Source organism: Oharaeibacter diazotrophicus, assembly GCF_004362745.1.
GTDB classification, from domain to species: Bacteria; Pseudomonadota; Alphaproteobacteria; order Rhizobiales; family Pleomorphomonadaceae; genus Oharaeibacter; species Oharaeibacter diazotrophicus.
The window spans coordinates 169,070-224,311 of record NZ_SNXY01000011.1 but is presented as its reverse complement, the minus strand read 5'-3'; the positions used below and the strand labels follow the sequence as shown (position 1 = coordinate 224,311).

General features: G+C 72.1%; 57 protein-coding genes (2 of these 57 only partly in view). 32 read left to right on the top strand and 25 right to left on the bottom strand.

The window, feature by feature from the left end; translation table 11 throughout:
• Positions 1-43, top strand: partial view of an adenosine kinase gene (locus EDD54_RS21335; RefSeq protein ID WP_126540609.1) — the 3' end only. 971 nt of this gene lie to the left of the window's left edge; 43 of the gene's 1,014 nt are visible here — the last part of the coding sequence; the start codon falls outside the window, past its left edge; it ends in the stop codon at positions 41-43.
• A gap of 7 nt (positions 44-50) precedes the next feature.
• Here EDD54_RS21335 and ftrA read toward each other — a convergent pair whose 3' ends face one another.
• Positions 51-1,067 (bottom strand): transcriptional regulator FtrA, encoded by a 1,017-nt coding sequence (gene ftrA / locus EDD54_RS21330; RefSeq protein WP_126540608.1) that lies wholly within the window; start codon positions 1,065-1,067, stop codon positions 51-53.
• Between the two features lie 72 nt (positions 1,068-1,139).
• Between ftrA and EDD54_RS21325 the strand changes: the two genes are divergently transcribed.
• Positions 1,140-1,562, top strand: a complete 423-nt coding sequence (locus EDD54_RS21325) for a rhodanese-like domain-containing protein (protein WP_126540607.1) — start codon at positions 1,140-1,142, stop codon at positions 1,560-1,562.
• Here EDD54_RS21325 and ubiB read toward each other — a convergent pair.
• Entirely contained in the window at positions 1,552-3,099 is a 1,548-nt protein-coding gene (ubiB, locus tag EDD54_RS21320; protein WP_126540606.1) for a 2-polyprenylphenol 6-hydroxylase, read from the bottom strand. The two genes, EDD54_RS21325 and ubiB, sit on opposite strands and share 11 nt — an antisense overlap.
• Positions 3,100-3,122: 23 nt before the next feature.
• Positions 3,123-3,881: a bifunctional demethylmenaquinone methyltransferase/2-methoxy-6-polyprenyl-1,4-benzoquinol methylase UbiE gene (gene ubiE, locus EDD54_RS21315; protein ID WP_126540605.1), complete on the bottom strand. Its 759-nt coding sequence runs from the start codon at positions 3,879-3,881 to the stop codon at positions 3,123-3,125.
• Positions 3,882-4,015: 134 nt separating this feature from the next.
• Here ubiE and mutM point away from each other — a divergent pair, with 134 nt between their 5' ends.
• The 6 genes from mutM (at position 4,016) to recF (ending at position 10,812) form a co-directional block, all read left to right on the top strand.
• Entirely contained in the window at positions 4,016-4,969 is a 954-nt protein-coding gene (gene mutM / locus EDD54_RS21310; RefSeq protein WP_126540604.1) for a bifunctional DNA-formamidopyrimidine glycosylase/DNA-(apurinic or apyrimidinic site) lyase, read from the top strand.
• Positions 4,970-5,148: 179 nt separating this feature from the next.
• Positions 5,149-5,415 (top strand): 30S ribosomal protein S20, encoded by a 267-nt coding sequence (gene rpsT / locus EDD54_RS21305; protein WP_126540603.1) that lies wholly within the window; start codon positions 5,149-5,151, stop codon positions 5,413-5,415.
• Positions 5,416-6,079: 664 nt separating this feature from the next.
• Positions 6,080-6,520: a rhodanese-like domain-containing protein gene (locus tag EDD54_RS21300; RefSeq protein WP_126540602.1), complete on the top strand. Its 441-nt coding sequence runs from the start codon at positions 6,080-6,082 to the stop codon at positions 6,518-6,520.
• Positions 6,521-6,667: 147 nt separating this feature from the next.
• Positions 6,668-8,173, top strand: coding sequence for a chromosomal replication initiator protein DnaA (gene dnaA, locus EDD54_RS21295; protein ID WP_126540601.1), 1,506 nt, complete (start codon positions 6,668-6,670; stop codon positions 8,171-8,173).
• A gap of 372 nt (positions 8,174-8,545) precedes the next feature.
• The gene (gene dnaN / locus EDD54_RS21290) at positions 8,546-9,664 is read left to right on the top strand and encodes a DNA polymerase III subunit beta (protein ID WP_126540600.1); all 1,119 of its coding nucleotides are present in this window, start codon (positions 8,546-8,548) and stop codon (positions 9,662-9,664) included.
• Between the two features lie 32 nt (positions 9,665-9,696).
• Complete coding sequence (gene recF / locus EDD54_RS21285; RefSeq protein ID WP_126540599.1) at positions 9,697-10,812, top strand: DNA replication/repair protein RecF; 1,116 nt, start codon at positions 9,697-9,699, stop codon at positions 10,810-10,812.
• Between the two features lie 46 nt (positions 10,813-10,858).
• Here recF and EDD54_RS21280 read toward each other — a convergent pair whose 3' ends face one another.
• Both EDD54_RS21280 and EDD54_RS21275 read right to left on the bottom strand, forming a co-directional pair.
• Entirely contained in the window at positions 10,859-12,106 is a 1,248-nt protein-coding gene (locus EDD54_RS21280; protein ID WP_165644515.1) for a pilus assembly protein TadG-related protein, read from the bottom strand.
• Between the two features lie 300 nt (positions 12,107-12,406).
• Entirely contained in the window at positions 12,407-13,393 is a 987-nt protein-coding gene (locus EDD54_RS21275; protein ID WP_126540597.1) for a 2-hydroxyacid dehydrogenase, read from the bottom strand.
• Between the two features lie 250 nt (positions 13,394-13,643).
• On the opposite strand from EDD54_RS21275, the gene EDD54_RS21270 reads away from it, so the two are divergent.
• Entirely contained in the window at positions 13,644-14,177 is a 534-nt protein-coding gene (locus tag EDD54_RS21270; RefSeq protein WP_126540596.1) for an SH3 domain-containing protein, read from the top strand.
• Positions 14,178-14,302: 125 nt separating this feature from the next.
• Here the strand turns inward: EDD54_RS21270 and irrA are convergent, their stop codons facing one another.
• Entirely contained in the window at positions 14,303-14,779 is a 477-nt protein-coding gene (irrA, locus tag EDD54_RS21265; RefSeq protein ID WP_126540595.1) for an iron response transcriptional regulator IrrA, read from the bottom strand.
• Positions 14,780-15,057: 278 nt separating this feature from the next.
• Here irrA and fabA point away from each other — a divergent pair, with 278 nt between their 5' ends.
• From fabA to fabI, 3 genes are all read left to right on the top strand, one after another.
• A complete protein-coding gene (gene fabA / locus EDD54_RS21260) occupies positions 15,058-15,582 on the top strand; it encodes a 3-hydroxyacyl-[acyl-carrier-protein] dehydratase FabA (protein ID WP_126540594.1) in 525 nt (174 codons plus the stop codon).
• 103 nt (positions 15,583-15,685) lie between these two features.
• Positions 15,686-16,909 (top strand): beta-ketoacyl-ACP synthase I, encoded by a 1,224-nt coding sequence (gene fabB / locus EDD54_RS21255; protein WP_126540593.1) that lies wholly within the window; start codon positions 15,686-15,688, stop codon positions 16,907-16,909.
• Between the two features lie 49 nt (positions 16,910-16,958).
• Positions 16,959-17,792, top strand: coding sequence for an enoyl-ACP reductase FabI (fabI, locus tag EDD54_RS21250; protein WP_126540592.1), 834 nt, complete (start codon positions 16,959-16,961; stop codon positions 17,790-17,792).
• Positions 17,793-17,840: 48 nt separating this feature from the next.
• On the opposite strand, the gene EDD54_RS21245 is transcribed toward fabI, so the two are convergent.
• Entirely contained in the window at positions 17,841-18,812 is a 972-nt protein-coding gene (locus tag EDD54_RS21245) for an acetyltransferase domain-containing protein (protein ID WP_165644516.1), read from the bottom strand.
• 82 nt (positions 18,813-18,894) lie between these two features.
• On the opposite strand from EDD54_RS21245, the gene EDD54_RS21240 reads away from it, so the two are divergent.
• Positions 18,895-19,971: a hypothetical protein gene (locus EDD54_RS21240; protein WP_126540590.1), complete on the top strand. Its 1,077-nt coding sequence runs from the start codon at positions 18,895-18,897 to the stop codon at positions 19,969-19,971.
• Here the strand turns inward: EDD54_RS21240 and EDD54_RS21235 are convergent.
• The 6 genes from EDD54_RS21235 to EDD54_RS21210 are packed head-to-tail and all read right to left on the bottom strand — an operon-like array spanning position 19,964 to position 24,424.
• On the bottom strand, positions 19,964-21,220 hold the full coding sequence (locus EDD54_RS21235) for an ABC transporter substrate-binding protein (protein ID WP_126540589.1): 1,257 nt from the start codon (positions 21,218-21,220) through the stop codon (positions 19,964-19,966). The genes EDD54_RS21240 and EDD54_RS21235 overlap by 8 nt on opposite strands.
• A 52-nt stretch (positions 21,221-21,272) precedes the next feature.
• On the bottom strand, positions 21,273-21,689 hold the full coding sequence (locus EDD54_RS21230) for a hypothetical protein (RefSeq protein ID WP_126540588.1): 417 nt from the start codon (positions 21,687-21,689) through the stop codon (positions 21,273-21,275).
• Positions 21,686-22,744, bottom strand: coding sequence for an aldo/keto reductase (locus tag EDD54_RS21225; protein WP_126540587.1), 1,059 nt, complete (start codon positions 22,742-22,744; stop codon positions 21,686-21,688). The genes EDD54_RS21230 and EDD54_RS21225 overlap by 4 nt, the downstream gene beginning before the upstream one ends.
• Positions 22,744-23,115, bottom strand: coding sequence for a TIGR04076 family protein (locus tag EDD54_RS21220; protein WP_126540586.1), 372 nt, complete (start codon positions 23,113-23,115; stop codon positions 22,744-22,746). The genes EDD54_RS21225 and EDD54_RS21220 overlap by 1 nt, the downstream gene beginning before the upstream one ends.
• Positions 23,112-23,603: a DUF3830 family protein gene (locus tag EDD54_RS21215; protein ID WP_126540585.1), complete on the bottom strand. Its 492-nt coding sequence runs from the start codon at positions 23,601-23,603 to the stop codon at positions 23,112-23,114. The genes EDD54_RS21220 and EDD54_RS21215 overlap by 4 nt, the downstream gene beginning before the upstream one ends.
• Positions 23,600-24,424 carry a GntR family transcriptional regulator gene (locus tag EDD54_RS21210; RefSeq protein WP_126540584.1) on the bottom strand — a complete coding sequence of 275 codons (825 nt, stop codon included), beginning with the start codon at positions 24,422-24,424 and terminating at the stop codon, positions 23,600-23,602. Before EDD54_RS21210 ends, EDD54_RS21215 begins: the two co-directional genes overlap by 4 nt.
• Before the next feature lie 91 nt (positions 24,425-24,515).
• Between EDD54_RS21210 and EDD54_RS21205 the strand changes: the two genes are divergently transcribed.
• Genes EDD54_RS21205 through EDD54_RS21185 form a run of 5 tightly spaced genes read left to right on the top strand, consistent with a single transcriptional unit; the run spans position 24,516 to position 29,236 of the window.
• Positions 24,516-25,316 carry an ABC transporter ATP-binding protein gene (locus tag EDD54_RS21205; protein ID WP_245515845.1) on the top strand — a complete coding sequence of 267 codons (801 nt, stop codon included), beginning with the start codon at positions 24,516-24,518 and terminating at the stop codon, positions 25,314-25,316.
• On the top strand, positions 25,313-26,059 hold the full coding sequence (locus EDD54_RS21200) for an ABC transporter ATP-binding protein (RefSeq protein WP_126540582.1): 747 nt from the start codon (positions 25,313-25,315) through the stop codon (positions 26,057-26,059). Before EDD54_RS21205 ends, EDD54_RS21200 begins: the two co-directional genes overlap by 4 nt.
• Complete coding sequence (locus tag EDD54_RS21195; RefSeq protein ID WP_126540581.1) at positions 26,056-26,964, top strand: branched-chain amino acid ABC transporter permease; 909 nt, start codon at positions 26,056-26,058, stop codon at positions 26,962-26,964. Before EDD54_RS21200 ends, EDD54_RS21195 begins: the two co-directional genes overlap by 4 nt.
• Positions 26,961-27,941 carry a branched-chain amino acid ABC transporter permease gene (locus tag EDD54_RS21190; protein WP_126540580.1) on the top strand — a complete coding sequence of 327 codons (981 nt, stop codon included), beginning with the start codon at positions 26,961-26,963 and terminating at the stop codon, positions 27,939-27,941. The genes EDD54_RS21195 and EDD54_RS21190 overlap by 4 nt, the downstream gene beginning before the upstream one ends.
• Positions 27,938-29,236: an NAD(P)/FAD-dependent oxidoreductase gene (locus EDD54_RS21185; RefSeq protein ID WP_126540579.1), complete on the top strand. Its 1,299-nt coding sequence runs from the start codon at positions 27,938-27,940 to the stop codon at positions 29,234-29,236. The genes EDD54_RS21190 and EDD54_RS21185 overlap by 4 nt, the downstream gene beginning before the upstream one ends.
• 34 nt (positions 29,237-29,270) lie before the next feature.
• Here EDD54_RS21185 and EDD54_RS21180 read toward each other — a convergent pair whose 3' ends face one another.
• Both EDD54_RS21180 and EDD54_RS21175 read right to left on the bottom strand, forming a co-directional pair.
• The gene (locus EDD54_RS21180; protein ID WP_245515844.1) at positions 29,271-30,371 is read right to left on the bottom strand and encodes a LacI family DNA-binding transcriptional regulator; all 1,101 of its coding nucleotides are present in this window, start codon (positions 30,369-30,371) and stop codon (positions 29,271-29,273) included.
• On the bottom strand, positions 30,364-30,915 hold the full coding sequence (locus tag EDD54_RS21175; RefSeq protein WP_126540578.1) for an Lrp/AsnC family transcriptional regulator: 552 nt from the start codon (positions 30,913-30,915) through the stop codon (positions 30,364-30,366). Before EDD54_RS21175 ends, EDD54_RS21180 begins: the two co-directional genes overlap by 8 nt.
• A 69-nt stretch (positions 30,916-30,984) precedes the next feature.
• Between EDD54_RS21175 and EDD54_RS21170 the strand changes: the two genes are divergently transcribed.
• Positions 30,985-31,602 (top strand): LysE family translocator, encoded by a 618-nt coding sequence (locus EDD54_RS21170; RefSeq protein WP_208112249.1) that lies wholly within the window; start codon positions 30,985-30,987, stop codon positions 31,600-31,602.
• Between the two features lie 141 nt (positions 31,603-31,743).
• Here EDD54_RS21170 and moeB read toward each other — a convergent pair whose 3' ends face one another.
• From moeB to hslV, 5 genes are read right to left on the bottom strand one after another with little or no spacing between them, the layout of a single operon-like run.
• The gene (moeB, locus tag EDD54_RS21165; RefSeq protein ID WP_126540576.1) at positions 31,744-32,505 is read right to left on the bottom strand and encodes a molybdopterin-synthase adenylyltransferase MoeB; all 762 of its coding nucleotides are present in this window, start codon (positions 32,503-32,505) and stop codon (positions 31,744-31,746) included.
• A 3-nt stretch (positions 32,506-32,508) separates the two neighbouring features.
• Positions 32,509-32,934 carry a type II toxin-antitoxin system VapC family toxin gene (locus EDD54_RS21160; RefSeq protein WP_126540575.1) on the bottom strand — a complete coding sequence of 142 codons (426 nt, stop codon included), beginning with the start codon at positions 32,932-32,934 and terminating at the stop codon, positions 32,509-32,511.
• Complete coding sequence (locus EDD54_RS21155; protein ID WP_126540574.1) at positions 32,931-33,239, bottom strand: hypothetical protein; 309 nt, start codon at positions 33,237-33,239, stop codon at positions 32,931-32,933. Before EDD54_RS21155 ends, EDD54_RS21160 begins: the two co-directional genes overlap by 4 nt.
• 47 nt (positions 33,240-33,286) lie before the next feature.
• Positions 33,287-34,591, bottom strand: coding sequence for an ATP-dependent protease ATPase subunit HslU (gene hslU / locus EDD54_RS21150; RefSeq protein WP_126540573.1), 1,305 nt, complete (start codon positions 34,589-34,591; stop codon positions 33,287-33,289).
• 42 nt (positions 34,592-34,633) lie between these two features.
• Positions 34,634-35,194 carry an ATP-dependent protease subunit HslV gene (hslV, locus tag EDD54_RS21145; protein ID WP_126540572.1) on the bottom strand — a complete coding sequence of 187 codons (561 nt, stop codon included), beginning with the start codon at positions 35,192-35,194 and terminating at the stop codon, positions 34,634-34,636.
• A gap of 150 nt (positions 35,195-35,344) precedes the next feature.
• On the opposite strand from hslV, the gene EDD54_RS21140 reads away from it, so the two are divergent.
• Together EDD54_RS21140 and EDD54_RS21135 are read left to right on the top strand one after the other, a co-directional pair.
• Complete coding sequence (locus EDD54_RS21140) at positions 35,345-36,214, top strand: SDR family oxidoreductase (protein WP_126540571.1); 870 nt, start codon at positions 35,345-35,347, stop codon at positions 36,212-36,214.
• Positions 36,215-36,321: 107 nt separating this feature from the next.
• A complete protein-coding gene (locus tag EDD54_RS21135; RefSeq protein ID WP_126540570.1) occupies positions 36,322-37,374 on the top strand; it encodes an acyltransferase family protein in 1,053 nt (350 codons plus the stop codon).
• A gap of 27 nt (positions 37,375-37,401) precedes the next feature.
• On the opposite strand, the gene EDD54_RS21130 is transcribed toward EDD54_RS21135, so the two are convergent.
• Positions 37,402-37,986 carry an NADPH-dependent FMN reductase gene (locus EDD54_RS21130; protein ID WP_126540569.1) on the bottom strand — a complete coding sequence of 195 codons (585 nt, stop codon included), beginning with the start codon at positions 37,984-37,986 and terminating at the stop codon, positions 37,402-37,404.
• A 136-nt stretch (positions 37,987-38,122) separates the two neighbouring features.
• Here EDD54_RS21130 and mbfA point away from each other — a divergent pair, with 136 nt between their 5' ends.
• A complete protein-coding gene (mbfA, locus tag EDD54_RS21125) occupies positions 38,123-39,094 on the top strand; it encodes an iron exporter MbfA (protein WP_126540568.1) in 972 nt (323 codons plus the stop codon).
• Between the two features lie 61 nt (positions 39,095-39,155).
• Here mbfA and msrA read toward each other — a convergent pair whose 3' ends face one another.
• Together msrA and EDD54_RS21115 are read right to left on the bottom strand one after the other, a co-directional pair.
• Positions 39,156-39,818, bottom strand: a complete 663-nt coding sequence (msrA, locus tag EDD54_RS21120) for a peptide-methionine (S)-S-oxide reductase MsrA (RefSeq protein ID WP_126540567.1) — start codon at positions 39,816-39,818, stop codon at positions 39,156-39,158.
• Positions 39,819-39,851: 33 nt separating this feature from the next.
• Positions 39,852-40,157, bottom strand: coding sequence for a hypothetical protein (locus EDD54_RS21115; protein ID WP_126540566.1), 306 nt, complete (start codon positions 40,155-40,157; stop codon positions 39,852-39,854).
• Positions 40,158-40,383: 226 nt separating this feature from the next.
• Here EDD54_RS21115 and EDD54_RS21110 point away from each other — a divergent pair, with 226 nt between their 5' ends.
• Positions 40,384-40,908 carry a protease inhibitor Inh/omp19 family protein gene (locus EDD54_RS21110; protein WP_126540565.1) on the top strand — a complete coding sequence of 175 codons (525 nt, stop codon included), beginning with the start codon at positions 40,384-40,386 and terminating at the stop codon, positions 40,906-40,908.
• A gap of 100 nt (positions 40,909-41,008) precedes the next feature.
• The gene (gene zapE / locus EDD54_RS21105) at positions 41,009-42,232 is read left to right on the top strand and encodes a cell division protein ZapE (RefSeq protein WP_126540564.1); all 1,224 of its coding nucleotides are present in this window, start codon (positions 41,009-41,011) and stop codon (positions 42,230-42,232) included.
• Between the two features lie 49 nt (positions 42,233-42,281).
• On the opposite strand, the gene EDD54_RS21100 is transcribed toward zapE, so the two are convergent.
• Positions 42,282-44,474, bottom strand: coding sequence for a putative bifunctional diguanylate cyclase/phosphodiesterase (locus EDD54_RS21100; protein WP_165644457.1), 2,193 nt, complete (start codon positions 44,472-44,474; stop codon positions 42,282-42,284).
• A 142-nt stretch (positions 44,475-44,616) separates the two neighbouring features.
• Positions 44,617-45,243, bottom strand: a complete 627-nt coding sequence (locus EDD54_RS21095) for a LysE family translocator (RefSeq protein ID WP_126540562.1) — start codon at positions 45,241-45,243, stop codon at positions 44,617-44,619.
• 297 nt (positions 45,244-45,540) lie between these two features.
• On the opposite strand from EDD54_RS21095, the gene mdh reads away from it, so the two are divergent.
• From mdh to lpdA, 8 genes are all read left to right on the top strand, one after another.
• Complete coding sequence (mdh, locus tag EDD54_RS21090; protein ID WP_126540561.1) at positions 45,541-46,503, top strand: malate dehydrogenase; 963 nt, start codon at positions 45,541-45,543, stop codon at positions 46,501-46,503.
• 107 nt (positions 46,504-46,610) lie between these two features.
• Entirely contained in the window at positions 46,611-47,807 is a 1,197-nt protein-coding gene (gene sucC, locus EDD54_RS21085) for an ADP-forming succinate--CoA ligase subunit beta (protein ID WP_126540560.1), read from the top strand.
• Positions 47,807-48,019, top strand: coding sequence for a hypothetical protein (locus EDD54_RS21080; RefSeq protein WP_126540559.1), 213 nt, complete (start codon positions 47,807-47,809; stop codon positions 48,017-48,019). Before sucC ends, EDD54_RS21080 begins: the two co-directional genes overlap by 1 nt.
• The gene (gene sucD, locus EDD54_RS21075; RefSeq protein ID WP_126540558.1) at positions 48,019-48,918 is read left to right on the top strand and encodes a succinate--CoA ligase subunit alpha; all 900 of its coding nucleotides are present in this window, start codon (positions 48,019-48,021) and stop codon (positions 48,916-48,918) included. Before EDD54_RS21080 ends, sucD begins: the two co-directional genes overlap by 1 nt.
• A 158-nt stretch (positions 48,919-49,076) precedes the next feature.
• Positions 49,077-52,061, top strand: a complete 2,985-nt coding sequence (locus EDD54_RS21070; RefSeq protein ID WP_126540557.1) for a 2-oxoglutarate dehydrogenase E1 component — start codon at positions 49,077-49,079, stop codon at positions 52,059-52,061.
• Between the two features lie 93 nt (positions 52,062-52,154).
• Positions 52,155-53,372: a 2-oxoglutarate dehydrogenase complex dihydrolipoyllysine-residue succinyltransferase gene (gene odhB / locus EDD54_RS21065; RefSeq protein WP_126540556.1), complete on the top strand. Its 1,218-nt coding sequence runs from the start codon at positions 52,155-52,157 to the stop codon at positions 53,370-53,372.
• A 13-nt stretch (positions 53,373-53,385) separates the two neighbouring features.
• Positions 53,386-54,132, top strand: coding sequence for an SDR family oxidoreductase (locus EDD54_RS23290; protein ID WP_126540555.1), 747 nt, complete (start codon positions 53,386-53,388; stop codon positions 54,130-54,132).
• A 69-nt stretch (positions 54,133-54,201) separates the two neighbouring features.
• A protein-coding gene (gene lpdA, locus EDD54_RS23285; RefSeq protein WP_126540554.1) for a dihydrolipoyl dehydrogenase crosses the window boundary here: on the top strand, positions 54,202-55,242 show its 5' portion. 366 nt of this gene lie beyond the right edge of the window; the window shows 1,041 of its 1,407 coding nt (coding positions 1-1,041); the start codon lies at positions 54,202-54,204; its stop codon lies off the right edge, out of view.

Genomic DNA, 55,242 nt, shown 5'->3' with positions numbered 1-55,242 from the left:
CCTCGCCGCCGCCGAAGGCATCACGATCCCGCCGCGCGGCTGATCCCGGATCAGGGCGCGAACAGCCGCCGGTAAGCCGTCGGGCTGGTCCCGAGCCGCGTGCGGAAATGGTGGCGCAGCGCCGCGGCGTCCGCGAAGCCGCAGGCCGCGGCGACGTCGTCGAGCGCGATCGTCGGCCGGCTCTCCAGGAGCTCGCGCGCCCGCCGCACCCGTTCGGCGACCAGCCACGCCCCGGGCGGGGAGCCGGTGGCCGCCTCGAAGCGGCGCTGGAAGGTGCGCACGCTCATCCCGGCCCGCGCCGCCATCGAGGCGAGGTCGTGGTCCTCGGCGAGGGCGGCACGCAGGTGGTCGATCAGCGCGCCGAGCCGCGCGCCCTCCCGCTCCCGCGGCACCGGCGCTTCCACGAATTGCGCCTGACCGCCCTCGCGGTGCGGCGGCACCACGAGGCGTCGCGCCACCCGGTTCGCCGCCTCGACGCCGAAGTCGGAGCGGATCACGTGCAGGCAGAGGTCGATGCCGGCCGCGCTGCCGGCCGCCGTCAGCACGCCGCCGGCGTCGACGTAGAGCACGTCGGCGTCGACCGTCACGGCCGGATGGCGTGCGGCGACCGCCGCGGCGTACCGCCAGTGCGTCGTGGCGCGGCGGCCGTCGAGCAGGCCCGCGGCGGCGAGCACCGCGATGCCGGAGCAGAGCGACATCACCCGCGCCCCGCGCGCCCGCGCCGCGACCAGCGCGGCCGTCAACGCCGCGGGCACCGGCGCGTCGATGCCGCGCCAGCCCGGCACCACGATCGTGTGCGCCTCGGCGAGCGCCTCCAGCCCGGCCTCGACCGCGACGGTCAGTCCGCCCGCGGCCCGCAGCGGCCCCGGTTCGACCGCGGCGACGCGGTAGCGGTACCAGCCCGGCCCCATCTCCGGCCGCGGCAGCGCGAACATCTCGCAGGCGACGCCGAACTCGAAGGTGCAGAGCCCGTCGTAGGCGAGCACCACCACCAGCGGTCCCGCCGGCGCGGCGTCCGTCGCCAGGGTGGCGTGCGGGTTTGGCGCGATTTCGACGCTCGTCGTCATGGTGGCCAGTTTGCCCGATCCGCCGCCCGGCGCAAGCTCCGGCCGTCCCGACCATCTGCCGAGGAAACCCCGATGCCGAGCCCCGTCACCGAGATCCCGCCCGCCCCGTCCGAGCTCGCCGCCGCGCATTTCGCCGCGCGGCTCGCCTTCGAGACCGACTGCTCCGACGTCCACGCCGCCCTCCTGCGCGCCGACGGTCCGGACTTCGTGCTCGTCGACGTCCGCGGTCCGGCGCTCTACCGCGCCGGCCACGTGCCGGGCGCGCTCGGGCTGCCGCACGGCAAGATGACCGAGCGCAGGATGGCCGAGTGGCCGGACGACACCGTCTTCGTGGTCTATTGCGCGGGCCCGCACTGCAACGGCGCCGACCGCGCGGCGCTGCGGCTCGCCCGCCAGGGTCGCCCGGTCAAGATCATGATCGGGGGCGTCACGGGCTGGGCCGACGAGGGCTTCGACGTCGCCACCGGCGACGAGCCCGGCCGCCTCACCAGATGAGCGCGACCGCCGCCGCCACCAGCGCGCCGGCGGCGATCCAGGCCGGCACCACCAGCCGGTCGGTCGAGCGCCGGCGGCTCTCTTCGGTGCGGTTGCGCTCGAGCGCGGTCGCCGCGGCGGCGTCGAGGTCGGCGGCGATCTGCGGCAGCCGGCCGATCAGGGCGACGACGTCGCGCAGCGACGCGGCGGCGTCCTCGATCCGTCCGACCGGGCCGAGGTTGCGCACCACCCAGTCGCCGACCGCCGGCTCGGCGGTGCGCCACATGTCGAGCGCCGGGTCGAGCGTGCGGGCGACGCCCTCGACCACCACCATGGTCTTCTGGAGCATGATCAGCTCCGGGCGCGTCTGCATGTCGAACAGCTCGGTGACCTCGAACAGCTGGGTCAGGAGCCGCGCCATCGAGATCTCGGAGGCGGTGTGGCCCTGCAGCGGCTCGCCGATCGCGCGGAGCGCCTGGGCGAAGCTGGCGACGTCGTGGTGCGCCGGCACGTAGCCGGCCTCGAAATGCACCTCGGCGACGCGGCGGTAGTCGCGGCGGATGAAGCCGTAGAGGATCTCGGCGAGGAAGCGCCGCTCCTTGACGCCGAGCCGGCCCATGATGCCGAAGTCGACCGCGACGATGGTGCCGTCGGCGTCGACGAACAGGTTGCCCTGGTGCATGTCGGCGTGGAAGAAGCCGTCGCGCACCGCGTGGCGCAGGAACGACTGGATCAGCCGCGCCGACAGTTGCACCAGGTCGTGGCCGTCGGCGGCGATGCCGGCGACGTCGGAGAGCTTGCGGCCCTCGATCCACTCCATGGTCAGCACGGTCTTGGCCGAGCGTTCCCAGTCGACCGCCGGGACCCGGAAGCCCTCGTCGGCGGCGATGTTCTCGGCCATCTCGGACAGCGCCGCCGCCTCGAGGCGGAGGTCCATCTCGAGCGCCACCGAGCGCGCCAGCGTGTCGACCACCGCGAGCGGCTTCAGCCGCCGCGCCGACGGCACCCAACGCTCGATCGTCCGCGCCGCGACGTAGAAGCCGCCGAGGTCGCGCGCGAAGCGCCGGGCGACCCCCGGCCGCAGCACCTTGACCGCGACCGCCCGCGTCTCGCCCGTGACCCGGTCCACGACGGCGGCGCGGTGCACCTGCGCGATCGAGGCGGCCGCGATCGGCGGGCCGAATTCGGTGAACACCTCCTCCACCGGCCGGCCGAAGGCGAGCAGGATCTCCTCGCGCGCCACCGCCTCGCCGAAGGCGGGCACGTTGTCCTGCAGCGCGGTGAGGTCGTCGGCCATCTTGCGGCCGACCACGTCGGGCCGGGTGGCGAGGAACTGGCCGAGCTTGACGTAGGACGGCCCGAGCCGGTTGAGCGCCCGGGTCAGCCGCCCCGCGTCGCTGTCGCCGGGCGCCGGCCGGCGCTCGACGAGGCGGGCGAGCGCGAGGACGACGCGCACCGGCAGCGGGATCGGCTCGGGGAACGGCAGGGCCGTGAGCACGCCCTCGCGCGCCAGCACCCAGCCGGCCCGCGCCAAGCGGAAGAGGTCGCCCGTCGCCATCTCGAGGCCCGCGCTCCGCCCGCTCAGATCTTGACGCCGACGTGCAGCGCCGCGACGCCCATCGTCAGGTTGGTGTAGGTCACGCGGCTGAAGCCGGCATCCTCGATCATCGCCTTGAAGCGCTCCTGGTTGGGGAAGCGGCGGATCGATTCGACGAGATAGCGGTAGCTGTCCTCGTCCTTGGCGACGAGGCGGCCCATCACCGGGATCACGTTGAAGGAATAGAGGTCGTAGACCTTGTCGACCAGCGGCACGTCGACCGCGGAGAACTCGAGGCAGAGGAAGCGCCCGCCCGGCTTCAGCACCCGGTACGCCTCCGACAGCGCCACGTCGATCCGCGGCACGTTCCGGATCCCGAAGGCGATGGTGTAGGCGTCGAAGCGGCCGTCCTCGAACGGCAGCGCCTCGGCGTTGGCCTCGACGAAGTCGACGGTGCGGATGCCGCGCTTCTCCGCCCGCTCGCGGCCGACGCCGAGCATGGACGCGTTGATGTCGGCGACCGTGACGCGGGCCTTGCCGTCCGAGCGCTCGACGATGCGGAAGGCGATGTCGCCGGTGCCGCCGGCGACGTCGACCACCTCGAACGGCCGGCGGCCGGAGCGCGGCGGGGCGAGGCGCGACACCATCGCGTCCTTCCAGACCCGGTGCAGCCCGGCCGACATGACGTCGTTCATGACGTCGTAGCGGCTCGCCACCCGGTGGAACACCTCGTCGACCATGTCCTGCTTCGCGTCGAGGGTCACGTCGCGGAAGCCGAAGGAGGCGGACGGGGCGTCGGACATCGTGGGGTCTCCGGGGAGGGCCGGGGGGATCGGACCGCCGGTCGCCCGGCGCGGCCGGACCATAGCGGAAGCCATGGCCCCGCGCTATGTTCCGCCGCGTCCGAAACGGCGGCGATCCGCACCCCGGGAGAGCGATGCCCGAACTGCCCGAAGTCGAGACGGTCCGCCGCGGCCTCGCCCCCGCGATGGAGGGGGCCGTGGTGGAACACGTCCGCCTCGCCCGGCCGGACCTGCGCTTTCCCTTCCCCGACCGCTTCGCCGAGCGCATCGAGGGCCGCCGCCTCGTCGCCCTCGGCCGGCGCGCCAAGTATCTCTGCGCCGACCTCGACGACGGCGCCGTGCTGGTGATGCACCTCGGCATGTCCGGCTCCTTCCGGGTCGAGGCGGCCTCCCCCGGGGGGGACCCGGCCTCGCCCAGGGCGGACTTGTCCGCCCCCTTCCACCACCCGCGCGGCAAGAGCGCCGCCCACGACCACGTCGCCATCGAGCTCTCTTCGGGCGCGCGCGTCGTCTACAACGACCCCCGCCGCTTCGGCTTCATGGACCTCGCCGCCCGCGCCGACCTCGACGTCCACCCGCGCTTCCGCGACCTCGGCGTCGAGCCGACCGGCAACGCGCTGTCGCCCGAGCACCTCGCCGCCGCCTTCGCCGGCCGCGCCACCAGCCTCAAGGCCGCCCTCCTGGACCAGAGCGTGATCGCCGGCCTCGGCAACATCTACGTCTGCGAGGCGCTGTGGCGCTCCGGCCTGTCGCCGCTGCGCGCCGCCGGCTCGATCGTCGGCGCCGACGGCGGGCCGACCGCCGAGACCCGCCGCCTCGTCGAGGCGATCGTCGCGGTGATCGCCGAGGCGATCGAGGCCGGCGGCTCGTCGCTGCGCGACCACGTCCGCACCGACGGCTCGCTCGGCTATTTCCAGCACCGCTTCGCCGTCTACGACCGCGCCGGCGAGCCCTGCGCCCGGCCGGGCTGCGGCGGCACGGTGGAGCGGATCGTCCAGACCGGTCGCTCCACCTTCCACTGCCCGGTCTGCCAGCCGGCGCGGGGCGGGGCCGCGGCCCGCCGCGAAATTCGGCCGGGCCGGCGTTGACGGGGCCGGGTCCTGCGTTTATAAGCACCGCCCGAACGGAGACGGTGGGCACTCGCCCGCCGACCATCGATCATTGTCGCGCCGCCCATCGTGGTTCCAGGGAAATCCCCCGGGGAGCCGTCGCGGTCGGAAGCGGCTCCAGCGACATCCGGTACGCCCGGTAGAAGGAAGTCTCGTCCATGGCCAATACGCCGTCGGCCAAGAAGGCGACCCGCAAGATCGCGGCTCGCACCGAGGTCAACAAGGCTCGCCGCAGCCGCATGCGGACCTTCGTCCGCAAGGTCGAGGAGGCGCTCGCCTCCGGCGACCAGGCCGCCGCGACGGCCGCGCTGAAGTCGGCCGAGCCCGAGATCATGCGCGCCGCCTCCAAGGGCATCGTTCACAAGAACACCGCCTCGCGGAAGGTGTCGCGGCTCGCCCAGCGCGTGAAGTCGCTCGGCGTCTGAGCCGTCGCCGGCCCGCGGGCCGGAGCCGAGCGAACCTTGTCCATTTCGTGTCCGAAGACCCGGCCCCCGTGCCGGGTCTTCGCATTTTCGCGGGTGCGCCCGCGAAATCGGACGCGCCGGGAACGCTCCGCCGCATGGCAGGAAATTAATCTGTGAATCAACAAGTTACGGATACGTGCCCTGCGGGCCCACCCTTGACGCGACGGCATTTGACGGGGTGATCGATCGAATCGGAGGGTGGCGAAAGCGTGGCGGGAATTGCTTCGCCGGCCATTCAAATTTTGAAAATGGAGCAATCCCAAGCCTTTCCAAATCACCCGCCCGTGATCGCCCGCCCCGACCCGCCACGGTTTAAAATCGGGTTAACGCGGACCGGCGAATCCCGTCTTGCCGGTCGGACCCCCCCTGTGTATGGTCAACCCATCCTCGGTGACGGCCAAGACGATCCCGAGGAAAGCAAGCGAGAAGAGTGCAGGGTCGAAGTCGTTCCAAGAAAAAATAAAGGAACGCCCAGTAAAGAGAGACCTACTCTTGCCGCCACGGAGCGCAGTCGACAGGGCCTATGTCGCCCGCCGACGTCGATCCGGCATCTAGTGAAGTTCGAGGTCCGGGGCGCCGCCACTTCTCATCGGGAGTGCGGCAGAGGGAAGGTTTGCGACGAGCCATGGCTGCTTACGCGGGCGATATCGACGTGACGGACGTCTGGCGCATCCTCGGCGACGAGCCCGGGGCCCTGCTGGTCGACGTGCGCACGGACATGGAGTGGCGGACCGTCGGCGTGCCGGATCTCACCGCGATCGGCCGCGCGCCGGTCTTTCTCGAGTGGCAGACCGCCCCGACCATGGCGGTCAACCCGGCCTTCCTCGAGATGCTGGACGCGGCGGTCGCCGCCCGTGGCCTCGACCGCGACGCCCCGGTCTATTTCCTGTGCCGCTCCGGCGCGCGCAGCCAGTCGGCCGCCATGGCGGCCACGGCCCACGGCTACGGCGCCGCCTACAACGTCGCCGGCGGCTTCGAGGGTCCGCCCGGGCCCGACGGACGGCGCGGCAGCGTCGACGGGTGGCAGGCCAAGGGCCTGCCCTGGACCCGCGACCCCGGCGCCTGACCACCACCATCGACAATTCAGGACAACACCCGTCGGCGCCCGCCCGGGCGCCGCTGAGGCGACGTTCCGCGTCGCCGTTCCCCGACATGAGCACGTGACACGGCCGACGCGGCGGCGGACCGGCCCGACAGGTTTCAGGAGGCACCCATGCTGGACGCGGACTTCGGCGACAAGGACAAGCCACGGCACCGCGATGCCTGGACCCGGGTTCTCGGCCGGCTCAAGGCCGAACTCGGCGAGGAGGTGTTCTCCTGCTGGTTCGCCAACATGAACCTCGAGGGCATCGACGGCGGCACCGTGGTTCTGTCGGTGCCGAGCCGGTTCCTGAAGTCCTGGATCGCGACCCACTACCGCGACAAGCTCACGAGCCTCTGGCAGAACGAGAACGAGTCCGTGCGCAAGATCGAGGTCGCCGTCCGCAGCGCCATCCGCGCCCGCGTCGAGACCCCGGCCCGCTTCGCCGCGCCCGCCGCCGGCCCGATCGCCTCGATCGCCCGCTCCACCATCCGCGTCGGCGCCGAGCCGCGCCGCGAGCCGGCCCGTCCCGCCGCCCCTGCGCCGGCCGCCGCCGCACCGGCCGAGGCCGCCGCCTCGCCCTTCGACGACATCTCCTCGCCGCTCGACCCGCGCTACACATTCGCGACCTTCGTCGAGGGCTCGGCCAACCGCTTCGCCCTCGCGGCCGCGCGCCAGATCGTCGACGGACCGGGCGCCGGCGGCGTCAAGTTCAACCCGCTCTACGTCCATTCCGCGGTCGGCCAGGGCAAGACCCACCTGCTGCAGGCGATCTGCCACGAGCTGAAGGCGGCCCGCCCCGGCGTGAAGGTGCTCTACCTCACCGCCGAGCACTTCATGTACCGCTTCGTCCACGCGCTGCAGACCCAGTCGGCGATCGCCTTCAAGGAGGCGCTGCGCACCATCGACCTCCTGATCATCGACGACATGCAGTTCCTGCACGGCAAGCAGATCCAGCAGGAATTCTGCCACACCGTGAATTCGCTGATCGACGGCGCCCGTCAGGTCGTCGTCGCCGCCGACCGCCCGCCGGTCGAACTCGAGACCCTCGACGAGCGGGTGCGCTCGCGCCTCGCCGGCGGCCTCCTGGTCGAGATCGGCGTGCCGGACCTCGCCCTGCGCCGCGCCATCGTCGAGCGTCGCATCGCCCTCGCCCGCGAGCAGGCGCCGGCCTTCGCCGTGCCGGACGACGTCGTCGACTTCATCGCCCGCAACGTCACCTCCTCGGGGCGCGACCTCGAAGGCGCGGTCACCCGCCTCGTCGGCCACAACCAGCTGACCGGGCTGTCGGTGACGCTCGCCCTCGCCGAGACCACGCTGAAGGACCTGATCCGCGTCGCCGACGGACGCCGCGTCAAGATCGAGGACATCCAGCGCGTCGTCGCCAAGCACTACAACGTCTCCAAGCAGGACCTCCTGTCCTCGCGGCGGACGCGCTCGATCGTCTGGCCGCGTCAGATCGCCATGTATCTCGCCAAGACCATGACGCCCCGCTCGCTGCCGGAGATCGGCCGCCGCTTCGGCGGGCGCGACCACACCACCGTCCTGCACGCCGTGCGCAAGGTCGAGGATCTCGTCGGTCACGACGAGGCGCTCGCCCAGGAGATCGACGTGCTGAAGCGCATGCTCGACGCCTGATCCGCGCCGCCGACGGGCGCCCGGCTTCCGGGTGCCGTCCACCGCCCGTCCACGACCTTGTCCACGACGCATCCCCGGTGGTTTCCACCGGGATGTCCACCGGCCGTTCCCGGGGACATGCCTCCCGCGCGCCTGTTGACATCCTGTCGAAAACCACGAGGTCTCCGGTGGATCGCCGTGTATGGACCGCGCCGTGCCGCTTCGTGGCGTCACGGTCTTGCGTTGTCGGCCGAACCCCGTAAAGTGCCTGTCCCTGCGGCCCTCGCGAGAGACCGCGGGGCCGCCCTGATCCGATCACGAGGGGCCGGCCTACCGTTCCGCGTATCCTCGCCTTCCCGGTCGGCCGTCCCTTCCCGCCCCACGGGATGACCCATGCGCGTGACGCTCGAGCGCTCCGAACTGTTGAAGTCGCTGACCCACGTCCACCGGGTCGTCGAGCGCCGCAACACCATCCCCATCCTGTCGAACGTGCTGGTGCGCACCGACGCCGGCGCGCTGAAGCTGAAGGCGACCGACCTCGACCTCGAGGCGCAGGAGACCGTCCCGGCCATGGTCGAGCGCCCCGGCGCCACCACCGTGCCGGCGCACATGTTCTACGACATCGTCCGCAAGCTGCCCGAGGGCTCGCAGGTCGGCCTCGAGACCTCGTCCGACGGCGCCACCCTCGCCATCACCTCCGGCCGCTCGCGCTTCTCGCTGCAGATGCTGCCGGAGAGCGACTTTCCCGACATCACCGTCGGCGAGCTCAGCCACCGCTTCACGCTGAAGGCGTCCTCCCTGAAGACGCTGATCGAGCGCACCCAGTTCGCGATCTCCAACGAGGAGATTCGCTACTACCTGAACGGCATCTTCCTGCACACGGTCGAGGGTCCCGGCGGGCGCCGCTTCCGCGCCGTCGCCACCGACGGCCACCGCCTCGCCCGCGCCGACGTGCCGGCGCCGGACGGGGCCGCGGGCATGCCGGGCATCATCGTGCCGCGCAAGACCGTCGGCGAGATCCAGCGCCTGCTCGAGAACCCCGACCTCGACGTCGGCGTCGAGCTGTCGGACGCCAAGATCCGCTTCACCGTCGGCGACGTCGTGCTGACCTCCAAGCTGATCGACGGCACCTTCCCGGACTACGGCCGCGTCATCCCGCAGGGCAACGACAAGGAGCTCCGGGCCGACCGCGCGGAGTTCGCCGAGGCGGTCGACCGCGTCTCCACCATCTCCTCCGAGCGCGGCCGCGCGGTGAAGCTCACGCTGACCGCCGGCAAGATGGTGCTCACCGTGGTCAACCCGGATTCCGGCTCGGCCACCGAGGAACTCGTGGTCGAATACGACGCCGAGCCGCTCGACATCGGCTTCAACGCCCGCTACCTGCTCGACATCACCGCCCAGCTCACCGGCGAGACCGCCGTGTTCCGCCTCGCCGACCCCGGCTCGCCGACCCTGATCCAGGACGTCGGCGACGGCGACACGCTCTACGTCCTGATGCCGATGCGGGTGTGACGGGCGCCGCCGCAGCTTCCACGGCCGCCGCCATGACCGACCCGGACCGGACGGCGCGGGTCTTCGTCACCGCGCTGGCACTGACCGACTTTCGCAGCCACGCCGCGCGTCGCTTCGTCTTCGGGCGGCGCTCGGTGGCGCTAGTCGGCGACAACGGCGCCGGCAAGACCAACGTGCTGGAGGCGCTGTCGCTGCTGTCGCCGGGCCGCGGCCTGCGCCGGGCCACCCTCGCCGAGATCGCCCGTATCGGCGGCGCCGGCGGTTTCTCGGTCTCGGCCGAGATCGAGGGCGCGCTCGGCCCCGTGCGGATCGGCACCGGCCTCGTGCCCGGCGAGGCCGGCCGGCAGGTCCGCATCGACGGCGAGCCGGCGCGATCGATGGACGCCCTCTCCGACCACGCCCGCGTGCTCTGGCTGACACCGGCGATGGACGGCCTGTTCACCGGCCCCGCCAGCGACCGCCGCCGCTTCCTCGACCGACTGGTGCTGGCGCTCGATCCCGCCCACGGCCGCCGGGTCGCCGCCTTCGAGCAGGCCCTCACGCGGCGCAACCGCCTGCTCGAGGACCACCGTACCGATCCCGCCTGGCTCGACGCCGTCGAGACCGAGACCGCCGCCCTCGGCGTCGCGGTCGCGGCGGCCCGGCGCGAGGCGGTCGGCTGCCTCGTCCGCCTGATCGACGCCGGCGGCGCCGACGACGCCTTCCCCGCCGCCCGCCTCGCCCTCGAGGGCGACGTGGAAGCCGCGCTCGAGGCCGCCTCCGCTTCCGACGTCGAGGACTGGTACCGCACCGACCTCGCCGCGGCGCGCTCGCGCGACCGTGCCGCCGGCCGCACCCTGACCGGGCCGCAGCGCGCCGACCTCCGGGTCCACCACGCCGCCAAGGCGATGCCGGCGGAGCTGTCCTCGACCGGCGAGCAGAAGGCGCTCTTGATCGCGCTGGTGCTGGCGCAGGCCCGCCTCGTCGCCGAGCAGACCGGAATCACCCCGATCCTGCTGCTCGACGAGGTCGCGGCTCATCTCGACCCCGGCCGCCGCGCGGCCCTGTTCGCCCGCCTCGACCGCGACGGCGGACAGAGCTTCATGACCGGCACCGACCCCGCCGCCTTCACCGCCCTCGGCGGCGACGCGGCGATCGTGGCTCTCTAGGCTCGGGACCGCGATCGACCGGCACGGACATGGCCGCGCGTCACCCTCACTGCAGCAGATGGACGCCCCCCGACCCGCCGGAGCCCGCGACGGCGCCGGTCGTGGTCATGCCCTTCGTGGTCGAGAGGTCGATCGCCCAGGTCATGCTGTTCAGGATCAGCGTGTTGAACACCATCGTCAGCTTGTCGGCCGCGACCTGCGACCCGCTGTTGAAGGTCACGTTCCGGCTCGGCAGCCACATCAGGCCGTCGAGGTCGTGGCCGAGGCTGTCGTCGAACACGAAGTTCGACTGGCCGAGGCCCGCCTTCTCGTAGAACAGGATGCCGGCGTAGGTGCCCGTCGTCGGCGCCTTCAGCGTCGCCTTGACGGCCGAATTGAACTGGATGACCGAGGAATCGTCGAAGTAGAACGTCACCCCGGACCCCGTCCACGTGCCGCCGTTGACGTTCATGCCGCCGCCCTTGATCACGTAGACGCCCGGCGCGAAGCTCACCGTCGGGGCACCGTTGAAATTGTACCAACCGCAATAGACCCCTGGCGTCAGGCTGGCCGTGCCGCCGTTCCAGTTGCCGCCGTTGTACTGGCAGGTCGTCGACGGCGGTGCCGGCAGGGTGCCCGCGAACGGGTCCGTCACCGTGGTGCAGGACTTCACCACGTTCGGATGCGTGCCGCCGTTGTCGATCACGGCGGCGCCGGCGATGCAGATCCGCTTGGTCGACAGCGTGGTCGAGGCGTTGAAGATCACCGCCGGCGAGGCGGCCGAGGCGACGTGCACCTCGCAGTTCGGCGCGGTCACGTTGGCGCCCGAGTTCACGGTCAACGCCTGCGCGGCCGTGCTCTTCAGGAGCACGCACACCCGGCTGCCGGTCGTGACGAGCTTGGCCCGCGACGACACCGAGATCGTGATCGACGCCACCTGGAAGAGCCCCATGAACGCCGTCGGCACGGACTGCGACGCCGTTCCCGTCACCGTCCCGTCGGTCGCCTTGGCGAAATCGCTGGCGATGCCGCCCGCCTCGGCCGGCGCGTACTGGACCAGCAGCGCGTTCGTCGCCGACGCCGACCATGCCGTCGACGTGTCCTTCGCGCCGGCGATGACCGCGCCGTCGACCGCCGCCTGCAGTTTCGTCCGCGCCATCGCCGCGCGCCCGTAATCGATTGCAGAACCGGACGCGGCGGCGACGAGCCCGAGGCACAACGCGAAGGCCAGGATCACGTTGCCGTCGGGACGGCCGTGCCGGAGGCGGACGACGGCGGCACGCACGGCGCTGAGAACGGCGGAAAGAGCGGACATCGTCGCGGATCCCGGGAATCGATCCATCGACCCTCGCGGTGGCCGCCTTGCAAATCCGTGAATGTGATCGCCGACTCGCCGCCCCCGCGGTGCGTCGCGTGTCGGTCGGATCGCGGCATCCTTGACGAAGGATGAAGCGCGTCGCGCTCTTCGGCCGCGGCTCGACGTGGAGGCCCCACCGGCGCGCCCGGCCGAGCCAGCGGTCCCGGTCGCCCGGGACCCGTCCCGAAAGGGCCGCCGCGCGCTCCGCCGGTCAACCGGTGCGACGGCGCGGCGAACCCCGCTCTCGCGGGAGCCGTCTCACAGCATCGACGGCAGGACGCGGTCCGGCGGCCGGTGGCCGTCCATGAAGGTCTTGATGTTGATGATGACCTTCTCGCCCATGTCGACTCGGCCCTCGATGGTGGCCGAGCCCATGTGCGGCAGCAGGACGACGTTCGGCGCCTTGGCGAGCTTCGGGTTGACCGCCGGCTCGTGCTCGAACACGTCGAGCCCGGCGCCGGCGAGGTCACCGGCCTCCAGCATGCGGGCGAGCGCGTTCTCGTCGACCACCTCGCCGCGCGCGGTGTTGACGAGATAGGCGTCCTTCTTCATCAGCTTCAGCCGGCGCGCCGACAGGAGGTGGTAGGTGCCCGGCGTATGCGGGCAGTGCACCGAGATGACGTCCATGCGGGCGAGCATCTGGTCGAGGCTCTCCCACCACGTCGCCTCCAGCCGCTCCTCGACCTCGGCGCCGAGCCGGCGGCGGTTGTGGTAGTGGATCGACATGCCGAAGGCGAGCGCGCGCCGCGCCACCGCCTGGCCGATCCGGCCCATGCCGATGATGCCGAGGCGCTTGCCGGAGATGCGGTGGCCGAGCATCCAGGTCGGCGACCAGCCGTGCCACTCGCCCTTCTCGATCACCGCGATGCCCTCGGCGAGCCGGCGCGGCACCGACAGGATCAGCGCCATCGTCATGTCGGCGGTGTCCTCGGTGAGGACGCCGGGCGTGTTGGTGACGGTGATGCCGCGCGCCGTCGCGGTGTCGACGTCGATGTTGTCGACGCCGTTGCCGAAGTTGGCGACGAGGCGCAGGTTGGGACCGGCCTGCGACAGCACGCCGGCGTCGATCCGGTCGGTCACCGTCGGCACCAGCACGTCGGCGGTCTTGACCGCCTCGACGAGTTCGGCCTGCGTCAGCGGCCGATCCTCGGTGTTGAGCCGCGTTTCGAACAACTCGCGCATCCGCGTCTCGACGACGTCGGGGAGCCTGCGCGTCACCACCACAAGGGGCTTCTTCCGAGCCATGTCGCACCGCCTCGCACGTCCCGCCCGGGAAGGGGCGGCCGACGTTGACAAGTCCTTAACCCTGCCGGTCGGAGGATGCGCCCTGAGGCGCACGGGGTCCGGTCCGGCGTTCCGTCGGATGTTTTCGTAGCAGATGCAAGGGCAAACACAAACGCTCCGAAAGACGCGCCCGCAGGGTGCGGCACCCGGCCCCGCCGACGACGCCGCGGCCTCGCTGCGGCCACGAAGTTCCGCGATTGCGACCACCGTCATGACGATCAGAACCGCCCTCAGCCGCGTCGCGGCGCTCGCCGCCGTCGCCGTCGTCCTCGCCGGCACCGCCGTCTCGCAGGCCCAGTCCGTCCGGACCGGCGCCAGCGGCCTGCCGGTGCCGCGCTTCGTCAGCCTGAAGTCGGACGCGGTCAACGTCCGCCGCGGCCCGAGCCGCGAGCAGGACGTGGTCTGGCGCTACGTCCGCTCCGGCCTGCCGGTCGAAATCACCCAGGAATTCGAGAACTGGCGCCGGATCCGCGACTTCGAGGGCGGCGAGGGCTGGGTGTTCCACAGCCTGCTCTCCGGCACCCGCACCGCGCTGGTCGCACCCTGGGACAAGTCGAAGACGCCGATCCCGATCCACGCCACCGCCGACGAGACGGCGGCGAAGACCGCCGAACTCGAGCCGGGCGTCCAGGCGGTGGTCAAGGAATGCGACGGCAAGTGGTGCCGGCTCGCCGGCAAGGGCTTCGCCGGCTGGATCCCGCAGCCGCAGCTCTGGGGCGTCTACCCCGACGAGACCTTCGACTGAGGTCGATCAGTCGAACGACACCTTCGACCGAGTCACCCCCCTCACGGGACCGGCGCCGCCGCCGGATTCGCCGGCCGCGCCCCGCGTCATCCGTGTTCGCACGGATGCGGGGCGCGCCGCGTCCCTCAGGAGCGTTTCGGCCTGAGCCGCACCACCACGTCGACGCGCACGATCTCCATGCCCTCGGGCAGCACGGGCACCTCGCCGACCGGGACGCCGTCGCCGGGGATGTCGAACACCCGGTTCTCGCCCTCGACGTAGTAATGGTGGTGGTGGCCGACGTTGGTGTCGAAATAGGTCTTGGTGCCCTCGACCGCGACCTCGCGCAGGAGGCCGGCCTCGGTAAACTGGTGCAGGGTGTTGTAGACGGTGGCCAGCGACACCGGCACGTCGGCGGCCAGCGCCTCCTCGTGCAGCTGCTCGGCGCTGACGTGACGATGGCCGCGACCGTAGAGGATCTCGCCGAGCGCGACGCGCTGGCGCGTCGGCCGGAGGCCGGCGTCCTGGAGCAGCGAGCGCACCACGGGCCGGTCGCCGTCGCGACCGGCGGCGGCACGGCGCGTCCGCCGCGCGCTCCAGTTCTGAACCGACCCGTCCGACATGGCCCTCTCGACGTCCCCGGCGGCACGCGGGAACGGCCGGCGGCCGCGCCGGCGAAATCCCGCACCTCGCATCCGGTGGATAATAGGGATGCCGACGCGCCCTCGCAAGCCGGCCCCCGGCGCGTGGAATCCCGGCGCGTCCCTCGCGAAATCTCCGCAAGGCTGCGGCTTTCGATGAGGGGCCGGCTGTGCTAGGACATCTGCCGGTTCGTCCGGGGCGGATCCTCGATCGCATGGCGCGGGGCCGTCCGGACCACACGAGAGGCGACGGCAACGGTATGGACGGTCGACGGTCGAGTTTCGAATACGAGGATCTGCTCTCCTGTGGGCGGGGCGAGATGTTCGGCCAGGGCAACGCCCAGCTGCCGCTGCCGCCCATGCTGATGTTCGACCGCATCTCGGAGATCTCCGAAGAGGGCGGCGAGCACGGCAAGGGCCTGATCCGCGCGACGCTGGCGATCCGCCCGGACCTCTGGTTCTTCCCCTGCCACTTCAAGGGCGACCCGGTGATGCCCGGCTGCCTCGGCCTCGACGCGCTCTGGCAACTGCTCGGCTTCTTCCTCGGCTGGTCCGGTTCGCCGGGCCGCGGCCGCGCCCTGTCGGTCGGCGAGGTCAAGTTCTCCGGCATGGTCACCCCGGCGGTGAAGCTGGTCGAGTACGGCGTCGACCTGAAGCGCGTGCTGCGCTCCAAGCTGGTGCTCGGCATCGCCGACGGCTGGCTGAAGGCCGACGGCGAGACCATCTACAAGGCGACCGACCTGCGCGTCGGCCTGTTCAAGACGGAAACCGCGCCGGCCGCCTGACCGGCCGCGCATCCGGAGTGGAGGCCCCGCGCCCGCGCCGCCGCTTGCGGCCGTGGGCGGCGGGCGCGTCGCCAACACTCCGCGGGAGCTCGAGGAAACATCCATGAGACGAGTCGTCGTCACCGGCATGGGCATCGTGTCGTCCATCGGCAACAACACCCAGGAGGTGCTGGCGTCGCTGCGCGAGGCGAAATCCGGCATCGTCCCCGCCCCGGCCTATGCCGAGAAGGGCTTCCGCTGCCAGGTCGAGGGCCGTCCGTCGCTGAACCCGGAAGAGGTGCTCGACCGTCGCGCCATGCGCTTCCACGGCGGCGGCACCGCCTGGAACCACGTCGCGATGGATCAGGCGATCCGCGACGCCGGCCTCGAGGCGAACGAGATCTCGCACGAGCGCACGGGTATCATCATGGGCTCGGGCGGCCCGTCGACCCGCGCCATCGTCGAGGCCGCCGACGTCACCCGCGACAAGGGCCCGAAGCGCGTCGGTCCCTTCGCCGTGCCGAAGGCGATGTCCTCGACCGCGTCGGCGACGCTCGCCACCTGGTTCAAGATCAAGGGCGTCAACTATTCGATCTCCTCGGCCTGTGCGACCTCCAACCACTGCATCGGCAACGCCGCCGAGATGATCCAGTGGGGCAAGCAGGACGTCATGTTCGCCGGCGGCTGCGAGGATCTCGACTGGACCCTGTCGGTCCTGTTCGACGCCATGGGCGCGATGTCGTCCAAGTACAACGACCGCCCCTCGACCGCCTCGCGCGCCTACGACAAGAACCGCGACGGCTTCGTCATCGCCGGCGGCGCCGGCGTGCTGGTGCTCGAGGAGCTGGAGCACGCCAAGGCCCGCGGCGCCCGCATCTACGGCGAGATCGTCGGCTACGGCGCGACGTCCGACGGCTACGACATGGTCGCCCCCTCCGGCGAGGGCGCGGTGCGCTGCATGCGGCAGGCGCTTTCGACCGTGAAGGAGCGGATCGACTACATCAACCCGCACGCCACCTCGACGCCGGTCGGCGACGAGAAGGAGATCGAGGCGATCCGCGCCGTGTTCGGCGGCGCCGACAACTGCCCGCCGATCTCGGCGACCAAGTCGCTGACGGGCCACTCGCTCGGCGCCACAGGCGTCCAGGAGGCGATCTACTCGCTCCTGATGATGAACAACCGCTTCATCGCCGAGAGCGCCCACATCGAGGAGATCGACCCGGCCTTCGCCGACATGCCGATCGTGCGCGAGCGCATCGACGACGCCAGGATCGACACCGTGCTGTCGAACTCCTTCGGCTTCGGCGGCACCAACGCCACGCTCGTCCTCCAGCGCTACGCCGCGTGATCCCCGCGCGGCGCTGCACCTTCCCCGACAAGATCCAGGGCAGAACCACATGACCGGGCTCATGGCCGGCAAGCGCGGCCTCATCATGGGCGTCGCCAACGACCACTCCATCGCCTGGGGCATCGCCAAGGCGCTGGCCGGGGCGGGGGCGGAGCTCGCCTTCACCTACCAGGGCGAGGCCTTCGGGCGCCGGCTGAAGCCGCTGGCGGCGCAGGTCGGCTCCGACTTCATGGTGCCCTGCGACGTCGAGGACGTCGCCAGCGTCGACGCGGCCTTCGCGGCGCTCGCCGAGCGTTGGGGCTCCATCGACTTCCTGGTCCACTCGATCGGCTTCTCCGACAAGAACGAGCTGAAGGGCCGCTACGCCGACACCACGCGCGAGAACTTCACCCGCACCATGGTGATCTCGTGCTTCTCCTTCACGGAGGTGGCCCGGCGCGCGGCGGCGCTGATGCCGAACGGCGGCTCGATCCTGACGCTGACCTACGGTGGCTCCACGCGCGTGATGCCGAACTACAACGTCATGGGCGTCGCCAAGGCGGCGCTCGAGAGCTCGGTGCGCTATCTCGCCGCCGACTACGGCGCCGAGGGCATCCGCGTCAACGCCATCTCCGCCGGCCCGGTGCGCACGCTGGCCGGCGCCGGCGTCACCGACGCCCGCCTGATGTACAATTTCCAGAAGAAGAACGCGCCGCTGAAGCGCACCGTCACCATCGAGGAGGTCGGCGGCTCCGCGCTCTACCTGCTGTCCGACCTCTCGAGCGGCGTCACCGGCGAGATCCACTTCGTCGACAGCGGCTACTCGGTGATGTCGATGCCGCGCATCGACGAGCTGAAGGCGCAGGAGCGCCGCGAGGAAGCCGAGGCCGGCAAGGCCGACTGACGGCTGCGGCGCGCGGGCGGGGTTTTCCCCCCGCCGCGCATCCCGCGCTCACTCCGCCGGCGCCTCCGCGCCGGCGTCGTCCTCGGCGGTGCGGCATGTGGTGGCGGCCGTCGCCACCAGCGTGCCGAGTTCGGGATCGCCGCCGCGCACCGAGAAGTAGCTCGTGCCGTCGAGCGACGAGGCGACACAGCCGCAGAAGCGCTCGCAATAGCCCGGCCGGTCGTCCCAGCGCACGCATTCGGCCCGGCACTCCCCGACGAAGCGCGCCCGCTCCACCGCGGGGCTGGTCGGCAGCACGCCCGCGGCCACCGAGACGAGGCCGAACAGCAGCGGCTGGTGCACGAGATAGACCACGAGGCTCCAGCGTCCCGCCGCCGCGAGCGCGCGCAGCGGTGCCGCGGTCGGCGTCGCCGACGGCAGCCGGATCCGCCCGGTCGCGACCAACCGGCCGACGGCGACACCGACTAGCATCGGCGCCAGCCACGGGAACACCGGCACGTAGTCGTTTGAGACCGGCGTCGTCGTCGACAGCCCGACCCACCACAGGAGCGGCGCGTCGAACAGCGGATGCGTCACGGTCGCGGCGATCCACGACACGGCGGCGGCGAGGAGGGCCGGCACGATCGCCGGCGCGCCCAGCAGCGGCGCGGAGAGGATCGCGCCCGTCGCGATCATGTGCAGGATGCCGAAGAAGACGAAGGAATCCGGGAACATCGCGTAGGTCACCGCGGTCACCGCCGCCGCCGCGGCGCCGATCTTGGCGACCCGGAAGGCGTAGCGGCCGGCGTCGGCGCCGGCGCGGCGCGCGAGCACCAGCGACAGCCCGGAGATGGCGAGGAAGCTCGCCGCGATCGTCCGCGCGAAGTCGCGCCAGACCGGGTCGCCGGCGACGTCCCAGTCGACGAGGCGGTGGTAGGCGAGATCCCAGGAGAAGTGGTAGACGATCATCGCCACGAGGGCGACGCCGCGCAGGACGTCGACCACGGGCAGGCGGCGGGGTATGGCGGTCGAATCGTCCATGCGGACCTCCCACGGACGGTTTGGGCGAGAGCCCGGCCGGACGCAACAGCGAGATCGGACCCTGTCGACCGCCGAGCCCGCCATGCTGTTCGAGATCGCCGACGCCGATGTGACGGCCCGCGCCACCGCCGCGCGCGGCTCCGACGTCCTCGCCGTGGTGTTCTCGCAGGTCCGCGTTCCCGCCGGCCGGTTCGGGCTGTCGCGGCTGTTCGCGCGCACCGCCCACGCCTGCCTGTTCCTGAACCAGCCGGACAACGCGTGGTACCGCGGCGCCGAAGCCGCCGTCGACGCCGCGATCGCCCGCGCCGTCGACGCCGTCCGCCCGGCCCGCGTCGTGCTCTACGGCAGCAGCATGGGCGCGTGGGGCGCACTGTCTGCCGCCGCCCGCCGGCCGGACGCCGAGGCCGTCGCCTTCGCCCCCGACTTCTCCGTCGGCGAGCCCGGCGGCCGCTCCGCCGAGGCCGGCCTCGCGCCCGTCGACGGCGAGCCGGACCTCTCCGCGCTGCTCGCCGCCCCGCGCCGCGGCACGATCGACCTCGTGATCGGCCTCTACGACCCCTACGACGCCGGCGTCGCCGCCCGTCTCGTCGACATCGGCCTGCCTGCGGCGGTGCGGCTCTCCACCGTGGCCTCCGGCCACGAGGTCCACGACCACCTCTATTCGCTGAACGTGATACGCCGGGTCATCGCCGGCTTCGTGCGCCCGATCGGCGCCGAAGCGGTCGCCAAGGGCCTCGCCCTGCCGATCGGCGACACCGGTCGCCGGCACGCGCTCGCCCGCCTCGCCCTGGACCTCGGCGCGGGTCGGACGGTCGATCCCGCCGCCGTCGCCGCCGTGGCGTTCTCCGGCGACCCCGGCGCCGCCCTCGTCGAGGCCGAGGCGCTCGCCGCCGCCGGCCGCATCGACGAGGCCGAGCGCCGGCTCGCCCGGCTCGGGGTCGAGATCGCCGCCTCGCCGATCCTGTCCAGCCTGCCGAAGCGCTTTCGCAAGGAGGTGCCGCGCCGGCGGATCGCCCTCCTCGACGCCCTCGGCCGCACGGACGACGCCCGGATCGTCGCGGCCGAAGCCGCCGCCGCCTTCCCGACCGACGACGGCTTCGCCGCCCGCGCGGGGTTCGCGCCGCCGGACGAAGTGCCCGGCGGCGCAGATCTCACTTGATCGAGGCCTTGATCGCCGCGACGTCGTCGGTCGACATCTCGCCGGTGGTGGTCACGGCGCCGTCCTTGATCTGCCACAGCCGGAACGGGCCGGTGATGTCGCCGTACTGGTCGAAGGCGACCGGGCCGATCACGCCCTCGTAGCGGATCGGCTTGTCCTCGGCGATCAGCTTCAGCGCCTTGGCGAACTCGTCCTTGCCGGCGTGGATCGGCTCGCCCTTCGGGTCGAGCACGGCGTAGATCGCCTCGCGGATCTTGGCGCTGTCGGCGCCGCCGGCCTTGGCGACGGCGAGGCCGACGATGGCGCCGGCGTCGTAGGAGCGGTCGGCCGCCGGGTTCGACGGCTCGATGCCGGAGAAGGCCTTGTAGTTGGCGTTGAAGTATTCGGTAGAGGCCGTCGGGCTGGTGCCCGAGGAGGTGCCGTAGGCCTCGTTCAGGTATTCGGCGCCGACGCTGCCGATGAAGTCGGGGCTGTTCATGCCGTCGTTGAGCAGGAACTTCTGAACGCCGCCCTGGCTGATCCAGGTGCGGGCGATGGTGGCGCCGTCGACCGGGTAGCTGACGAGGTAGAGCCCGTCGGGCTCGCCGGCCATCGCGGCGGTGACCTCGGAGGCGTAGCTCGCCTGCTTCTCGTTGTAGGGCGTCACCGACACCACGGTGCCGCCGAGCGCCTCGTAGGCGCGCTTGAACTCGGCGACCATGTTGACGCCGAAGTCGTTGTTGACGTGGATCACCGCGAGCTTCTTGAAGCCCTTGTCGATCGCGTATTTCGCCGCCGCCACGCCCTGCAGGGCGTCGGAGGTGATGGTGCGGAAGAACATGCCGTTGGTCTTGCCGTCGCGGCCGAGCGCGGTCAGCGTCGGCGACGACGAGGCGGGCGAGACCTGGACCACCTTGGCCGGCGCGGTCACCGAGGTCAGGATCGGGATCGACACCGACGAGATGATGCCGCCGATCACCACCGGCACCTTCTTCACCTGCACCAGCTGGGTCGCGACGTCGACGGCGACGTTGCCCTGGCTCTGGCTGTCGCGGGTGTCGGTGACGAGGTCGCAGCCGGCGGCGCCGCCGGCCTCGTTGATGTCGCGGAAGGCCATCTCGACCGACTTGGCGCCGGCCTGACCGTATTCGCCCGCCGGACCGGTGAGTTCCATCACCAGCCCGATCTCGATCTTGCAGTCGGCCGCCGCGGCCGGCATCGCCGTCGCCGCCAAGAGCGCCGCGGCGAGAAGCTTCATCGTCGTCGTCATCGCATCGTCCCCTCTGTTGTTCGTTCCGATCGATCGACTGTCCTGGAGGCCCTCACGGCACCGCGATCCAGGTCTCCTGCAGGTGCCGCCAGACGACGCCGTTCGGCGCGGCCGCGTCCGGCACGAAGAGCGCGGTCGAGCGCCGGCGCGTCTTCGCGCCCCGCTTCCACTGCGTCTCGGTGTACTCGACCAGCACGGCGTCCACGCCCTCGTGGACGACCGCGAAATCGTCGACCGCGATGGCGAAGTCGTCGCCGACGCCCTCGGCCATGCGGTCGAAATGCGCCATCAGCTCGGCGCGGGTCAGCCGGCCGCCCTCGGTGGTGACCACCAGGAACTCCGGCGCCATCGTCGCCTCGAACGGGAAGTCGTGGCGCGAGCGGCCGCCGCGCCCGAGCGCCTGGAAGTCGGCGTGGCGGTCGCGGATGTCGCGGATGGCGCGGTTCGCGAGGCTCTCCATGGCGGTCACGACGCCTTCGCGTTTTCGTTGTAGCGCATGATCGAGCCGTGCCGGCCGTTCCGGTCGCGCTCGAGCTCGAAGGTGTCACCGGCCGGCCCGGTGCGGCGGTCGGTGACCGCGCGGATCGCGGCGTGGTCCTCGGCCATGAGGTCGAAGGAGCCGATCCGGACGTTGTCGGCGAGATGGGCGCGGTTGCGGGCGCCGACGATCACCGCCGCCACCGCCGGCGCGTCCAGCATCGCCCGGCTCGCCACCGTGGCGACGTCGACGCCGTGGCGGTCGGCGATCGCGCGCAGCGCCTGGAGCAGCTCCTGGTAGAGGTCCCAGCCGCCGAAATCGTCGATGACGAGCTTGTACTTGGTCAGCGAGCGGTTCTCGAGCGGCCCGGTCGGCTCCGGCCGGCCGAGCCAAGCGTCGGACAGGAAGCCGCCGGCGACCGAGCCGTAGCACATGAGGCCGAAGTCGTGGTCGAGCGCCGCCTGCACCAGGCCGTGGGTCGGCCGGGCGTCGAGCAGGGAATACTGCACCTGCATCGACACCACCGGGAAGCCGGCCCGCACCATCTCGAGCGTATGGGCGGTGTCGAAGTTGGTGCCGCCGACATGGGCGACCTTGCCCTCGCGGCGCATCTCGTCGAGCCAGCCGAACGCCTCCAGCCAACCCGGTACCGCGTAGTCCCACCAGTGGAACTGCACGAGGTCGAGCCGCTCCATGCCGAGCCGGCGCAGCGACTGCTCGACGATGGCGCGGACGTGCGAGCGCTTCAGCACCGGCAGTAGGTCGAGGTCCGGCACCAGCTTGGTGTGCACCTTGACCGCGGCGAGCGCGGCGGCGCCGTGGCGGCCGGCGTAGACTTGGCGGAAGGCGCCGATCAGTTCCTCGACGCCGGTGTAGATGTCGGCGCAGTCGAAGGTGGCGATTCCGGCCTCGGCGGAGGCGACGAGGTCCTCGACCGCGGCCGCGCGGTCGACCGCGCCGTGGCCGCCGGCGAGCTGCCAGCCGCCGCGGACGATCCGGGCGATCCGGTAGCCGGGACGCAGTTCGATGGTGGGAACGCTCGCCATCAGGGGGCCTCTCCTGCCGTGTCCCGCGGCGGCAGCGGCACCGCGGTGGTCTCGGAATGGCGGAAGCGCCGGCGGCCGGTCCTGACGATCCTGAGCCGCGACGGGCAGTTCGGATCGGGACAGGCCACCTCGGCGTCCGTGCTCATCCAGTCGTTCGGATCGGTGACGCGCTGCTTGGCGGCGAGCAGCGGCAGCACCGCCGCCAGCGAGTAGATCGAGAAGCCCTGGCCGGGCGGCAGCTTCAGCATCTCGCCGTGCAGCTCGAAATGGTCGCCGGGCACGGCGCCGCAGTAGAGCTTCGCGCCCGCCGGCGCCACCACCTCGCAGCGCAGGTCCCAGAGCTCGAAGCCGTCGTCGGCCGCCGCGCTCACGACGCGTCCCCCGCGGTGAGCGCGAACCGGACCTCGCAGGCGCCCGACCGGCGGATCCGGCCGCAGGCCTCCGCGAGCGCCGCCCGCTGCTCGGGCCTGACCTTGCCGACCACGCTGCCGGCGAGCCAGCCGATCGGGAACAGCATCCGCGCGTTCGGCCCGTAGAACAGGCCGATGTCGAAGATCGGGTCCGGGCTGCCGCCCCAGGTCCGCGCCGGCACGTAGGCGAGAACGAGGTCGCCGGCCTCCGGCGTCAACGTCGCGTTCTCGGCCGGCAGCGCGGTCGCCGCCACGTCGGGGGCGAGCTGCGCGGGCGGGATCGGACAGGAGATCTCCGGCCCGGTCCACATCGCGTGCAGCCCCGGGATCAGCCGCGGCGTCGCGAGATGGGCGACGAGGAAGGCGACGTTGACGGGCGCGCGCTCGGCGAGCAGCACGGCCTCGACGTCGAGGCCCGACCGTTCCTCGGTGATGCGGACGACGCTCACGGCTCCTCCTCGCTCTCGGGGGCGCGCAACAGGTCGAAGGCGCGGCCGATGTCGGCGGCGAGCGCCGCCCGGGCGGCGACCGGGTCGCGCCGCTCCAACGCCACCAGGATCTCGCCGTGGTAATAGTCCGACGACAGCCGGCTGGCGTCGTCGAAGGCGACCGCGGCGGCGCGGACGTAGGGGCCCGACTGCAGCCACAGGCTCTCGATGATCGGGATCAGTACGTCCGATCCGGACGCGTGGTAGATCAGGAAATGGAAGGCTTGGTTGAGCTCGAGCTCGCGCGTGACGCGCTCGGCCTTGGAGGCGCGCTTCAGCTCCAGCCACTCGGCGGTGAAGCCCTTCAGCCGTTCGAGCTCGTGGCCCTTCAGCCGCGGGGTGGCCAACGCGATCGCCTCGCCCTCGACGAGGACGCGGGCGTGCAGGAGGTCGTCGACGCGCCGGCCGGTCACCACCGGTACCCGGATCGAGCGGTTCGGCAGCGCCTCCAGCGCCTTCTCGGAGATCAGCCGCCCCAGCGCCTCGCGCACCGGCATGGTCGACGTCGCGAGCGCGGCGGCGAGCGCCTGGATCGTCAGCACCTGACCGGGATCGAACAGGCCGCAGATCAGCGCGCGGCGGAGCTCGGCGTAGACCCGGTCCTGCACGGTCTCGCGTCCGACCGGGGCGAGTGCCGGCAGCGCGCCGGCGTCGGTGGCGACCGTCCGGCCGCGGCGGGCGCCGGGACGCGCCGCCCCCCCGGCCTTCGGACCATTGCCCTTCGGAGCATCGCCCTTCGCCCCGCCACCCTTCGACCTCGTGCCCGCCGTGCCGTCGGCCATCGCGCCGTCCCCCTTGCGTCCACGGATGGCATCATATTACCGTGATCATATCAAGCGTGATCAAAAATCACGAAATGCGACGGGGGCCCGCTTGCACGCCGCTCCACCCACCCTTTCCGACGCTCCCGGCACCGCCGCGATCGAGACGCGCAACGTCGTCAAGCGCTTCGGCGGCGTCGCCGCGGTCGACGGGGTGTCGCTGGCGGTACGCCCCGGCGAGATCGTCGGGCTGATCGGCCCGAACGGCGCCGGCAAGACCACGATGTTCGACCTGCTCGCCGGCCGGCACGCGCCGACCTCGGGCGAGATCCTGGTCGCCGGCCGCCCGGTGCAGCACGAGCAGGCGCACCGGCGCCTCGCCGCCGGCCTCGGCCGCACCTTCCAGATCCCGCGGCCCTTCCCCGAGATGACGCTGACCGAGAACGTGATGACGGCGGCGCAGCGCCACGTCGGCGAGGCGATCCTGCCGAACCTGTTCCGCCCCGGCCGCGTCGCCGCCGCCGAGCGCGCCGCCGCCGAGCGCGCCCGCGCCCTGCTCGACTTCGTCGCCCTCGGCCACCTCGCCGACCAGCCGGCCAGAGTGCTCTCCGGCGGCCAGCGCAAGCTGCTGGAACTCGCCCGCGTCATGATGGCCGAGCCCGCCACCATCCTGCTCGACGAGCCCGCCGCCGGCGTCAACCGCACGCTGCTCGGGCTGATCGTCGACCGCATCCTCGCCGTCAACGCCCGCGGCGTCACCTTCCTGGTCATCGAGCACGACATGGACATGGTCGCCCGGCTGTGCGGCCGGGTCTACGTGATGGCCGCCGGGCGCCTCCTCGCCGAGGGCGCCCCGGCCGAGGTCGCGCGCGACCGCCGGGTCGTCGAGGCCTATCTCGGCGGTGCCGCGTGAGCGCCGCGCCGATCCTTTCCACCGCGGGCCTCGTCGCCGGCTACGATCCAGGCGTGCCGATCGTCCGCGGCGCCTCGATCGCGGTCGGCCGCGGCGAGATCGTCGTGGTGCTCGGTCCCAACGGCGCCGGCAAGTCGACGCTGATCAAGGCGATCGCCGGGCTGGTGCCGATCTCCGCCGGCAGCGTCGTCCTCGCCGGGCGCGATGTCACCCGCACACCCGCGCACCGCATGGTCCACGAGGGCCTCGCCTTCGTGCCGCAGACCGAGAACGTGTTCCCGCGCATGTCGGTCGACGACAACCTGCGCGTCGCCGGCGCCGTGTTCGGCCGCGCCGGCCTCGCCGCCCGGGTCGACGCCATGTACGCCCTCTTCCCCGACCTCGCCCGCCAGCGCCGGCTCGACGCCGGCCGGCTCTCCGGCGGCCAGCGCCAGATGGTGGCGGTCGCCCGCGCCCTGATGGTGGGGCCGAGCGTGCTGATGCTCGACGAGCCCTCCGCCGGCCTGTCGCCCAAGCTGGTCGCCGAGGTGTTCGCCAAGCTGGTCGAGATCCGCGAGGGCGGCGTCACCATCCTGCTGGTCGAGCAGAACGCCAAGGCCGCCCTCGCCATCGGCGACCGCGCCTACGTGCTGGTCGAGGGCCGCGAGCGCCACGAGGGGCCTGCCGCCGCCCTCTGGGACGATCCGGCCGTCGCCGAACTCTACCTCGGGGTCCGCCCGGTCGGCGACGGAGGCGCGCCATGAGCCTGCAGTTCCTCGCCGACGGCCTGATCGCCGGCGCGCTGATCGGCCTCGGCGCCATCGGCGTCACCCTCACCTACACCATCCTGCGCTTCGCCAACTTCGCCCACGGCGAGTTCGTCACCGTCGGCGCCTACGCCGGCCTCGCCCTCCTCGCCCCGATCGCCGCGCTCGCCGGCGGCGCGATGGCGTGGAAGCCGCTGTCCTTCGGCTGGCCACTGGCGCTCGCCGCCGTCGGCGGCATGGCGGTCGCCGCCCTCCTCGCCGTCGCGCTCGACGCCCTGTTGTTCTCGCGGCTGCGCGAGCGCGGCGGCACCATCGTCGTCGTGATGGCGAGCTTCGGCGCCTCGATGGCGCTGCGCGCCCTCGTCGAGTTCACCTTCACCTCGAGCCCGACCTATTTCTCCCGCGCGATCCAGATCGCCATGCCGATCGGCCTCGGCATCCGCGTCACGCCCGACCAGATCGCCCTGCTCGCGGCCACCGCGGTCCTGGTCGTCGCCGTCCACCTCGCCCTGACGCGGACCCAGACCGGCCGGGCGATGCGGGCGGTCAGCCAGAACCCCGCGCTCGCCCGCGTCGTCGGCATCGACGTCGCCACCGTCGTCCGGATCACCTGGATCGCCGGCGGCGCGCTCGCCGGCGCGGCCGGCATCGCCGGCGGCCTCCTGGTCCAGATCCGCCCGACCATGGGCTTCGACCTCCTGCTGCCGCTGTTCTCCGCGGCGATCCTCGGCGGCATCGGCAGCGTGCCCGGCGCGGTCGCGGGCGGGCTGATCGTCGGCCTCGCCGAGGCGGCGACGGTGCAGTTCGTCGGCGCCGAGTGGCGCGCCGGCGTCGCCTTCGTGCTGCTCGTCGCCGTGCTGCTGGTGCGCCCGACCGGGCTGTTCGGAAAGGGCGAGGCATGATCGACCTCCTCTCCTACGGCGCCTTCTTCCTGACGACGGCGCTGACCTATTCGCTGATCTGCCTCGGCCTGAACCTGCAATGGGGCCAGACCGGCCTCTTCAACGTCGGCGTCGCCGGCTTCGTCGCCGTCGGCGCCTACGCCTCGGCGCTGCTGACGACGCCCGACGCGCCGGACCGGCTCGGCGGGCTCGGCCTGCCGATCGTCGTCGGCTGGCTCGGCGCGGGCGTCGCCGCCGCCGCCATCTCGGCCGCCGTCGGCGCGCTGACGTTGCGCCTGCGCTCGGACTATCTCGCCATCACCACCTTCGGCGTCGCGGTGGCGATCCACCTCGTCGCGCTCAACGCGGTGCCGCTGACCGGCGGGCCGTTCGGCGTCGGTTTCATCCCGCGTCCCTTCGCCGGCCTCGCCGCGACGCCCGGCCTGTTCGGCGCGGTCAACCTCGCCGTGGTCGCCGCCGTGGTGCTCGCGGTCTACCTCGCCCTGGAACGGCTCGTCGCCAGCCCCTGGGGCCGCGCGCTCCGGGCGCTGCGCGAGGACGAGACCGCCGCCGCCTCGCTCGGCAAGGACCCGACCCGGCTGCGCCTGCAGGCCTTCGCGATCGGCGGCGCGGCGATGGGTCTCGCCGGCGCGCTCCAGGCCCATTTCATCGGCTTCGTCGCCCCCGACAACTACCAGCCGACGCTGACCTTCCAGGTCTGGACCATGCTGATCGTCGGCGGCTCCGGCAACAACCGCGGCGCCATCGCCGGCGGCGTGCTGGTCTGGGGCCTGTGGGCGCTGTCGTCGTCGCTGGTCGGCGCCTTGGTGCCGCCCGAGCACCAGGCCCGCGCCGCGGCGTTGCAGATCGTGGCGATCGGCATCATGCTGGCCGCCGTCCTGGTGTTCCGACCGCGCGGCCTGATCGGCGAGACGAGGACCGTGTCGCGGCACCTCCGCGCGCGTCCGACACCGCCGGGGGGAACCGCGTCGCCGTGACGGCCATCGCCACCACCACGCGCTTCGGCGTGCCGCTCTGGACCGCCACCGCCCGCCCGCGCGCGGTGCGCCCCGCCCTTGCCGGCGAACGCCGCACCGCCGTCGCCGTGGTCGGCGGCGGCTTCCTCGGCCTCTCCGCCGCGCTCCATCTCGCCGAGAGCGGCCGCGCCGTCACGCTGGTCGAGGCCGGCACCATCGCCGCCGGCGCCAGCGGCCGCAACGCCGGCTTCGTGGTCCCGAACTTCGCCAAGGTCGACCCGGACGCGGTCCTCGCCCGCCTCGGCCCGGAGGCCGGCGAGCGCCTGCTCGCCGCCACCGGCGCCTCCGCCGACCTCGTCTTCGGATTGATACGCCGGCTCAAGATCCGCTGCGACGCCCGCCAGTCCGGCTGGATCCAGCCGGCCCACGCCAAGGTCGCGCTACCCAAGTTGTCGAAGCGGGCCAGGGCCTGGGCCGACCGCGGCCGTCCCGCCGAGTGGCTGAAGGCCGAGGATCTCGCCGCCTCGCTCGGCACCGCCTATTCCCCCGGCGGCTGGATCGACCGCTCCGGCGGCGTCGTCCACCCGGTCGACTATGCCGCCGGCCTCGCCGCCGCCGCCGAGGCGGCCGGCGCGGTGGTCCACGAGCGCAGCCCGGTCACGGCGCTGGAGCGCGACGGCTCCGGCTGGACCGTCGTCACGCCCCGCGGCCGGATAGGCGCCGACGCCGTCGTCGTCGCCACCAACGCCATGGGTGCGCTCGATCGCCGGCTCGCCCTGAGCTTCCTGCCGCTCACCGTCCACCAGATCGCGACCGAGCCGCTGCCCGCGTCGGTGCGCGCACGCCTGCTGCCGGACGACCAGTGCGTCTCCGACACCGCCCGCGACCTCTTCACCTTTCGCTTCGACGCCGAGAACCGCCTGATCACCGGCGGCATGGCGGCCTGGCCCTTCGGCGCCGAGCGGCGCATCCCCGCCGCCATCCACGCCCGCGCCGCCCGCATCCTCGGCCTGCCCGACCTGCCGCCGATCGCCCACGCCTGGACCGGCGTCGCCGCCGTGATGCCGGACTTCCTGCCGCACCTGTTCGAACTCGCCCCCGGCCTCCTCGCCGGCATCGGCTGCAACGGGCGCGGCATCGCCGTCTCCACCATGATCGGCAAGGCGATCGCCGACCACCTCTGCGGCCACGACGGCATCGGCCTGCCCTTCGCCGCGCCGATCCCGATCGCCGTCCACCGGCTGGCCCGCCTCGCCCCCTACGCCTTCCTGCCCTACGCGCGCCTCCGCGACGCCCTCGACCGCCGCAAGGGGTGATCCCGCCGCGCCCCGGGCCTCGTTACAATCGATTTCACCGCCGCGGCGCCGGCCCCGTCGAGCCGCGTACCACCAGCGACACCGGCAGCGTCACGACGCGGCTGCCGCGGTCTTCGGCGTCGCCGTCGAACACCATGCGGATCGCGGCGGCGCCCTTGTCCTCGATCGGCTGGTGCACCGTGGTCAGCGACGGGCGCACCGTCGCCGCGTCGTCGACGTCGTCGTAGCCGGTGACGGAGACGTCCTCCGGCACGCGCCGGCCGGCCGCCCGGAGCGCGTCGATCGCGGCCATCGCCAGCACGTCGGACATGCAGAGGAAGGCGGTGACCGCGGGATCGCGCGCCAGCACCGCCATCACGCCGGCCTCGGCGGCGGCCGCGGTGTTCGGGCTCTCCCACACCAGCGGCTCGGGCGCACCGACCGCCGCGATGGCGTCGCGGAAGCCGGCGAGGCGGTTGCGGACCACGTCGTAGCGGATCGCCTTGACGCGGTCGCAGTCGACGAAGCCGACGCGGCGGTCGACGTCGAAGCCGAGCGCCAGCACGGCGAAGCGGCGGTGGCCGAGGTCGGCGAGATGGGCGGCGGCGAGCCGGGCGCCGGCACGGTCGTCGACCTGGACCACGTCGGCGCCGTTGCCCGGCGAATGGTCGACCGCCACGAAGGGCAGGCCGCGCCGGGCGGCGTGGTCGACCAGCCGGCTGCCCTCGACGAGGCAGTTGAGGATGAAGCCGTCGACTAGCGCGGTCCTGATGTTCCAGCTCGCCGCCTCGTCGTCGGCGGCCGAGACCAGCGCGATGCCGGCGCCACGGTCGTCGCAGCCGCGCGCGATGCCGGCGAGCAGGCGGCGGTCGTAGGGGTCGGCGAAGAAGGTGGCGAGCGGATCGCCCGAGACGACGCCGATGGCGTTGACCCGGCCGGCGCGCAGCAGCCGGCCGCGCGGGTCCGGGCCGCGGTAGCCGAGCGTGCGCGCCGCCGCCTCCACCCGCTCGCGCAGCTCCGGGCTGACGAGGTCCGGACGGTTGAAGACGTTCGAGACCGTGCCCTGGCTGACGCCCGCCGCGCGCGCGACGTCGGCGAGCTTCACCGTGTTGCTCATGCGCGCACCGTAGCGGCCGGCCGGCGGGGCTTCAACCACGGTCCGGCTCCGCCCCGACGTGGCCGAGCGGCAGCGCGCCGCCGTCCTTGACGGTCTGGATCGCGAAATTGGAGCGGATGTCCTGGACGCCCGGCACTTTCAGCAGCGTGCCCGTGAGGAGCCGCTCGTAGGCGGCGAGGCCCGGCAGCACCACCTGCAACAGGAAGTCGGATTCACCGGAGACGAGGTGGCAGCTCACCACCTCCGGCAGCGCGGCGACGGCGGTGCGGAAGGCCGAGGCGTCGGCGTCGGTGTGCCGCGCCACCTTGACCCCCACGAACACCGTCAGGCCGAGGCCGACCGCCGGCCGGTCCAGCGTCGCCCGATAGCCGGTGATCACCCCGGCCTCCTCGAGGGCACGCACGCGCCTGAGGCAGGGCGACTGCGACAGCCCGACGGCGTCGGCGAGGTCGACGTTGGAGATCCGGGCGTCCCCCTGCAGCGCCGCGAGGATGCGGCGGTCGATCGCGTCGAGCTTGGGTTTCGGCAGGATCCACCTCCAGAGCGCCCATTCGGGGCGGGATCTGCCGATTTCATGATCCATCCGGGCAGGGAACGCAAGGACTCTCCCGCCCTCTCCGCGCTATCCAGGAGCGGTCCAGGGAGCCCCGCCGTGACCGACCCCGCCCTCTTCCTCGCCGCCCTCGCCGTCGCCTTCCTGGTGCCCGGCCCCGACATGATGCTGGTGATCCAGACCGGCGCCGCCCGCGGACGCGCCCACGTCGCGGCCAGCGCCGCCGGGCTCGGCCTCGCCCGCGCCGGCCACGTCGTGCTCTCCGCCGTCGGCCTCGCCGCCGTGGTCGCGGCCTCGCCGCTCGCCTACGAGGTGATCCGCTGGGCCGGCGCCGCCTATCTCGCCGTCCTCGGCGTGAAGATCCTGCGCGCGCCCTCGCTGCTGCCGGGCGCCGCGGCCGGCGGCCCCACCGGCGGCCCGCTCGCCGCCTCGGTGCGCCGCGGCCTCGCCACCAGCGCCCTCAATCCCAAGGCCTACCTGTTCACGTCGGTGTTGCTGCCGCAGTTCGTCGACCCCGCCGCCGGCGGCGTCGGCGCCCAGTTCGCCCTGCTCGGCGCCGTCCTGGTCGCGGTCGGAGCCGGCTTCGACCTCGTCTTCGGCTTCGCCGGCGGCGCGCTCGGCCGCCTCGCCCGCGGCCACGGGCTGGTCGAGCGGGTGCAGCGCTGGGTGTTCGGCACCGTGCTGATCGGCTTCGGCCTGCGCCTCGCCGCCGCGTGAGCCCTGTCCCGTAAAGTCCCGACTCGTCGGGATTTTACGGCGTCTCTGCCTTTCGGCCGACGCCCGGTCGGGCGCTTCTCGCGCGCAAGGCTCCGACCAGCGCTCGGAACTTTGCGAGCTCGGTACGAGCCCCCGAGGGCGTCACTCCGCCCGGCGGCGGGTGCGGTAGCGCACCGTCTCGAAGCGCATCGCCAGGGTGTCCACGAGCAGCAGCCGGCCGACCAGCGGTTCGCCGATGCCGCAGACGAGCTTGATCACCTCCATCGCCTGCAGCGAGCCGAGCACGCCCGGCAGCGCGCCGATCACGCCCGCCTCGGCGCAGGTCGGCACCGTGCCCGGTGGCGGCGCCTCCGGGAAGAGGTCGCGGTAGCCGGGATTGGGGCGCCCCTCGGCGTCGCTCTCGTAGGGCATCAGCGTCGTCAGCGAGCCGTCGAAGGTGCCGATCGCCGCCGTCACCAGCGGCCGGCGCACCGCCGCGGCGGTGTCGGCGAGGAGATAGCGGGTCGTGAAATTGTCCGAACCGTCGACGATCACGTCGTAGCCGGCGAGGAGGTCGGCGGCCCGGTCGGGCCCGAGCCGGAAGCCGTGCGCCTCCACCGTCACATTCGGGTTGATCCGCGCCACCGCGGCGGCGGCGCTCGCGACCTTCGGCCGTCCGACCGCGTCGGTGTCGTGGATCACCTGACGCTGCAGGTTCGACAGCGACACCGTGTCGTCGTCGACGAGGCCGAGCGTGCCGACGCCCGCCGCGGCGAGATACTGGATCGCCGGCGCCCCGAGGCCGCCGGCGCCCACCACCAGCACCCGCGCCGCCTTCAGCTTCTGCTGCCCTGGCCCGCCGACCTCGCGCAGCACGATGTGGCGGGCGTAGCGTTCGATCTCGAGGGGGGAGAGGGGGGTCATCGGTCAGGCGTCCATCAGGGGAATGAGGTCGGCGCCGCGCCGGCGGGCAGCGGCGACGAGGTCGCGATCCTTGGTGGCGAGGGGAAGGGAGAGGCGCAGCGCGAGTTCCAGGTAGCTCGCGTCATAGACCGTGAGCCGCTCGGCTACGGCGAGATCGACCGTCGCCGTCCATACCCACGTCTGGCCGTTCTCGTCGGTCCGGATCGGTAGCCGTTCGATTTCAGCCAAACGGACGCGAGCCCCACCGGCCACGATCCTCCCGCGCCGTTCGGCCAGCACCAGGACATTGGCGAACTCCAGCCGCCATATGGACGGCACGACCGCGCCCTGCTCCTCCACCCGGGCAAGCAGACGAGCGGCCGCTTCGCTCCATTCGTCTTCGAAAGCCCAGGTCAGCGCCGCGGAGCAGTCGAGGACGAGGCCCGTCACCGGCGTCCCTCGTCGCGGAGCGCCTTCCAATCGAGACCGCCGAGCGTGACGCCCTTGCGAAGTTCGCGCAATTCCCTGGCCAATGGCGATTCGGCCGCGGCGTCCACGACCGCCGGCTCGATCGGCTCCGCAGGAGTGGACGTGTCCGCGACCGTGTCGCCCGAAGGAATGGCCATGGCGGCCGGCGGCTCGATGCGGGCGATGACGACGCCATTGCGCTCCAAGAGAACGACGTCGCCCGCCTCGACCTTGGCGATCAAGGCGAGGAGTTCGTGCGGCAGAGTGTCGGCGGCGACCCTGATCATCGGCTCGGCTCCTTCGCGTCCGATCATAGTCGCCGCCGCCCGCCTTGTCACAGGATGAAGCGGCTGAGGTCGGCGTTGCGGGCGAGGTCGCCGACCGCCGCGCGCACGAAGGCGGCGTCGATCGTCACGGTCTCGCCGGAACGGTCCGGCGCGGTGTAGGAGATGTCGTCGAGGATCCGCTCCATCACCGTCTGCAGCCGGCGCGCGCCGATGTTCTCGACCGAGGCGTTGACGTCGACCGCGATGCCGGCGATCGCGTCGACCGCGTCCTCGGCGAAGACGAGGGTGACGCCCTCGGTCGCCATCAGCGCCACGTACTGCTTGATCAGGCTCGCCTCCGGCTCGGTCAGGATCCGGCGGAAGTCCTCGCGCGTCAGCGGCTTCAGCTCGACCCGGATCGGCAGGCGGCCCTGCAGCTCCGGCAGCAGGTCCGACGGCTTGGCGACGTGGAAGGCGCCGGACGCGATGAACAGGACGTGGTCGGTCTTGACCGGCCCGTGCTTGGTCGAGACCGTCGTGCCCTCGATCAGCGGCAGCAGGTCGCGCTGCACGCCCTCGCGGGAGACGTCGCCGCCGACCCGGCCGTCGCGGGCGCAGATCTTGTCGATCTCGTCGAGGAAGACGATGCCGTTGTTCTCCACCACCCGGATCGCCTCCTGCACCACCTGCTCCTGGTCGATGAGCTTGTCGCTCTCCTCTTGGATCAGCGGCTCGTAGGCGTCCCTGACGGTGGTGCGGCGGGTCTTCTTCTGGCCGCCCATCATCTTCGACATCATGTCGGAGAGGTTCATCACGCCGACCGTGCCACCGGGCACGCCGGGGATCTCGAAATTCGGCGCGCCCGCCGGCGCGGTCGTCTGGATCTCGATCTCCTTGTCGTCGAGCTCGTTGGCGCGCAGCTTGCGGCGGAAACTGTCGCGCGTCGCCGGGCTCGCCGAGGCGCCGACCAGGACGTCGAGCACGCGCTCCTCGGCCTGCATGTGCGCCTTTGCGCGGACGCCCTTGCGCCCGGCCTCGCGCACCTGCCCGATCGCGACCTCGACGAGGTCGCGCACGATCTGCTCGACGTCGCGGCCGACGTAGCCGACCTCGGTGAACTTGGTCGCCTCCACCTTGATGAAGGGCGCGTTGGCGAGCTTGGCGAGCCGGCGGGCGATCTCGGTCTTGCCGACACCGGTCGGCCCGATCATCAGGATGTTCTTCGGCAGCACCTCCTCGCGGAGCGGGCCGACGAGCTGCAGGCGGCGCCAGCGGTTGCGCAGCGCGATCGCGACCGCGCGCTTGGCGTCCTTCTGGCCGACGATGTAGCGGTCGAGTTCGGAGACGATCTCCCGGGGGGAAAAATCGGTCATCGGGGGCATGGTCCTCGGTTGGCCCTCTGGGCGAGCGGCCGGTCAGGCGGTGGCGTCGAGGCTCTCGACCACCACGTTCTCGTTGGTGAAGACGCAGATCTCGGCGGCGATCGCCATCGCCCGCCGCGCGATCGCCTCGGCGTCGCGGTCGGTGTCCATCAGGGCACGGGCGGCGGCGAGCGCGTAGGTGCCGCCGGAGCCGATGCCCATCACGCCGCCCTCGGGCTCGAGCACGTCGCCGGTGCCGGTCAGCACGAGGCTGACCTCGGCGTCGGCCACCAGCATCATCGCCTCGAGCCGGCGCAGGTAGCGGTCGGTGCGCCAGTCCTTGGCGAGCTCGACACAGGCGCGGGTGAGCTGGCCGGGATACTGCTCGAGCTTGGCCTCGAGCCGCTCGAACAGGGTGAAGGCGTCGGCGGTGGCGCCGGCGAAGCCGGCGAGCACGTCGCCGCGGCCGAGCCGGCGCACCTTGCGCGCGGTGTGCTTGATCACGGTGTTGCCGAGCGACACCTGGCCGTCGCCGGCGACGACGACCTTGCCACCCTTGCGCACCGTGACGATCGTGGTGCCGTGCCACGGCGGCGAGGGGTTCTGTTCCGACATGGGAAACTCCGATCTGGCGGACGGCGAGGGCCCGGAGCACCCTCCCCGCCCCTGCGGGTTCGCGGGACCGGTCGGCCCGCGGATCGCCGCTTTATGTAGGCCGGCGCCTCGTCTATGCAAACGGACGGTGCGACGGTGCGGGAGGACGGCGTGCGGCTCTTCGTGTTCGGATACGGCTATTCCGCCGCGGCCGCGGTGCGCCGGCTCGCCGGGCCCTCGACCGAGGTCGCCGCGACCACCCGCGACCCGGCCAAGGCCGAGGCGATGCGCGCCGCCGGCATCGACGCCATCGTCTTCGACGGCCGCGACCCCGCGCCGCGCCTGCGCGAGGCGCTCGCCCGGGCGAGCCACGTGCTGGTATCGGTCGCCCCCGGCGAGGCCGGCGACCCCGTGCTGAACGTCCACGGCGCCGACCTCGCGCTCGCCCGATCGCTCGCCTCGATCGTCTATCTTTCCACCGTCGGCGTCTACGGCGACCACGGCGGCGCCTGGGTCGACGAGCGCACGCCCGAGAAGCCGGTGTCGGCCCGCTCGGTCGCCCGCCTCGCCGCCGAGGCGCGCTGGCGCCGCCACGGCGCGATGACCAAGGTGCCGGTGGCGATCCTGCGGCTCTCCGGCATCTACGGCCCCGGCCGCAACGCCTTCGTCAACCTCGCGGACGGCACCGCCCGGCGGCTGGTCAAGCCGGGGCAGGTGTTCAACCGCATCCACGTCGACGACATCGCCGAGGCGGTCCGCCTCGCCTTCCGCAAGGGCGCCGACGGCGTTTTCAACGTCACCGACGACGAGCCTTCGCCGCCGCAGGACGTCGTCGCCCACGCCGCCGCGCTGATGGGCGTCGCCCCGCCGCCGGAACAGGACTTCGAGACCGCCGACCTGTCGCCGATGGCGCGCAGCTTCTACGGCGAGAACAAGCGCGTCGCCAACGCCCGCTCCAAGCGCGAACTCGGCCTCGTCTACGGCTACCCGAACCACCGCGTCGCACTCGAGCGGATGTGGCGCGAGGACGGCTGGCGCTGACCCCGGCCGTCGCACCGGGCGGCTTTGCCAAGGCGGGCGATTCACCCTATGCAGTCGGCGGCAACCGCCGCCGTGGCTGCGGCTTCGACCTCTGACCGTGGGCATCGATGCGGGATCGGCGACCGGAACTCGACGGACTGCGCGCCTATGCCGTCGCGGCGGTCGTCGCGCTGCACGTCGCGCCGAACACGATCCGCGGCGGCTTCCTCGGCGTCGACGTCTTCTTCGTCCTCAGCGGCTTCCTCATCACCGAGAGCCTGCTCGGCGACCGCGACGCCGCCGGCCGGCTGCGCATCCGCGCCTTCTACGCCCGCCGCGTCCGCCGCATCTGGCCGGCGCTCGCCGTGCTGCTGATCGCGGTCGCCGCGGGCACCTTGCTCGCCGGATTGCCGTACGCCCGGCAGTACCGGCAGGTCCTGCTGGCGGCCGCCAGCCTGACCAACTGGTTCGTCGCCTTCGACTTCGAAAGAGGCGGCATCCTCGCCCACACGTGGTCGCTGTCGCTCGAGGAACAGTTCTACCTGCTCTGGCCGACGCTCCTGACCCTCCTGTTGCGGCTGCCGAGCCGGCGCGCGGCCGTCGCGGTCGTCGTCGGCGCGATCGTCGCCGTCGCGGCGTGGCGGCTCGCCCTGGCGCTCGGCGGCGCCGCGCCGGCCCGCACCTACGCCGGCCTCGACACCCGGGCGGACGCCCTCCTGATCGGTTGCGCCCTGGCGCTCGCCGGCGTGGAAGCCGTACCGGAACGTCTGGTCCGCGCGCTCGCGCCGATCGCCCTCGCCGTGCTCGTCGCCGTCTTCGTTCGGCTCGGCTGGACCTCGCGGGTGATGGCGATGGGCGGCTTCACCGTCGTCGCCCTCTGCGCGGCGGTGCTCGTCGTCGCCGCGCACCGCCCGGGTCGGATCGGCCGCTGCCTGCTCGGCAACCGGCTCGTCCTGTGGGTCGGTGCTCGTTCCTACGGCATCTACCTCTGGCACGTCCCGATGCTGTTCTTGGCCTTCAGGAAGCTCGGCGCCAATCCGGCCTCGGCCCTCCTGGCGCTGGCGGGCACCATCGCGCTGGCGGCGCTGTCGTACCGCTGGATCGAGCGGCCGTTCCTGCGCCGCCGCGACGAGCCCCGCCCGGCCGCCGGCGCGCCGGCCCCCGTCCGGCCGGCGCGCTGACGGACGAGCCCCGAGAGCCGCCGTCCGTCAGGTCCGGCGGGCCGCTTCCTCGATCAGCCGGGCGACCACGCCGTCGAGCTGCGCCTGCGCCCGCTCCGAGGCGAGCGCCCCGTCGGGCGCGAAGGCGGTGGAAGCGGAGGGCACCGAGACCTGGTCCGGCAGCACCCAGGCGCCGAGCGACATCGTCAGGATGTGGCGCAGGTGCGCCAGCGACCGCGTCGCGCCGAAATAGCCGGGCGAGGCGCCGCCGAGCGCGAAGATCCGGTCCTTCCACGGCGTCGGCGCCCGCGGGCCGTCCGGGCGGATCCGGCTGACCCAGTCGATCGTGTTCTTCAGGAGCGGCGTGACCGACTGGTTGTACTCCGGCGAGGCGATGAACACGCCGGCGTGCGCGATCATCAGGTCGTGCAGCCGCCGCCCCGCCTCCGGAACGCCCTCCGCCTTCTCGAGGTCGCCGTCGTAGATCGGCATCGGATAGTCGGCGAGCGAGATCAGCGTCGGCTCGCCGTCGCGCAGCGCGATCGCCTTGACCGCGAGGGCCGCGAGGCGGGCGTTGAAGCTCTCGGCCCGGATCGAGCCGGAGAACACCAGGATCTTGGGACGGACGGCCATGGACGCTCCTCGTCGTCGGCGGTGGTGGCATGCGGATCGGCCGACCCGCGCGGAGAACATAGCGCAGCCGCGCGGGGTTGCCGCCGCCGCATTCGCGCGTTAATTTGGAATCATTCTAAACTGGAATGGCGAACTCATGCTTTCCCTGTCCCGTCGCGACTTCTCCGACCTTGGCGAGAAGGAGATCCTGGCGCTCGCGATCTCCTCCGAGGAGGAGGACATGAAGATCTACGCCACCTACGCCGACGGCCTCAGGGCCGATCATCCGGCGTCGGCGGCGATGTTCGACGCCATGGCGGCCGAGGAGAACGAGCATCGCCTGCGCCTGATCGAGACCTTCCGCACCCGCTTCGGCGAAACCATCCCGCTGATCCGGCGCGAGCACGTCCGCGGCTTCTACCAGCGCAAGCCCTATTGGCTGGTCCGCCCGCTCGGCCTCGACCGCGTCCGCGACGAGGCCGCCGACATGGAGCGGCAGGCCGAGCTGTTCTACATGAAGGCCGCCGAGCGCACGTCCGACGCCGCCACCCGCGCGCTGCTCGGCAGCCTCGCCGCCGCCGAGCGCGGCCACCGGCACGTCGCCGAACGGCTCGAGCAGCGCCACCTGCCCGACGACGTGCGCGCCGACGAGGACGCCGCCGCCCACCGCCAGTTCGTGCTGACCTACGTCCAGCCCGGTCTCGCCGGCCTGATGGACGGCTCGGTCTCCACCCTCGCGCCGGTGTTCGCCGCCGCCTTCGCGACCCAGAACACCTGGGAGACCTTCCTGGTCGGCACCGCCGCCTCGATCGGCGCCGGCATCTCGATGGGCCTGACCGAAGCGCTCTCCGACGACGGCTCGCTGACCGGCCGCGGCAGCCCGGTGGCGCGCGGCACGGCCGCCGGCGTGATGACGGCGGTCGGCGGCCTCGGCCATTCGCTGCCCTACCTGATCCCCGACTTCTGGAGCGCCACGGCCGTGGCGATCCTGATCGTGTTCGTCGAGCTCTGGGCGATCTCCTACATCCGCTGGAAGTACATGGACACGCCGTTCCTGCGCGCCGCCTTCCAGATCGTCGTCGGCGGCCTGCTGGTGTTCGGCACCGGGATCTTGATCGGCAGCTCCTGACGGGCACCGGCCTCGCGAGACCTCGCGGGCTCCCGACGCGCGGGAGCCCGCCGGACCATTCTCAGGCGGTCACGCCGGTCGGCAGCGGGCAGGAGACGCCGGTGCCGCCGAGACCGCAGTAGCCGTTCGGGTTCTTCGCGAGATACTGCTGGTGATAGGCCTCGGCGTAGTAGAACGGCCCGGCCGGCAGGATCTCGGTCGTCACCGCCTTGAGCCCGCGGGCGGCGAGCGCGGCGCCGTAGCGCGCGGCGGCGTCCTCGGCTGTGGCGCGCTCCTCCTCGGTCTCGTAGTAGATGCCCGAGCGGTACTGGGTGCCGACGTCGTTGCCCTGGCGCATGCCCTGGGTCGGGTCGTGGTTCTCGAAGAACACCTTGAGCAGACCCGCGTAGGAGATCACGGCGGGGTCGTAGACCACGCGCACCACCTCGTTGTGGCCGGTCAGGCCGGTGCAGACCTCCTCGTAGGTTGGGTTCGGCGTATGGCCGCCGGCGTAGCCGACCATGCTGACGACCACGCCCGGCGTCTGCCAGAACCGCCGCTCGGCGCCCCAGAAGCAGCCGAGGCCGAAGGTCGCCGTGCGCAGGCCCTCGCCGTAGGGGCCCTTCAGCGGCCGGCCGTTGACGTGGTGGGTATCGGCGGTCGGCCGCGGCTCCGGCCGGCCGGGCAGCGCCTCGGCGGCCGCGGGGATGGCGAGCTTCTTGCCGAGCATGTTGAGCAGGTACATTCCTCGTCTCCCTCGGATGGCCGGTCGGATCGGTCAGCGGCCGCGCCGGCGCTTGGCGCCGGCGACCAGCAGCGCGACGCCGCAGAGGCCGCCGACCGCGAAGGTGGGGGCCGCCAGGAAGGCCGCCGCCACCGCCTCCCATAGATAGGCGGGCGTCGCCGCCTTCGCCACGGACGTGAAGGCCGCGAGCGAGCCCGGGCTCGCCGCCCCCCAGGTCGCCCCGAGCGGCGTGAAGGTCCAGGCGTCGGCGGACAACGACTTCACCCCGTCCGCCACCAGCGCGACGAAGGAGGCCGCGAAGAGCACGAGGCCGAGGGTGCGGACGACGAAGGCGATCAAGGGGCGGGGCTCCGGAGATCGGCGGCGGGGCCCCAGCGATACGACGACCGTGCCTTCTCGGCAACGCTCGGCGGCGACGGCGCGCCCGGGCGGCATTTCCGGACCTTGCTCACTTCTCACGGGAAAACGGCAGTCTATCATGCCGGTCGAAAAGCGCGGACGGCCGGCGAGTCGAGGAGAGGCCCCTCGACGCCGCGCCGCCGATCGGCCAAGGAGAATTACGACGATGCGTCTCGCCCCGCTCGCCAGCACCCTCGCGGTCGCCGTCCTGGTCGCCGCGTGCGGCCGCTTCGGTGGTTCCGAACCCGTCCGCGGCGGCGTCGCGCCGCTGCAGCCGCAGCCGATCGCCCCGGTCGCGGCCCAGCCGCTGCCGCCGCCGGTGGTCGCCCCGGTGACGCCGGTGGCCCCCGCCCCGGTCGACACCGCCGCCCTGACGCCGAACGAGCCGACCGCCGCCACCGCCGTCGAGATCCGCAAGCCCGACCTCTCGGGCGGCTGGAAGCTCGCCTCGGCCGGTGAGAACTGCCAGCTGTTCATGAACCTCACCAGCTGGACCGGCGGCTATCGCGCCAACACCCGCGGCTGCGCCTCCGACGAGCTGAAGTCGATCGGCGCCTGGGACCTCGACGGCAAGCAGGTCGTCCTCAAGGACGCCTCCGGCTCGGTCGTCGCCACCCTCTACGCCTCGGCGGCGACACGCTTCTCCGGCCAGACCGCGATCTCCAAGCGCGGCATCCAGGTCTTCCGCTGATCCCGACCGGGCCGTCGGTCCGCGGCGGCGCCCCTTGCCCGGGCGCCGTCCGGCCGCGGCCGCCGGAGGCCGACCCGGCCGCCCTCGCACCGGACGTGCCTTGACCTCCCATCCCCATCCGTCCGCCCCGGCCGACTACGGCGCCGATCGTCCGACCGGCGCCTGCGTCACCGCGGCCTACGACCGCCTCGCCGCCGCCGGCGAGATCACCGCCGATCCGGCCCAGCGTGCCGTCGCCGCCGCGCTCGACCGGCTGCTGCGCGACCTCGGCGAGCGCAAGCTCGCCGCCAAGGGCTCGGCGCTCGGCTGGCTGTTCGGCCGCGGCCGCCGCACGGCCAACGGCCCGGGTCCGCGCGGGCTCTACGTCTGGGGCGGGGTCGGGCGCGGCAAGACCATGCTGATGGACCTGTTCTTCGGGCTGGTGCCCGTGGAGACCAAGATCCGCCGCCACTTCCACGTCTTCATGGCCGACGTCCACGCGCGCGTCCACGCCGCCCGCCGCGCCATCGCCGCCGGCGCCGAGCGCGACCCGGTCGCCGCGGTCGCCGACGCCATCGCGGCCGAGACCACGCTGATCTGCTTCGACGAGTTCGCCGTCACCGACATCGGCGACGCCATGATCCTCGGCCGCCTGTTCACCCGGCTGTTCGACCTCGGCGTCACGCTCGTCGCCACCTCCAACGTCGAGCCCGGCCGGCTCTACGAGGACGGTATCAACCGCGACCACTTCCTGCCGTTCGTCGGCCTGTTGCAGCGACGCTGCGAGGTGCTGCACCTCGGCTCGCCCAACGACTACCGCCTGCGCACCCTGGCGCGCGCCGACGTCTGGTTCTCGCCCCTCGGCCGCGACACCGACGTCGCCGTCGAGCGGCTGTGGACCCGGCTCACCGGTGCCGAGCGCGGCGCGCCGCGCGCCCTCGCCGTCGCCGGCCGTACGGTGACGGTGCCCGAGAGCTCCGGCCCCTACGCCCGCTTCGCCTTCGCCGACCTCTGCGGGAAGCCGCTCGGCGCCGCCGACTACCGCGCCGTCGCCGCCGCCTTCGACACCGTCTTCGTCGAGCGCGTGCCGGTGCTCGACCACGCCCGCCGCAACGAGGCCAAGCGCTTCATCACCCTGGTCGACACGCTCTACGACGAGGGGATCAAGCTGGTCGCCTCGGCCGCCGCCGAGCCGACCGCGCTCTACGTCGCGACCCACGGCACCGAGGCCTTCGAGTTCGACCGCACCGCGAGCCGCCTGATCGAGATGCGCTCCGAGGCCTATCTCGCCGCCCCGCGCCGCGACGGAGCCGCGGCGGACGCGGAGACCGGATCGCCGGCCTGACGCCGCGCCCGCGGTGTCCCGGCGCACCCGGCGCCGCGCCGGACCGCCGTCAGGGACTCGGGATGAACACCCGGCCGGCACGGACCCGGCCGAGCTCGGGCAGGCCGAGCAGTTGCGCCGCCCGCCGCTGCGTGAAACCGGCGAGGAAGCCGGGCACGTCGGCGGCCGGCATCGGCCGGGCGAACAGGTAGCCCTGGCCGGCGTCGCAGCCGTTCTCGCGCAGGAAGCGGCACTGCCAGCCGGTCTCGACGCCCTCGGCGACAACGCGGATGCCGATGTTGCGGGCCATGCCGAGCACCGCCTGCACGATCGCCCGGCTGTCACCGTCGGTCTCGAGCCCCGCCACGAAGGAGCGGTCGATCTTCAGCCACGACATCGGGAACTTCTTGAGGTGGGTCAGCGAGGCGTAGCCGGTGCCGAAGTCGTCGAGCGACAGCGCGATCCCCGCCGCCTCGAGGGCGGCGAGCACGTCGAGGGCGACGCCGCCCTCGCGCTCGAGCAGCACGCTCTCGGTGATCTCGATTTCCAGCCGGTCGCGCGACAGGCCGGCCGCGGCGAGGGCGGCGGCGACGCTGGCGGCGAAGTCCGGCCGGCGCACCTCCGCGGTCGCGACGTTGACGGCGACGTGGCCGAACGGGAGTTCCGCGTCCTGCCAGGCGCGCATGTCGGCGATCGCCGCGGCGAGCATCCGCTCGCCGATCCGACAGGCCAGTTCGGGGTCCTCGAAGGCGTCCGAGATGTCGGCGGGCGAACGCGTCCGCTCGCCGTCGTGCCAGCGCAGCAGCGCCTCGAAGCCGATCACGGCGCCGCCGGCGAGCGAGATCTTGGGCTGGTAGTAGGGCACGACCGCATCGCGGGCGAGCGCGTCGCGGGCGTTGCGCAGCACGCTGGCGCGGCGCTCGATCGCCGTCCGCATCGCCGGGTCGAAGCCGCGCACCCGGCCGCGCCCGCAGGCCTTGGCGGCGTAGAGCGCGATGTCGGCGTTCTTCAGGAGCCGCCCGGGATCGTCGTCGAAGCAGGGGTGGATCGAATAGCCGACCGTCGCCGTGCAGGGCACCGGCACGTCGGTCCGGGGCACGCAGACGCCGATCGCCTCGATCAGCGCCGCACCGAGCGCCGCGGCCGCGTCGGACTCGATCCCCTCGACCAGGATGCCGAACTCGTCGCCGCCGAGGCGCGCCACCGTGGCGCCCGGCGGCACGACGGCGCGGATCCGCGCAGCCGCCGCCTGCAGCACGCGGTCGCCGGCGTCGTGGCCGAAGCCGTCGTTGACCTCCTTGAAGCCGTCGAGGTCGACCAGCAGCACCGTCACGCACCCGCCGTCCCGGCGCGCCGCCACCCGGTCCAGGGCGGCCTGGAACACCGCGCGGTTGGCGAGGCCGGTCAGCGGATCGGTCTCCGCGGCGAGCCGGATCGCCTCCTCGGCGCTGCGGCGGCCGTGGACGTCGGAGATGATGCCGACCCACTCCACCACCCGTCCGGCACCGTCCTTGAGCGGCACGCCGCGGTCGACGACCCAGTGGTAGCCATCCGAGGCGGCGTGGCGCAGGCGGTATTCGTTGGTGTAGGCGGTGCCCGCGGCGATCGCGGCCCGCACGGTGCACAGCACCGCCTCGCGATCGTCCGGGTGCACGGCCGCGAGCCAGCCGAACGGGGTGGCCTGCAGGCCGTCCATGCCGGTGAAGACGTTCCAGCCGGCGCCGTCGCCCGTCGACTGGGTGGCGTCGGCGTGCCACACGATCTCGGCGGTGGCGTCGATCAGCGCCCGGTGGCGCCGGAGCGACAGGTCGAGAGCCTCGTGGGTGCGCCGCTGTTCGGTGACGTCGTGGAAGGTTCCGACCCGGCGGACGAACCGGCCGGCGTCGTCCACCACGGCCCGGCCACGCGAATGGATCCAGCGCACCGCGCCGTCGTCGCGGCGCACGATCCGGAAGGTCGCCTCGCCGATCGCGTCGACCGAGAGAAAGGTGACGCGGTTGTGGCCGCGGACCGCGTCGCGGTCCTCGGGGTGGACGCAGGCGAGCAGGAGTTCCTCGCTGGCCTCGGCGTCCGCGGAGAGGCCGAGCATCGCCTTGAGCTCGTCCGACCAGCGGCGGCGGCCGGTCCCGATGTCGACGTCCCAGATGCCGAGCCCGGTGGCCTCGACCGCGAGGCGCAGCCTGAGCTCGCCGTCGCCGATGGGTGCGTCGGCCGTTTCGCCGTCCGCTGCCAGAGCGCCCCCGCCCCCGTCCCGCTGCAGCACCGTCACCGTCCGTGTTGATCCGAGTGTCGAGCGACTTCCGGACCGACCCTAGCGGGAATGCGTAAAGAAATGTCTGACCATTCGGCGGTGATTGCGGATGTCGTCGACGCCGCGTAAACCACGCCGCGCCGGGTCCGCCGGATCACGAGGCGGGCGCCCGCCACGCCGCGGCGAGCGCGCCGGCGCCGACCAGTAGCGAGCCGCCGACACGGTTGACCGCCCGCTGCACCGACGGCCGCCGGATCCCACGCCGCGCCGCCGAGGCGAGCAGGGCGTAGGCGAGCGCGTTGGCGCTCGCCAGCACCAGGAAGGTCGCCTCGGCGACCGCCATCTGCGGCAACAACGGATCGCCGGCCACCAGGAACTGCGGCACGAAGGCGACGAAGAAGACGATGCTCTTCGGGTTGAGCGCGGTGACCGCGAAGGCGTGCAGGAAGATCCGCACCGGCCGCGCCTCCGCCGGCGCGGTCGCGTCCGCCGCGGCGATCGGCGCCCGCCACAACTTGACGCCGAGCCAGACCAGATAGGCGGCGCCGACCCACTTCAGCGCCGTGAACAGCGCCGCCGAGGTGGCGAGCAGGGCGCCGAGGCCGAGCATCGACGCGGTCATCGCCGTGAAGTCGCCGAGCGCGACCCCGGCAACCGTGGCGGCGGTCGCCCGCCGGCCGTGGCCGAGGGCGTAGGACACCACCAGGAGGACCGTCGGTCCGGGGATCGCCAGCATCACGGCGGAGGCGAGCGCGAAGGCGAGCCAGTGGTCGAACGACATCGGCGGAACTCCCGGAAGACCCCTTTCGACCATGGATCCACGATCCGCGCCCGGGTGCAAGCGCGTCGTCGGCACACCCGTCGCGATGCGTCCATGGCATACCTGACGTATACGTAAGTTATATCGCAGACCTCGCGGACCGCGCATTCCCCGACACTTCGGCTGGTCTCGCCGAAGGCTGATAAATTCGTCGTATTGGCCCGATAGCCTGCTTGCACCGCAGCAAGGACCGGGGTAATGCGATCCAAGCTGAAGTCGGTTCAGTTGACCTTTACGTAAACGGAAGGCGCAAGAACGATGGCGCGGAACAAGATCGCTCTCGTCGGTGCAGGTCAGATCGGTGGCACGCTCGCCCACCTCGTGGGCCTGAAGGAACTCGGTGACGTCGTGCTGTTCGACATCGCCGAGGGCGTGCCCCAGGGCAAGGCGCTCGACCTCGCCGAGTCCTCGCCGGTCGACGGCTTCGACAGCCGCATGTCCGGCACCCAGGGCTACGAGGCCATCGCGGGCGCCGACGTCGTCATCGTCACCGCCGGCGTGCCGCGCAAGCCCGGCATGAGCCGCGACGACCTGCTCGGCATCAACCTGCGCGTCATGGAGCAGGTCGGCGCCGGCATCGCCAAGTACGCCCCGGACGCCTTCGTCATCTGCATCACCAACCCGCTCGACGCGATGGTGTGGGCGCTGCAGAAGTTCTCCGGCCTGCCGAAGAACAAGGTCGTCGGCATGGCCGGCGTGCTCGACAGCGCCCGCTTCCGCTACTTCCTCGCCGAGGAGTTCGGCGTCTCCGTCAAGGACGTCACCGCCTTCGTGCTCGGCGGTCACGGCGACACCATGGTGCCGCTGACCCGCTACTCGACCGTCGCCGGCATCCCGCTGCCGGACCTCGTCAAGATGGGCTGGACCACCCAGGAGAAGCTCGACCAGATCGTGCAGCGCACCCGTGACGGCGGCGCCGAGATCGTCGCGCTGCTGAAGACCGGTTCGGCCTTCTACGCCCCGGCCGCCTCGGCGATCGCCATGGCCGAGTCCTACCTCAAGGACAAGAAGCGCGTCCTGCCGGTCGCCGCACACCTCGGCGGCGAGTACGGCGTCGAGGACATGTACGTCGGCGTGCCCGTGGTGATCGGCGCCGCCGGCGTCGAGCGCGTCATCGAGATCGAGCTCGTCGGCGACGAGAAGGCGCAGTTCGACAAGTCGGTCGGCGCGGTCAAGGGCCTCGTCGAGGCCTGCAAGACGATCGCTCCCGCCCTGAAGTAAACAGACCCCGACGGACGAGGGCCGCGCGGCGAACGACGCGGCCCCGTCGCCCCAGGGTTTCCGTATCCCCCGCCCTTCCCGTCCCCACTCCTCCTAAGGACGTCCGGATGAACATCCACGAATACCAGGCGAAGGCCATCTTCAAGCAGTTCGGCGTGCCGGTGAACCCGGGCGTCGCCGTGCTGTCGGTCGACGAGGCCGAGGCCGCCGCCAAGTCGCTGCCCGGCCCGCTCTGGGTCGTCAAGAGCCAGATCCACGCCGGTGGCCGCGGCAAGGGCAAGTTCAAGGAAGCCGACGCCGGCGAGAAGGGCGGCGTCCGCCTCGCCCGTTCGGCCGACGAGGCCGCCGCCTTCGTCCGCCAGATGTTCGGCAAGACGCTGGTGACCGTGCAGACCGGCCCCGCCGGCAAGCAGGTCAACCGCATGTACATCGAGAGCGGCTCCGACATCGAGAAGGAGCTCTACCTCTCGATCCTCGTCGACCGCGCCACCTCGCGCGTCGCCTTCGTCGCCTCCACCGAGGGCGGCATGGACATCGAGGAAGTCGCCCACTCGACGCCGGAGAAGATCGTCACCTTCTCGATCGACCCGGCCACCGGCTTCATGCCGCACCACGGCCGCACGCTCGCCAAGGCGCTGAACCTCTCGGGCAATGCCGCCAAGCAGATCGGCCCGGTCGCCTCCAAGCTCTACGACGCCTTCGTCGGCACCGACATGGCGATGCTCGAGGTCAACCCGCTGATCGTCACGCCGGCCGGCGACGTCGTCGCCCTCGACGGCAAGGTCAGCTTCGACTCCAACTCGCTCTACCGCCACCCCGAGATCGTCGCCCTGCGCGACGTCACCGAGGAGGACGACAAGGAGATCGAGGCGTCGAAATACGACCTCGCCTACATCGCCCTCGAAGGCACCATCGGCTGCATGGTCAACGGCGCCGGCCTCGCGATGGCGACCCTCGACATCATCAAGCTCTACGGCGAGGAGCCGGCGAACTTCCTCGACGTCGGCGGCGGCGCCACCGAGGAGAAGGTCACCGCGGCCTTCAAGATCATCACCGCCGACCCGAACGTGAAGGGCATCCTGGTCAACATCTTCGGCGGCATCATGAAGTGCGACGTCATCGCGCGCGGCGTCCTCGCCGCGGTGAAGGCGGTCGGCCTCCAGGTCCCGCTGGTGGTGCGCCTCGAGGGCACCAACGTCGAGCTCGGCAAGCAGATCATCGCGGAGAGCGGCCTCAACGTCCTCGCCGCCGACGACCTCGACGACGCCGCCCAGAAGATCGTCGCCGCCGTGCGGGCCAAGTGATGGAACGGGGGGCGATCCAAATCTTTGCCAACTGGCTGCCGCCCCTCCTCATCGTCATCGCGATGTTTTGGGTCCTGAGAAACTCGGCGAAGCGCAGCAGAAATAATTTCGAGCAGGTCAAGAAGATCAATGAAGATCTTCTGGATTTGAATCGCCGGATGCTCATCGCACTCGAAGACATCAAAGCCTTGTTGAAGGATCGGAATCCCTAATGCCCATCCTGATCGATCAAAATACCAAGGTCCTGACCCAGGGCATCACCGGCAAGACCGGCACGTTCCACACCGAGCAGGCGCTGGCCTACGGCACGCAGATGGTCGCCGGCGTCACCCCGGGCAAGGGCGGCTCCAAGTGGACCGCGGCCTCCGGCCAGGAGCTGCCGGTCTACGACACCGTGCTCGAGGCGAAGATCGCCACCGGCGCCGACGCCTCGGTGGTCTACGTGCCGCCGCCGTTCGCCGCCGATTCGATCTGCGAGGCGATCGAGGCGGAGATCCCGCTGGTCGTCTGCATCACCGAGGGCATCCCGGTGCTCGACATGGTGCGCGTCAAGCGTGCCCTGTCCGGCTCCAAGACACGGCTGATCGGGCCGAACTGCCCGGGCGTCGTCACCGCCGGCGCATCGAAGATCGGCATCATGCCGGCCAACATCTTCCGCAAGGGCTCGGTCGGCATCGTGTCGCGCTCCGGCACGCTGACCTACGAGGCGGTGTTCCAGACCTCGAACGAGGGCCTCGGCCAGACCACGGCCGTCGGCATCGGCGGCGACCCGGTCAAGGGCACCGAGTTCATCGACGTCCTGGAGATGTTCCTCGCCGACCCCGACACCCACTCGATCGTCATGATCGGCGAGATCGGCGGCTCGGCCGAGGAGGACGCGGCGCAGTTCATCGCCGACGAGGCCAAGCGCGGCCGCAAGAAGCCGATGGTCGGCTTCATCGCCGGCCGCACGGCGCCTCCGGGCCGCCGCATGGGCCACGCCGGCGCGATCATCTCGGGCGGCAAGGGCGGCGCCGAGGACAAGATCGCCGCGATGGAGGCCGCGGGCATCCGCGTCTCGCCGTCGCCGGCGCGCCTCGGCAAGACGCTGGTCGAGGTCCTGAAGGGCTGATCCGGCCGCCGCGGGGGCTCGCCCCGGCGCGGCGCCGACACCATCTGACGAACCGGGCCGGCGCGGGAGCGAGATCCCGCGCCGGCCGTTCCCCCGAGGAGGCGGCGACGAACGCCGCCCCGCACCTGAAGGACGGGGCCCGCGGTCCCGGTGGCGGCATGGCACGGCAAGACGAGAACGACGCTTTTGCGCTGACCTCTTTCCTCTATGGCGGCAACGCGGCCTACATCGAGGACCTCTACGCCCGCTACGAGAAGGATCCCGCCACCGTCGACGCGGAGTGGCGCACCTTCTTCGCCGCCCTCGGCGACCAGAAGGTCGAGGTCGAGAAGAACGCCAAGGGCGCGCCCTGGAAGCGGCCGGACTGGCCGATCGTCCCCAACGGCGAACTCGTCGCCGCCCTCGACGGCAACTGGGGCGAGACCGCCAAGAAGGTCGAGAAGAAGATCGAGGCCAAGGTCGCCGAGAAGGGCGCCGCCGTCAGCCCCGAGCAGGTCCAGCAGGCCACGCGCGATTCCGTGCGCGCCATCATGATGATCCGCGCCTACCGCATGCGCGGCCACCTCTACGCCAACCTCGACCCGCTCGGCATCGCCAAGAAGGGCGACCACGAGGAACTGCACCCGGCCTCCTACGGCTTCGGCGAGGCCGACCTCGACCGCAAGATCTTCATCGACAACGTGCTCGGCCTCGAGTTCGCGACCGTGCGCGAGATGGTCGAGATCCTGCGCCGCACCTATTGCGGCACGCTGGCGGTCGAGTTCATGCACATCTCCTCGCCCGAGGAGAAGGCCTGGATCCAGGAGCGCATCGAGGGTCCGGACAAGCAGGTCGCCTTCACCCGCGAGGGCAAGCGCGCCATCCTCAACAAGCTGGTCGAGGCCGAGGGCTTCGAGAAGTTCCTCGACGTCAAGTACACCGGCACCAAGCGCTTCGGCCTCGACGGCGGCGAATCGCTGATCCCGGCGCTCGAGCAGATCATCAAGCGCGGCGGCAACCTCGGCATCCGCGAGATCGTGCTCGGCATGGCCCACCGCGGCCGCCTCAACGTGCTGACCCAGGTGATGGGCAAGCCGCACCGGGCGCTGTTCCACGAGTTCAAGGGCGGCTCCTACGCCCCCGACGACGTCGAGGGTTCCGGCGACGTCAAGTACCACCTCGGCGCCTCGTCGGACCGCGAGTTCGACGGCAACAAGGTCCACCTCAGCCTGACGCCGAACCCCTCGCACCTCGAGATCGTCAACCCGGTCGTGCTCGGCAAGGTCCGCGCCAAGCAGGACCAGATGGCGACCGTGTTCGAGGGCGACATCATCCCGCTGCGCGAGCGCACCAAGGTGCTGCCGCTGCTCCTCCACGGCGACGCCGCCTTCGCCGGCCAGGGCGTGGTGGCCGAGTGCTTCGGCCTGTCCCAGCTGCGCGGCCACCGCACCGCCGGCTCGATCCACTTCATCATCAACAACCAGATCGGCTTCACGACCAACCCGCATTTCTCGCGGTCGTCACCCTATCCGTCCGACGTCGCCAAGATGATCGAGGCGCCGATCTTCCACTGCAACGGCGACGACCCCGAGGCCGTCGTCTACGCCGCCAAGATCGCGGTCGAGTTCCGGCAGAAGTTCCACAAGCCGGTCGTCGTCGACATGATCTGCTACCGCCGCTTCGGCCACAACGAGGGCGACGAGCCGGCGTTCACGCAGCCGATCATGTACAAGAAGATCCGCGGCATGCGGACGACGCTGCAGATCTACGCCGAGAAGCTGGTGTCCGAGGGCGTCGTCACCGCCGACGAGGTCGAGGGCTGGAAGAACGAGTTCCGCGCCCGGCTCGACGGCGAGTTCGACACCGGCCAAGCCTACAAGCCCAACAAGGCCGACTGGCTCGACGGCGCCTGGGCCGGCCTCAAGGTCGCGGACAGTTTCGACGAGCAGCGCCGCGGCCACTCCGGCGTCAACATGGACACGCTGAAGGACATCGGCCGCAAGCTCACCACCATCCCCGAGGGCTTCCGCGTCCACCGCACCATCCAGCGCTTCATCGACGCCCGCGCCAAGGCGATCGAGACCGGCGAGGGCATCGACTGGGCCACCGGCGAGGCGCTCGCCTTCGGCTCGCTCGCCCTCGGCGGGCACAAGATCCGCCTGTCGGGCCAGGACTGCGAGCGCGGCACCTTCAGCCAGCGCCACTCGGTGCTCTACGACCAGGAGACCGAGGAGCGCTACATCCCGCTCGCCAACCTGTCGCCGACCCAGGCCCGCTTCGAGGTCATCAACTCGATGCTGTCCGAGGAGGCCGTGCTCGGCTTCGAATACGGCTACTCGCTGGCCCGCCCGAACGCGCTCACCCTGTGGGAGGCCCAGTTCGGCGACTTCGCCAACGGCGCCCAGGTGGTGTTCGACCAGTTCATCTCCGGCGGCGAGCGCAAGTGGCTGCGCATGTCCGGCCTCGTCTGCCTGCTGCCGCACGGCTACGAGGGCCAGGGTCCCGAGCATTCCTCGGCCCGCCTCGAGCGCTGGCTGCAGCTCTGCGCCGAGGACAACATGCAGGTCGCCAACTGCACCACCCCGGCCAACTACTTCCACATCCTGCGCCGGCAGCTGACACGCGACTTCCGCAAGCCGCTGATCCTGATGACGCCGAAGTCGCTGCTGCGCCACAAGCGGGCGGTGTCGAAGCTCGTCGAGTTCGGCCCCGAGACCTCGTTCCACCGCCTGCTCTGGGACGACGCCCAGTCGGCGCCGGAGACGCTCACGGTCAAGCTGAAGCCGGACGCCGAGATCCGCCGCGTCGTGATGTGCTCGGGCAAGGTCTACTTCGACCTGCTCGAGGAGCGCGAGAAGCGCGGCGTCGACGACGTCTACCTGCTGCGCGTCGAGCAGCTCTACCCGTTCCCGGCCAAGGCGCTGGTGGGCGAGCTCGGCCGCTTCCCGCAGGCCGATATGGTCTGGTGCCAGGAAGAGCCCAAGAACATGGGCTCCTGGACCTTCGCCGAGCCCTATCTCGAGTGGGTGCTGAAGCAGATCGGCGCCAAGCACGGCCGTCCGCGCTACGTCGGCCGCGCCCCGGCCGCCGCCACCGCCACCGGCCTGATGTCCAAGCACCTCGCCCAGCTCGCCGCCTTCCTCGACGAGGCCCTCGGCGAGTGAGCCCTCGCGGCCGGAGCGCGCCCGACGCGGCGAGCGCTCCGGCCGCCCCTTCCCGACGAACATCCTTCCGTATCTTTCGAGAGACCGCACGTCATGGCGATTGAGATCCGCGTTCCGACCCTCGGCGAATCCGTGACCGAGGCGACCATCGGCCGGTGGTTCAAGAAGGCGGGCGAGGCCGTGAAGGCCGACGAGCCGGTCGTCGAGCTCGAGACCGACAAGGTCACCATCGAGGTTCCCGCCCCCGCCTCCGGCACGCTCGCCGAGATCCTGGTCGCCGCCGGCGAGACCGTCGGCGTCGGCGCCCTGCTCGGCAGCCTCTCCGACGGCGGCGCCGCCGCGGCCGCCCCCGCCGCCCCGGCTCCGGCCGCCGCCCCCGCCGCGCCGGCCGCCGCCGCCGCGCCCGCGCCGGCCGCGACGGCGATGCCGCCGGCGCCGTCCGCGGCCAAGCTGATGGCCGAGACCGGCGTCGCCGTCGACGCCGGCTCCGGCAAGCGCGGCCAGGTGCTGAAGGAGGACGTCCTGAAGGCGATCGCCGGCGCCGCCGCCGCTCCGGCCCCGGTGGCCGCCGCCGCACCGGCGCCGCGTCCGGCCGCCCCGGCCGACGACGCCGCCCGCGAGGAGCGGGTGCGCATGACCAAGCTGCGCCAGACCATCGCGCGCCGCCTCAAGGACGCGCAGAATTCCGCGGCCATGCTGACCACCTTCAACGAGGTGGACATGACCAACGTGATGGCTCTGCGCAACGCCTACAAGGACCTCTTCGAGAAGAAGCACGGCGTCAAGCTCGGCTTCATGGGCTTCTTCGTGAAGGCCTGCATCCAGGCGCTCAAGGAGATCCCGGCGGTCAACGCCGAGATCGACGGCCAGGACATCATCTACAAGAACTACTACCACGTCGGCGTCGCCGTGGGCACCGAGAAGGGCCTCGTGGTCCCGGTGGTGCGCGACGCCGACCAGATGTCGATCTCGGCGGTCGAGAAGAAGATCGGCGAGTTCGGCAAGCGCGCCCGCGACGGCCAGCTCAAGATCGAGGAGATGCAGGGCGGCACCTTCACGATCTCCAACGGCGGCGTCTACGGCTCGCTGATGTCGACGCCGATCCTGAACGCGCCGCAGTCGGGCATCCTCGGCATGCACAAGATCCAGGAGCGGCCGATGGTCGTCGGCGGCAAGATCGAGATCCGGCCGATGATGTATCTCGCGCTCTCCTACGACCACCGCATCGTCGACGGCAAGGAGGCGGTGACCTTCCTCGTCCGCGTCAAGGAGAGCCTCGAGGATCCGCAGCGCCTGGTGCTGGACCTCTGAGGACGAGCGAGCGATGAGCGACCGCGTCCTCGTCGTCACCGGCGGCAGCCGGGGCATCGGCCGGGCGACCGCGCTCGCGGCCGCCGCCGACGGCTTCGACGTGGTGTTCTCATACGTCTCCGACGCCGGCGCCGCGGAGAGCCTCGTCGCCGAGATCGGCGCGGCCGGCGGCCGCGCGGTCGCGGTCAGGGCCGACGTCGGCGTCGAGGCCGACGTCCTCGCCCTGTTCGCCGCCGCCGACGCCGTCGGCCGGGTCGCCGGCCTCGTCAACAACGCCGGCGTGGTCGACCGCGCCGCCCGCGTCGACGAGATGACCGTCGCCCGGCTCGAGCGGATGTTCCGGATCAACGTGATCGGCAGCGTCGTCGCCGCGCGCGAGGCGGTGCGGCGGATGTCGACCCGCCACGGCGGCCGCGGCGGCGCGATCGTCAACCTGTCCTCGGCCGCCGCCCTGCTCGGCGCGCCCGGCCAGTACGTCGACTACGCCGCCGCCAAGGGGGCGATCGACAGCTTCACCGTCGGCCTCGCCCGTGAGGTCGCCGCCGAGGGCGTCCGCGTCAACGCGGTCCGCCCCGGCATCATCGACACCGACATCCACGCCTCCGGCGGCATCCCCGACCGGGCCGAGGCCATGCGCGGCGCGATCCCGATGGGCCGGGCCGGCACGGCGGCGGAATGCGCCGCCGCCGTCCTCTGGCTGCTGTCGGACGCCGCATCCTATACGACAGGATCGATTGTCACCGTCTCGGGCGGGCGCTAGGCCTCCCCGCCATCACCAGACATCGCTGCCCGCGCGAGCCGGGCCAGCGCGCGAAGGAAGCCCGACCCCATGTCCTACGACCTCATCGTCATCGGCACCGGCCCCGGCGGCTACGTCTGCGCCATCCGCGCCGCCCAGCTCGGCCTGAAGGTCGCCGTCGTCGAGAAGCGCGGCGTCCACGGCGGCACCTGCCTCAACGTCGGCTGCATCCCCTCGAAGGCGCTGCTGCACGCCTCCGAGCTGTTCGCCGAGGCCGGCCATTCCTTCGCCAAGCTCGGCATCGACGTCGGCACCCCGAAGCTCGACCTTTCCGCGATGATGGGCCACAAGGACGCGACGGTGAAGTCGAACGTCCAGGGCATCGACTATCTCTTCAAGAAGAACAAGATCGACGCCCACCTCGGCGCCGGCCGGATCGTCGCGCCGGGCCGGGTCGAGGTCGCCATGAACGACGGCTCGGGCGTGAAGACGCTGGAGGCCAAGGCGATCGTGATCGCCACCGGCTCCGACGTCGCCTCGCTGCCGGGCATCGTCATCGACGAGAAGACCGTCGTGTCCTCCACCGGCGCGATCGCGCTGCCGGCGGTGCCGGGCAAGCTGGTGGTGATCGGCGCCGGCGTGATCGGCCTCGAGCTCGGCTCGGTGTGGTCGCGCCTCGGCGCCTCGGTCACCGTCGTCGAGTATCTCGACCGCATCCTGCCGGGCATGGACGGCGAGGTCGCCAAGCAGTTCCAGCGCATGCTGGAGAAGCAGGGCTTCGCCTTCAAGCTCGGCCGCAAGGTCACCGCCGTCACGCCGGTCGAGGGCGGCGCCACTACCGTGACCTTCGAGCCCGCCGCCGGCGGTGCCGCCGAGACGCTGGAGGCCGACGTCGTGCTGGTCGCCGTCGGCCGCCGGCCCTACACCGACGGCCTCGGCCTCGACGAGGTCGGCGTCGCGCGCGATCCTCGCGGCCGCGTCGTCACCGACGCCCACTACCGCACGTCGGTCGCCGGCATCTACGCCATCGGCGACGTCATCGTCGGGCCGATGCTCGCCCACAAGGCCGAGGACGAGGGCGTCGCGCTCGCCGAGATTCTCGCCGGTCAGGCCGGCCACGTGAACTACGAC

Coding starts and splice junctions, on each gene's coding strand:
- EDD54_RS21270 (WP_126540596.1), top strand. CDS start 13,644: ATGACGATCAGAACCGCCCTCAGCCGCGTCGCGGCGCTCGCCGCCGTC.
- hslU (WP_126540573.1), bottom strand. CDS start 34,591: ATGACCGATTTTTCCCCCCGGGAGATCGTCTCCGAACTCGACCGCTAC.
- mbfA (WP_126540568.1), top strand. CDS start 38,123: ATGCTTTCCCTGTCCCGTCGCGACTTCTCCGACCTTGGCGAGAAGGAG.
- EDD54_RS21175 (WP_126540578.1), bottom strand. CDS start 30,915: ATGGATCATGAAATCGGCAGATCCCGCCCCGAATGGGCGCTCTGGAGG.
- recF (WP_126540599.1), top strand. CDS start 9,697: ATGACCGACCCGGACCGGACGGCGCGGGTCTTCGTCACCGCGCTGGCA.
- sucC (WP_126540560.1), top strand. CDS start 46,611: ATGAACATCCACGAATACCAGGCGAAGGCCATCTTCAAGCAGTTCGGC.
- irrA (WP_126540595.1), bottom strand. CDS start 14,779: ATGTCGGACGGGTCGGTTCAGAACTGGAGCGCGCGGCGGACGCGCCGT.
- ubiB (WP_126540606.1), bottom strand. CDS start 3,099: ATGGCGACGGGCGACCTCTTCCGCTTGGCGCGGGCCGGCTGGGTGCTG.
- mutM (WP_126540604.1), top strand. CDS start 4,016: ATGCCCGAACTGCCCGAAGTCGAGACGGTCCGCCGCGGCCTCGCCCCC.
- EDD54_RS23290 (WP_126540555.1), top strand. CDS start 53,386: ATGAGCGACCGCGTCCTCGTCGTCACCGGCGGCAGCCGGGGCATCGGC.
- dnaN (WP_126540600.1), top strand. CDS start 8,546: ATGCGCGTGACGCTCGAGCGCTCCGAACTGTTGAAGTCGCTGACCCAC.
- msrA (WP_126540567.1), bottom strand. CDS start 39,818: ATGTACCTGCTCAACATGCTCGGCAAGAAGCTCGCCATCCCCGCGGCC.
- EDD54_RS21210 (WP_126540584.1), bottom strand. CDS start 24,424: ATGGCCGACGGCACGGCGGGCACGAGGTCGAAGGGTGGCGGGGCGAAG.
- EDD54_RS21095 (WP_126540562.1), bottom strand. CDS start 45,243: ATGTCGTTCGACCACTGGCTCGCCTTCGCGCTCGCCTCCGCCGTGATG.
- EDD54_RS21240 (WP_126540590.1), top strand. CDS start 18,895: ATGCTGTTCGAGATCGCCGACGCCGATGTGACGGCCCGCGCCACCGCC.
- EDD54_RS21130 (WP_126540569.1), bottom strand. CDS start 37,986: ATGGCCGTCCGTCCCAAGATCCTGGTGTTCTCCGGCTCGATCCGGGCC.
- ftrA (WP_126540608.1), bottom strand. CDS start 1,067: ATGACGACGAGCGTCGAAATCGCGCCAAACCCGCACGCCACCCTGGCG.
- EDD54_RS21225 (WP_126540587.1), bottom strand. CDS start 22,744: ATGGCGAGCGTTCCCACCATCGAACTGCGTCCCGGCTACCGGATCGCC.
- odhB (WP_126540556.1), top strand. CDS start 52,155: ATGGCGATTGAGATCCGCGTTCCGACCCTCGGCGAATCCGTGACCGAG.
- hslV (WP_126540572.1), bottom strand. CDS start 35,194: ATGTCGGAACAGAACCCCTCGCCGCCGTGGCACGGCACCACGATCGTC.
- EDD54_RS21235 (WP_126540589.1), bottom strand. CDS start 21,220: ATGACGACGACGATGAAGCTTCTCGCCGCGGCGCTCTTGGCGGCGACG.
- fabA (WP_126540594.1), top strand. CDS start 15,058: ATGGACGGTCGACGGTCGAGTTTCGAATACGAGGATCTGCTCTCCTGT.
- EDD54_RS21195 (WP_126540581.1), top strand. CDS start 26,056: ATGAGCCTGCAGTTCCTCGCCGACGGCCTGATCGCCGGCGCGCTGATC.
- ubiE (WP_126540605.1), bottom strand. CDS start 3,881: ATGTCCGACGCCCCGTCCGCCTCCTTCGGCTTCCGCGACGTGACCCTC.
- EDD54_RS21135 (WP_126540570.1), top strand. CDS start 36,322: ATGCGGGATCGGCGACCGGAACTCGACGGACTGCGCGCCTATGCCGTC.
- dnaA (WP_126540601.1), top strand. CDS start 6,668: ATGCTGGACGCGGACTTCGGCGACAAGGACAAGCCACGGCACCGCGAT.
- EDD54_RS21245 (WP_165644516.1), bottom strand. CDS start 18,812: ATGGACGATTCGACCGCCATACCCCGCCGCCTGCCCGTGGTCGACGTC.
- rpsT (WP_126540603.1), top strand. CDS start 5,149: ATGGCCAATACGCCGTCGGCCAAGAAGGCGACCCGCAAGATCGCGGCT.
- EDD54_RS21280 (WP_165644515.1), bottom strand. CDS start 12,106: ATGTCCGCTCTTTCCGCCGTTCTCAGCGCCGTGCGTGCCGCCGTCGTC.
- moeB (WP_126540576.1), bottom strand. CDS start 32,505: ATGACCCCCCTCTCCCCCCTCGAGATCGAACGCTACGCCCGCCACATC.
- fabI (WP_126540592.1), top strand. CDS start 16,959: ATGACCGGGCTCATGGCCGGCAAGCGCGGCCTCATCATGGGCGTCGCC.
- fabB (WP_126540593.1), top strand. CDS start 15,686: ATGAGACGAGTCGTCGTCACCGGCATGGGCATCGTGTCGTCCATCGGC.
- EDD54_RS21325 (WP_126540607.1), top strand. CDS start 1,140: ATGCCGAGCCCCGTCACCGAGATCCCGCCCGCCCCGTCCGAGCTCGCC.
- EDD54_RS21300 (WP_126540602.1), top strand. CDS start 6,080: ATGGCTGCTTACGCGGGCGATATCGACGTGACGGACGTCTGGCGCATC.
- EDD54_RS21080 (WP_126540559.1), top strand. CDS start 47,807: ATGGAACGGGGGGCGATCCAAATCTTTGCCAACTGGCTGCCGCCCCTC.
- EDD54_RS21070 (WP_126540557.1), top strand. CDS start 49,077: ATGGCACGGCAAGACGAGAACGACGCTTTTGCGCTGACCTCTTTCCTC.
- sucD (WP_126540558.1), top strand. CDS start 48,019: ATGCCCATCCTGATCGATCAAAATACCAAGGTCCTGACCCAGGGCATC.
- EDD54_RS21155 (WP_126540574.1), bottom strand. CDS start 33,239: ATGATCAGGGTCGCCGCCGACACTCTGCCGCACGAACTCCTCGCCTTG.
- EDD54_RS21275 (WP_126540597.1), bottom strand. CDS start 13,393: ATGGCTCGGAAGAAGCCCCTTGTGGTGGTGACGCGCAGGCTCCCCGAC.
- EDD54_RS21110 (WP_126540565.1), top strand. CDS start 40,384: ATGCGTCTCGCCCCGCTCGCCAGCACCCTCGCGGTCGCCGTCCTGGTC.
- mdh (WP_126540561.1), top strand. CDS start 45,541: ATGGCGCGGAACAAGATCGCTCTCGTCGGTGCAGGTCAGATCGGTGGC.
- EDD54_RS21190 (WP_126540580.1), top strand. CDS start 26,961: ATGATCGACCTCCTCTCCTACGGCGCCTTCTTCCTGACGACGGCGCTG.